Raw genomic sequence first — 56,733 nt, 5'->3', positions numbered from 1 at the left:
CGATCACGACTCACACTCTGGAGCATGATCGAGCCGGCGACCAGCGAAGCCGCCGGCGGCTAGCTCAGTTCCGTGTTCGTGCCCGCAGCTGTCGAAGTCGCGCCTCGATCCCGTCGCCCCGCCATGATGTGTCGGAAAAGCGCTCCTGATCCACACCGTTCCATGACTCAAATTGTCCGTCATCATCTGTCAACCACAATTGGGTGGTCGCCTGGGTCAGGAATCCGATATCACGTGCGGGCAGTTTCGCGTCGTCCAGTAGTTCGAGAGCGGCGGCGGCATCTTCCTCGGCGACGGCCACTACCAAAGACCAATCGCCCCAGATCTGTCCGAGTCCGAATGGTTCAACTTCGGCTTGACGGCAGACCTCCATGAGCACCTCGTCGAGCTGGATTCCCCGAGACACAATCGCGCCGAGAGCGTTGGTATGGCATAGGTTGCGAACGCTGGCGAAAAGGCCGTCCGAGACATCGGTGGCGGCTCGTGCCAGCCCGTGTTCGGCGAGCATGCGCCCGGCTTTCAGCTGGGCAACGGGCTCGCGGGCTTTGGCGTAGACCGTCTCCCGATCTTCACCGATCTCCGCGTAGCCGTGGTAGAGCAAGGCGGCGGCCCAGAGATAGCCGGGGGAACCGATGAGGAGAAGGCGATCGCTGTGGCCCGCCCCGCGTCGGCTCAGACGAGTGGCAACGGAGCCAGCCGGGGTAAGCCGAGGCGGACAATGCCCGACAGCGGTCGCGCACAACCGAAGCTCACTGCCTTCCCCGAGATCGCCGCCGACCACCCGCGTGCCATGTGTGGCGGCGCAAGCGTCGACACCATCCATAATTCGAACCAGGTTGCTGACCGGGGTTTCCCTGGGCAGCGTGTAGTTCACGACCAGGGCGTCCGGCTCCGCCCCCGCCGCGGCGAGGTCGGAGAGGTTCATTGTTGCCAGTAGCCAGCCGGTGTGGACGAGATCGTCCATCCCGAGACTCGCGACCAGAGCGCGCGAGCACGAGTCCGTGGTGATGACGTGCTCGGACCCGAACGGCGCGCAGTCGTCACCGAAGCCGGACACCGAGCGGTAGCGCGGTTCGAGGACATCTTTCACGATTCGGCGTTCACCAAGATCGCTGAGCCGGCGTAGCGCAAGGTCAACGTCTTTGGTCGGCGTGCTCATCGCGATAGTTCCTCCGCGGCGAGACGGCTGTTTACCTCCGTGATCAGGCGACGGACTTCCTGGCCCTCCATCGGATTGGTGGTCTCGTTCGGCAATGGCGTCCCGAGCGGGCGGTAGACGAGCGTTGCGGAGCTTGTGTGTGGCCCTTGGACGAGAAGCGTGGCGACGAGATCTCGTCCCAGCGGTTTGACGGTATGAACCGTCCTGGTCTGAGTGATGTAACGATCGCCCTCCGTCAGGACATAGCTGCCGGCATCGCACAGTTGCGCGCACCCGTCGGTGACGAGTTGCCGGCCGTCATAGATGTAACGCGTATGCGCTACACCGATCGCTGCCTCTCGCTGCTCGCTGATCGCCAGCCCGTCTCCGGTGAGGACGGTCGATGCGAAGGACCAGCGGTGGCTATGTGGGTCGGACTCGCCTAGGCGCTCGTCGCCGGCCGGCCATATATGAAGACGGATTCGAACGTGCGCGGTGTTGTATAGCACCAATTTCGCGAATCCGTTGACATGCCAGTACGACGCTCGCGCTACTTGCGCACGTTGCGTGGAGTCGTTGGCAATCCAGCTCAGCCAGGCACTCAATGCCTGCCGATCGGCGAGCAATTCCTCCAGCCCGTTGGACAGTTCCGCTGTCTTACGCGGGGCGTTGCGCGACCAGTTACTGAGCAGGTGCTGTGGCAGGTGGTTGGGTAGGACCACCGTGGGTGCGGACACCGCTTTCTCCGCTCTCGGGATTCTCGGGGTGGTGGGGAGAGGGGAACCCGGCGAACGCCGCGGATCGGAGAGCGACAATGGCGTCGTGGTTTATCCACACGGCCAGGCGCCCGTCGTGCTTCCATACCCACAGTCGTTCGGTCGGGACGTAAGACGACCAGAGGGTCGCTAGAGCTGCTGCCAGGCGTTGATGATCTACAGGCGCGTCGGTAAGGGCGCGCACGACATGCGCGGATGTGAAGTGGTCCACCGGCACATCCCACGCTCGATGCTCGGGGTCGGCGCGGAGGATCTCTGTCACCCCGTCGTCGTTGCGGTTCGTGGCCAGCCACTCCATTGCCTCGGCGATCGCGTCGGCAACTTCCGGTCTGTCGAGCGAGGCTGACACGCTGCGCAGGGCAACAATCGCGCGAGCCGTATGCGCGGCGGACGGTTCGACCAGGTCGGGCTCCTGGTCCCCGATCGATGCCCATGCCCGCGTCCCCCGAAAGTCGATCCTGGCCGCCAACAGACGATGCACCAACTCTTCGACCAGCGGTGAACCTGGCCGGATCTGGGCGACGTTTTCCAGGACCGTGCTCAGTACAAAGGGACGGTTCTGATCCTCCGGCGTGATCAAGTCGGTCAATCGGGTCCAGGCTTCGTCCAGGTCAGCGCCTCCATCCCCGATCCGGTGCAAGGTGGCAAGGACGACGGCGGTGACTTCGGGCCTCGGCAGATCAATCGTCCGATTCGACCAACCACCATGGCGCTGCCGTCGGCCCAGCGTTCGCGCCATCGCGGACAGATCAACGTCAGCGCGATCGAGAAGCAGCAACGCGCGCACGCCCAGCGCTGTGCTCCACGGGGTCGGCCGCCCGCCCGGACCGAGTTCGTGCGCCCATCCCAGACAGCTCGGATCATCCGGGTCGTGAACGACGCCCTCGACGAGCCGGTCCGCGACGCCGTCGAACACCCCAGCAAGGGTCGGTCCTTGAGCGGGCGGATGCGCAGGTGAGCCCGCCACGGGTCCGGCCCGGGCCGGACCGCGAAGCGCGACCAGCGCGCCACCGGCGCCAAGGTACTCGTCAAGTTGCTGAAGCTTGGCAACCGATGGCAGAAACCGGCCACTCTCCCACTGCGCCACGGTGGGCCGTCGCACGTCGAGCACCTCAGCCACAGCCTTCTGGCTGACCCCCTTCAGCGCGCGCAACCGCCGCAGCTCGGCCGGGATCCGCTCTGCGGCCCTGATCCCTACCTCTTCCCCTACCCTACGTGGGTAGGGGACAATCCCACGCGTAGGTATGTCAGGTTCGGTCATGGTAGGCACCCGTTACGTAGGGGTTGTCATGAGCGCTAACCGGAACGCTACCGCATTCCCGTCGAGAAGCGTTCGCGACCCGCCTACGCATCATCTGAACTGCGAGTACGACTCTCCGAACAGCCACCCGATCGTGGGCCGCGCTGTGCCCGAGGCTGCACCGGCCCACGATCGGCACCGTTGCGGAAGCTCGCCTTCTCCCTACCTCTTCCTACCCTACGAAGTCAGCCTGTCGCTTTTGCTCAACCGGTCGCACCACGACCAGCAGCGTGCACGGACCCACCTCGCGCGACGAACCGCCCGGGCCTGGGCTACCCACCGATCACCGAAACCGCTGGATGCCTCGACACACCCTGTCAGGGTCACAGCGGCCCAACCCGGAGGTGCGTGATGGCGCTCGACAACCTGCCCCGCGGCTGGCCCGGGCCTGATGGCTCCGAGGACGTCGATCACTGGCGAATCCGCGAGATTCGACAGCTGTGGCGCGAGGCCTGCGAGGTTTCCGAGGTATGCCAGTGGATCCCCACCGTGAGTGGCTGGACCCGGGCCATCCCGGCAATCGGCCAAGTGACCTTGGGCCATCCCACCGTCATGATCGTTCAGCTACGAACCGGCCAACGGCCCGAGCATCTCCAAGCGGCGGCACCCCAGATCGCCCGCGATATGCACCTCGGCGAGGTACGGGTGACTCCCATTCGGGAACGCTGGGTTCGCGTCGAACTACTCGCCGTGCCCAAACCGCCTACCCGGCTGCTACCTCCGACCCGGCCCACCACCCTCCGACGCGGACCCAGCGGAGCCTGGACGAAGCGTCTGCACCCATGGCGGCTACGGAAACCCGAGCAGCCGAGTTGACCCCGCCGCCCCCAACTAAGCGGCCTGGTGTCGGGCGGCCGGGTCGGGGCGCCGTTTGCCGAGGGTAAACGTCGGTCCCTCCGACGCGATCCCGAGTGTCGGCTCCGGCGGGTTCACGCCGTGCCTGGTCGGTGCTGGCCGGCGGTCGGGGGCCGAGGTGGTCACGATCAGCGCGATCAGGCCCAGGCCGGCGAGCACCAGCAGGTGGGCGACCACCCGTCCGGCGTGCACGTTCCCGCTGGCCAGGTCCAGCGCGCTGACCACGGCCAGCAGCAGCGCGAAGCATCCCAGCGCCGGCAGCAACCCGGCCAGGTGCCGGATCCACACCGCGCCGACCACGAAGCTCACGCCGAGCGCCAGGTTCCACGCCGAGGACTCGTTGGCCAGGTGCGCCATGTCCGCGCCGAGCAGGGCCGGCCCGGTGCCGTGGTGGGCGTGCTCGGCGGGCAGCAGGAAGGCGAGGGCGGCGAGCACGGTCTGGGTGATGCCCACGCCGGCCAGTGCCCACCGGGCGGCCGCGTGCAGCACCCGGCGCCGCGCGGACGGCGGTTTGGGCAGCTCGGCCAGCAGTTGGGCCATGCGGTCGTCGTCCAGGCCCGGGGCCGGGTCGGCCAGCTCGGTGCGCAGCAGGCGGTTGATCTCGGCGGCGGAGGCGTACCAGCGCGCGCAGTCCGGGCATTCGGCCAGGTGGGCGCGCGCCGCCGACAGGTCGGCCGAGGGATCGACCTCGCCGTCGAGGTCGGCGGAGAGCAACTCGCGGCAGCTAGGACAGCCCATGTCCATCAAGTCGGTTGCGCTGTTCGGTTGGTTCCCGCTCGGCCAGGTAGCCGATCAGATCGCCCCGTGCCCGGGCCACCCGGGACCGGATGGTGCCGATCGGGCAGCCACAGACCTCGGCCGCCTCGTGGTAGCTCAGGCCCAGGGTCTGGGTGAGCAGGAAGGCCAGCCGCCGGTCCGGGTCCAGCTGGGCGAGCACCGCCCGCAGCGCCACGGCCTCGGCCACGTCCCTTCCCGGGGCCTGGGTTGCGCTGGCCTCCTCGACCGTGACGTCCGGGTCGATGCGCGGGCGGGACCGCGCGGCGCGCAGATGGTCGGCGGCGACCCGGCGGCCGATGGAGAGCAGCCAGGCGCGCACCGACGACTCGGCGCGGAACCCGGGCAGCGCGCGGAACGCCCGCGCGTAGGTCTCCTGGGTGAGGTCCTCGGCCACCGTGCGGTCGGACAGCGCCACCAGCATCCGCCACACCTGTTGCTGGGTGTGCCGGACGAACAGCGTGGCGGCCTGCCGGTCGCCGTGGCGGGCGCGCAGCGCCAGCTCGGTGAGCGAGGCGTCGTCGATCACGCGCTAGACCTTACGCGGCGGGTCCGACAGGTTACGAGGGTGCCGTTGCCCACTCCCGCCTGCCGCGCAGCGCGTCGACGAGCAGGAACAGCAGCAGCGACGCGCCGAAAACCGGCAGGAAGAACCCGATGAGCACGGCCGCCGCGCCTACCGTGACCAGCGCGCTCATGCTGGCCGGCGGGTCGGTGTTGGCCGGCCGGCGCCGCCACCACATCCGGAAGCCCCAGACGATCATGCTGAGCTGGCCGACCGCGACCAGGGCGAGCGCGATCTGGTTGGCCAGTCCGAACAGGATCCCCATGTGCGCGTCGATGCCCCAGCGGGCCAGCTTGGCGGCCAGCGGCCAGTCGGCGAACCGCAGCTGGTCCACCACGGTGCCGGTGGCCGGGTCGATGGCCAGCGAGTCCTGCTTGGACGGCCAGGAGCGCTGGTTCTGCTGTACCACCCAGGCCTTGCCCGGCTTGCTCGGTGGGGTGATCTCCACCGGGTCGGTCAGCCCGTGTGCCCGGGCCACCCCGAGCACCCGCTCGGCGGTGGCCGGTACGTCCGGCGGGGTCGGGGCGGCCGGGGTGGCCAGCGTGGTGTGCACCGACGGGGTGGTCCAGCTCAGCTCGGTGCGCAGCGTGTCCACGTTGGTCCCGGCGAACTTCGACCAGGTCAACCCGGTGGCGGAGAGGAAGAGCAGCACCAGCGCCACCCACACGCCGACCGAGCCGTGCCAGGAGCGCAGCCGCACCCGGCCGCTGGCGCCGAAGTCCGGGGCGATCACCCGGCGCAGCTTGCGGTCCCGCCGGCGGCGGAGCAGCCAGATGCCCAGCCCGCTGAGCGTCAGCACCCACAGCCAGCTGGCGGCCAGCTCGGAGTAGACCCGGCCGACCTCGCCGAGCATCAGCGTGCGGTGCAGCTCGTCGAACCAGGCGCGCACCGGCAGCCACTCCCCGTAGGTCACCAGGGTGCCCAGCGGGCGCGCGGTGTACGGGTCGACGAACACCGTGCGCGTCCAGGTGTCGGGCAGGTCGGGCGCGGCGAAGGTGACCCGGGTGCTGCCGTCCGGCGCGGCGGCCGGCCGGATCTCACTGATCCGTCCGCCCGGGATCTGTGGCAGCGCCGACGCGACCTGCTGGGACAGCGGCAGCGGGGCGCCGCCCGGCGGCACGGTGACCCGCAGCTGCTCGCGGTGCACCAGCGGCTCGAGCTGCGGGGTGAGCGTGTACAGCAGGCCGGTGAACGCGGCCACGAACAGGAACGGCGCGACCAGCAGCCCGGCGCGGAAGTGCACCCGGCGCAGCAGCGGCTGCAGCTCGAGCCGCCACCAGCGGCGCAGGCCGGTGGCCCGGGTCGTCTCCGGCTTCTGCTCCAGCGTGGGCGGGGGGAGGGTGGTGTCGGACACGGTGGCTCCTCGCGGGTCGAGCGGGGTCAGAGCGGGTCAGAGCATGGTCAGGAACATGACGGCCATGCCGAGGCTCATCCCCAGGTGGCAGACCGCATCGGCGCGCGGGCCGAGCAGGCGGAGGGTTCGGGGGCGGGTCGCCACCGAGGTGCCGCCCGGAGCCCCGACCAGCACGAGGCTCCGGCGCTCGTCGTCTCCGGGCTCGCCGTCCCGGGAAGCGGTCAGCGCGCGGCGCGTCCAGAACAGGCCGGACGCGGCGAGGGCGACGATGAACAGAACGGTCAGCCAGAACGCCCACCCGGGGGTCGGCGCGCTCGGCGCCGGCACCGCCTCGGCGGTCTCGGCGGCGCCGCCGTGGTGGTGCCCGCCGCCCCCGGCCGAACCGGTGCCGCCACCCATCAGCAGCGGCATGCCGGCCACCATCCAGACCATCGCCACCGACATGAGCAGATGCTGTTCGGAAGCCGGACAGCCGGGGTGCGTTGCGCGCCGGTCACCCAGGCGCCGGGCGAGGAAGTACAGGCCGAGCAGGCCGAACAGCACGATCTGGGCCACGTCGCCGGTCGGCCCGCCGTACGCCCAGACCATGGCGATCATCGCCGCGCTCATGACCAGGTGGCCCAACTCGGCGACCTGGTCGCCGTGGTGGGTGGCCACGCCGGCGCGCAGCGACGCCCAGCGTAGCAGCGCGTAGCCGCCGGTCACCGCGAACAGGGCGGTGAGCGCGAAACTCAACCAAAGTGATGGGATCACAAGCGTCCAGTCAGCTCGGCCGCCCTCGGGGTTCCCGAAAGAGTGAATACGTGAGGCTGCTCACACGGCGCGCGCTCGTCGTCCACCGCCCACCGCCGCACCAGAGCGAGCACCGCGAGGATGACCGGCACCTCGCCGAGCACCCAGGACAGCAGTGCGCCGAGGCGCTGGTCGGCCAGCGGGTCGGGCACGAACGGCACGGCCAGCGACCGGTAGAACACCTCGCCGACCGGATGACCCAGACCGAGCAGCCAGGCGGCGAACCCGGCGTGCAGCGCCATCACCGCGAACACCATCACCAGCCGCCCGATCGGCGGCAGCGAGGCGTCCCGGCCCAGCACCACGCGCATCAGGGCCAGCCCGGTGAGGAAGAAGGCGGCGTTCATCACCAGGTGGGCCCAGTGCTCCTGCTGCCAGGCCTCGAACAGGCCGGTCGGGTAGACGCCGAACAGCGTGCCGGCCACCGCCAGCCAGGCCACCAGCGGATGCCCGGCCAGCCGGACCGTCCGGGCGTCCAGCAGCGCGCGCAGCCGGTCCGCCGTCGTTGGTCTGCTCGCCCGCCGCGCGAGCGTGCCGCCGTGCCCGAGCACCAGCAGCGCCGGGGCCAGCCCGGCCAGCAGCATGTGTTGCCCCATGTGCACGCTGAACACCCCGGGCGCGTAGCGGCCGACCCCGGAGGAGGTGGCGACCAGCAGCACCGCACAGCCGGAGAGCCAGGCCAGCGTGTAGCGCCTCGGCCAGGGCTCGCGGCGCCGGCGCAGCCGGCGCACCCCGGCCACGTAGAGCACCGCCGCCACCACGGCCAGCGAGCCGAACACCAGGTCCGGCCGCCAGCGCAGCGCCAGATCGGCCCAGGTCATGCGGTCGGGCAGGTCATAACCGACCAGGTAGACGTGCTTGCTGGCCTGGTAGCCCTGGTCCGCCGGTGCGGCCACCCTGGTCAGCGCGGTGTGCACGCACAGCAGCGCGAGTGAAAATGCCGGCAGAGCCAGGCTCTGCGTCAACTTGTGCCGCGGTCGGGGGAGGGCGGTCACGGCGGTCAGAGCGAGCAGGACCAGGCCGGCCAGGGTGAGTTGGCCGTACCCGGTGTCGAGCAGTTTCCCGGCCGGTACCGCGTAGGCGGCCGCCACCACCGCCCCCGCCGTCGCCACCGGCAGGCACCAGCGGGCCCGGTGCCCGGCCAGCGCGGCGCCCAGGAGGAAGACCAGCGCGAGCGTCTGCGCAGCCAGGGCGTCGCCGGCGATGTCGTGCGAGCGCTGCGCGTTGGTGGTGGCGGTGAGCGCCGCGCAGAGCGGCCCGCCCAGCGCGACCAGCAGCAACCCGACCGCCGCGCGCCAGGTCAGCACCCAGCCGGCCGCGCCGGCCACCCCGGCGGCGACCAGCGCGCAGAGCAGCCACCCGGTGGCCGGTTCGATGTAGCGCACGCCGACGAACAGCGTGGACAGGGTGACGGAGCCGCTGTTCTCCGCCACGGTCAGCCCGGCCACCGCCAGCGACGCGCCGGCCTGGACCAGCGACCAGCGGCGCACCTCGGTCAGCCCGGCGTACCCGGCGGGGGAGAGCAACCCGTCGCGCCCGGCCGGCGCGCGCACCGCCGCCAGCAGCCACCCCACCGCGAACGCGCAGGCGCCCAGCGCGAGCACCCGCATGGCCGGCAGCCCGGCGTCCACCACCGTCCCGGACGGCGGCAGCCCGTAGCCCTCGGCCGGGCTCGGCGCGAACCCGCCGAGCAGCCCGCCGGTCAGCGCCGCCGCGCCGACCAGACCGATCACCAGCCCCCGGTTCACGACACGCGCGGGCGGAAGCCGCGCAACCGCAGGCTGTGCGACACCACGAACACCGAGGACAGGGCCATCGCGGCCGCCGCGACCAGCGGGCTGACCAGGCCGGCCATCGCCAGCGGCAGCGCGGCCACGTTGTAGCCGAACGCCCAGGCCAGGTTCACCCTGATGGTGCGGTGGGTGCGCCGGGCCAGCTGCACCGCCTCGGCCACCACCAGCAGGTCCTCCCGGGCCAGCACGATGTCCGCCGCCTCGATCGCCACATCGGTGCCCCGGCCGATGGCCAGGCCGAGGTCGGCGCTGGCCAGCGCGGCGGCGTCGTTCACGCCATCACCCACCATGGCCACCGAGTGCCCCTCGGCCCGCAGCCGCCGCAACACCGCCACCTTGTCCTCCGGCAGGCACTCGGCGACCACCTCGTCGATGCCGACCGCCTCGGCCACCGCGTGCGCGGTCCCCGCGTTGTCCCCGGTGACCAGCACCGGGTGCAGGCCGAGCGCCCGCAGCGCGGCCACCGCGTCCGGGGCGCCGGGGCGCAGGGTGTCGGCCACCGCGAGCAGCCCGAGCACCCCGCCGGCTCGGGCTACGAACACCACGGTGGCCCCACCCCGCTCCCGGTCCAGCCGCTCCGCCTCCAGCTCGGCCGGTACCGGGATGCCCCGCTCGCGCATCAGCCGCGCCCGCCCGACCAGTACCGGCCGGCCGGCCACCACCCCCGAGGCGCCGAGGCCCGGCAGCGCGACGAAGTCGGCCACCTCGGTCAGCCCGCGCGGCTCGGCGGGCCCGCCCAGCTCGGAATGCGCCGCCGAGGTGCGCCCGTGCGGCTCGGATCGTGCCGCCGCGACGATCGGGGCGGCGACCGGGTGCTCCGAGGCGGCCTCCACCGCGCCGGCCGCCGCGAGCAGCTCCGCCCGGGTCACGCCTTCGGCCGGCCGGGCGGCGACCAGGCTCATCCGGCCCTCGGTGAGGGTGCCGGTCTTGTCCAGCAGCACGGTGTCCACCGCCCGGGTGGCCTCCAGCGCGGCCGGCCCCTTGATGAACACCCCGAGCTGCGCGCCCCGGCCGGTGCCCACCAGCAGCGCGGTCGGGGTGGCCAGGCCCAGCGCGCACGGGCAGGCCACCACCAGCACCGCCACCCCGACGGTCAGCGCCTGCTCCACCGGCTGCCCGGCAACCAGCCAGCCCAGCGCGGTACCGGCGGCCAGCAGCAGCACCACCGGCACGAACACCGAGGAGATCCGGTCGGCCAGCCGCTGCGCGCCGGCCTTGCCGCGTTGCGCGTCCCGCACCAGGCGGACCATCCGGGCCAGCTGAGCGTCCGCGCCCACTCGGACCGCGCGCAGCCGCAGCCGCCCGCCGATGTTCACCGAGCCGCCGGCCACCTCGTCCCCGGGGCCGACCTCGCGCGGCATCGGCTCGCCGGTGAGGGTGCTCACGTCCACCGCCGAGCGGCCCTCCTCGACGACCGCGTCCGCCGCGATCCGCTCGCCCGGCCGGACCTGGAAGACGTCGTCGACCAGCAGTTCGGCCACCGGCACGCGGTGCGCCTCGCCGTCGCGGCGCACCAGCGCATCCTTGGCGCCCAGCGCCAGCAGCGCCCGCATGGCGGCGCCGGCCGACCGCTTGGCCCGGGCCTCGAAGTACCGCCCGGCCAGCACGAACGTGGTGACGCCGGCCGCCACGTCCAGGTAGAGCGCGTGACTGCCGCCCGCGCCGAGCGAAAGCCCCTGGCCCAGCCCGGGCGCCACCGGCGCCGCCCGGAACAGGCTGTCCGCGATCACCCACAGCGACCAGGTCGAGGAGGCCAGCACGCCGCCGGACACCAGCGTGTCCATGGACGTCCGGCCGTGCCGCGCCCCGGCCAGCGCCGCCCGGTGGAACGGCAGCGCGCTCCACCCCATCACCGGCGCGGCCAGCAGCAGGCACACCCACTGCCAGCCGGGGAAGCGCAGTTCGGGGAACAGGGACAGGGCCAGCGAGAGGTCGCACAGCGGCACCGCCAGCACCGCCGCCACGGCCAGCCGGCGCCGCAGGTCGGTGACCCGGCGGTGCTGCTCGCCCTCGTCGGTGCCGGGGGCGTCGTCGTCCAGGTCGTCCACCCGGCGGGCGCGGTAGCCGGCCCGGTGCACCGCCTCGATCAGCTCGCGCGGGTCGGTGTCCGCCGGACAGCTCACCTCGGCCCGTTCGGTGGCGTAGTTGACCTCGGCGCGCACGCCGTCGAGCTTGTTCAGCCGGCGTTCCACCCGGGCCGCGCAGGCGGCGCAGGTCATGCCGCCGACGGCGATCTCGAACCGGCGCGTCGGGATTGGGGTGATGGTGCTCAGCGGGGTCACCTTCGCCTTTCGGGGAACTTTCCGGGGAGCGGTGCGGGGGCCTGGCCGGCCAGCGCGGCCAGCCGGGCGTTGTAGGCGGCCAGCGCGGCCTCGTCCTGGTCGACGTCCTGGTCGACGTCCTGGTCGACGCCGTGCTCGGCCGCGCCGCCGGGGCCGAGCAGGGCGTCCCGCCGGGCGGACTCGAGCCAGCGGCCGAGGCCCTGGTCGTCCGGCGCGGCCCGGCTCCACCGGACGCCGACGACGATCATGAGCAGCATCATCAGCAGGTCGCCGCCGAACCACATGATCGCGCCGGCGGCCTGCTGGTCGGCCAGCACGTCGGCGCCGCCGTAACCCGGGGCGAGCGGGGTGCGGCTGAGCATCAGCACCAGCCCGGTGAGCGTGTCCGCGCCCATGCCGGCGGCGAGCAGCAGGAACCGCAGCAGGTGGGGCAACCCGGGGCGCAGGTCCACCAGCGGCCGGAAGTACCACCAGCCCACCACCAGGTACAACGCCAGCTCGCCGGCGCGCACCCAGCCGCTGGCCAGTGACGCCTGCTGGAACCCGGTGAGGTGGGTGAGTACCACCGTGGCGGTGTAGCCGGCCAGGGCCACGACCGGCCCGCCCGGCGACCGGTGCGGCAGCGGCGGGCGCGCCCAGACCAGGAGCACCGGCACCAGCATGATCAGGGCCAGGTGGCGCACCATGTGCACCCAGAACAGCCGCTCGGAGTACTCGCCGACCGGGCCGACCAGGGTGCCGAGCAGCAGCGCGAGGGCCAGCGACCCGCACAACCACCTGGCCACGTGCTCACTCCCGCCGACTGGAACCCCTGCCGGTTACGGAGTCGGGCGGCCGAGCGGGCGGGTTCCCGGTGTCACCCGTCGGGGGGAACCGGCAGCGCGGGCGCGACCCGGGCCGAGCCGATGCCTCGGTCGGGTTTGCCCAGCCGGAACCGCACCCGGCCCTTCAGCACGGTGCCGTTCTGCGCCTGCCCGCCGACCGGCGGTTCGCCGGGGAACAGGGTGAACGTCCAGCGTTCGTTCCGCTCGCAGTCCGGCGGGGTGGCGCCGCACTGCAGCACCCGCGCGCCCCACAGCTGGCGGAGCATCCAGCGCCGGGTGTCGGTGCCGAGCACGGTGAACTCCTCCGCCGGCGCCTTCACCACCCGCCGGTGGCTGCCCAGCGCCGGGCCGTAGGCGCCGGTCACCGTGGCCACCATGGTCCACGGCGCCCCACTTGGCACCCCGGCGGTACCGGCGGGCAGCGCTTCGGCCAACACGTCCTCGTTCGGCTCGCCGAGCTGGTCGCGCCGGGCCGCCCCGGGCAGCGGGCCCCGGGTGTCCAACCGGGCCGGGTCCGGGACCAGCAGCACGCCCCAGCGCACCTCCTCGGCGAACCGCGCGCCGGCGAAGTGCGCGCGCAGCGCGGCCACCGCGCGCTCCGCGTCCGCCCAGTGAGCCTCGGAGAACGCGTCGCGCAGGTACTCCCTGGTTGGCGCGGGCAGACCCACCCGGGCCACCAGTTCAACAATCGACGCGCACCCCGCCCATCCGGACCTGGCCAGCGCAGCGATCTGCTCATCCTTGAAGTCACCCATCGCGGCCTGAGGCTAGCGATTTTGATCGACATCATCACCACGTACGTTCTACCCGCCAGTAACGGCACTGGTGATGATGTCGATCAAGGAAAATCCGCGAAACCGCGGCTAGCGGCCGGCCCCGACAGCTCAGACCAGCGCGCGGCCGGTGCGGATCCGCCAGCGCAGGTCCACCAGCAGGGCGTTGAACGGGAAGGCGCGCAGCACCGGCGGCGACAGCCGGACCAGCACGCCCAGCGCCGCCATCATCGACTCGAACACCCGCTGCCGGCGGTCGTCCCAGTCCAGGTGCATCTGCTCGCGGAACCGGGGCGGCAGGTAGCCGGTGGTGACGAACCGGTGGAACCGGCGGAAGGCCAGCTGCACCACCACCGGCATGTTGCGCAGGTCCACCAGTTGGGTGAGATAGCCGCGCACGGTGTCGTCGATGTCGATCCGGTCCAGGCTTTCCTTCCAGTAGCGCTCGAACGCGTCGAGGTCGGCCGGCCAGCGGTCGGCGGGCACCTGCAGGGTGGTGCCGAACACGGCGGACCGGCGGTAGATCTCCGCCCACTGCCCGGGGGTGAGCCGGATCCGCATCAGCCGGCAGTTGTCCTCGAACCCCCGGTACAGGCAGGCGGCCACCCACAGCTGCAGGTCCGGGTCGAACGCGTTGTAGGCGACCGGGCTGTTCTGGTCCGACCGGACCTGCGCGTGCGAGCGGTTCACCGCCCGCCGGTAGGCCTTGCGCTCATCGTCGCTGCCCAGCGTGGCCACCGCCAGGTAGGTGAGGGTGGTGCGGGCGCGCTTGATCGGGTGTTTGAACACGTTGCCCGACTCGACCTTGCTCTCCACCACGCCGTAGCCCACCCCGGGCCGGCCCAGCTGCATGATCACGTTGGCCGCGCCGGCCATGAGCCCGGCGCCGATGGCGATCTCCCGCAGATCCAGCTCCGGCGTGGTGGACGTGGTCATGGCCCCGCTCCAATCTGCTCACACCTGTTAGCTGATATGGAAGCTCTTGGCGGCGCAGATGTCAAGATGGCGGGGTGAGCGGCCAGACCAGGGCGTACGGCGGGGTGGACGGCGACGAGCGGCGAGCCCGCCGGCGGGAGAGGCTGATCGAGGCCGGCCTGGACCTGCTCAGCTCGGAGCAGGGCGAGGCGGCGCTGACCGTGCGCAGCGTGTGTGCCCGGTCCGGCCTGGCCGCCCGGTACTTCTACGAGAGCTTCGGCGACCGGACCGAGCTGGCGCTGGCGGTGTACGACCACGTGGTCGGGGAGATCGCCACCACCACCGCGGCCGCGGTCGCCGCCGGCCCGCGCGACGCCCGGGCCCGCACCCGGGCCGGCCTGGCCAACATCGTCCGGGTCATCGTGGACGACCCCCGGCGCGGCCGGCTGCTGTTCTCCACCGCCTTCCTGAGCGCCCCGCTGGCCCGCCGCCGGCTGGAGTCCGGGCAGCTGTTCTGCGGGCTGCTGGCCGGCCACACCAAGGCGTTCTTCGGCGTGGTCGGGGACGGCCGGCTGGACCTGGCCACCCAGTTCGCGGTGGGCGGGCTGGCCCAGGCGCTCACCGCGTGGCTGCACGGGCACCTGGAGCTGGACCCGGAGCCGCTGGTCGACCACTGCACCGACCTGTTCGTCGCCCTCATGTCCCAGGCACTGGTGTCCCGGGAGCCGCCGGAGCGGTGACCGGGGTCGCCCAGTCGATGCGGTGCTGGTGGATCCACGCGTCCGGCCGGTTGGTCGCCCGGTCCATCCGGTGCAGCACCAGCGGCAGCGCCAGGTCGCGCAGCACCCGGCCGACCGGGCCGACCGCCTTCTGGTCGCCGTTGCGCTTGCCCTGCGCGACCACCCGCTCCACCCGGTCCCGCCGCAGCCGTTCGAACTCGGCGAACGCCGCCGGGACGTCGGGCAGGTCGTGCAGGCACTTGCCCAGCGTGACCGCGTCCTCGCAGGCCATCGAGGCGCCCTGGCCGGACGAGGGCGAGGCGGCGTGCGCCGCGTCGCCGATGATGACCATGCGGTCGGTGTGCCAGGTGGGCACCGACGGCAGGTCGTGGGTCGGCCACGGCGGGATCACCTCGGGGGTGGCCTTGATGATGTCCACCGCCGGCCCGGCGTCCTCGGCGAACAGCGCGATCAGCCGGGCCTTCCACCGCTCCGGGGTGATCGCGGCCAGCTCGGCCCGGCCGGGCTCCTCGGCGGCCGGCGGGTTGGCGAACCACCAGACCTGCCCGTTCGGGTGCTGGAAATGGGCGAAGAAGCAGCGCTTGCCGAACATCATCGTGCAGCTCCCCGGCGGGGCCAGCTCGGGCAGGCCGTGCGCGTAGCCGCCGGTGTTGAGCAGCCCCAGGTAGCGCGGCTCCGGTGCTCGCGGGTCGATGACCGTCCGGGTGCGCGAGTGCAGCCCGTCGGCGCCGATCAGCAGGTCCCCCTCGGCCGCCGAGCCGTCGGCGAACTCGGCCCGCACGCCGTGCGCCGTTCGTTCCGCGCCGGCCAGCCGCTTGCCGTACTCCACCCGCACGCCCCGGCGCAGCGCCTCTTCGCGCAGTGACCGGTAGAGGTCGCCCCGGCGCAGCGTCTGGCAGACCGTGCCGTCGGCCAGCTCGCCGCCCTGGGGGATCTCCCCGAGGCGCCGGCCGGTGCCGTTGACGAAGGCGATCCGGGGCGTGGCGAACCCGTGTTCCCGGACCAGTTTGTGCAGGTCCAGGGCGCGCAGCGCGGCGATGCCGTTGACCGCCAGGGACAGGTACGCGCCGACGCCGTCGGCGGTGCGGTCGTAGGCCTCGAACACCGTGGCGTCCATGCCCGCGTCGCGCAGCGCGATCGCCGTCACCGTCCCGGCGATCCCGCCGCCAATGATCAACGCGTGATTAGTCATTTCATGACTATACATGTGATGGCTATTCGCGGCCAGTGCTCTAGGCTGGGTGCATGTCGCCGTTGGGGATGGTGGTCCTCGCGTTGTTGCTGGAGGCACCGGCCCACGCGTACCGGATCCAGCAGCTGATCAAGGAGCGGCACAAGGACGAAGTGGTCAACGTGGCCCAGCGCAACAGCGTCTACCAGGCCATCGACCGGCTCCGCCGGGCGGAGTTGATCACTGTGCGGGACACCGAGCGGGAGGGCGCCCGCCCCGAGCGGACGGTCTACGAGATCACCGAGGCGGGCGAGGAAGCGGTGCTGGCCTGGCTGCGTGACCGGCTGGCCACGCCGGCGCGGGAGTTTCCGGCGTTCCCCGCCGCGCTGGCCTTCCTGCCGCTGCTGTCCCAGGCCGACGTCATCGACCGGTTGGCCGAGCGGGAGCGGGAGCTGGCCGGGGCGGTGCACGGGAAGGGCGCCCAGCTCGCCGGCCCCGGGCTGCCGCCGAGGCTGTTCCTGGTGGAGGGGGAGTACCAGTTGCGCATGTTGGCCGCCGAGCTGGACTGGGTACGCGAGCTGCTGGCCGACCTGCGGTCCGGCGCGCTGAGCTGGGACGCCGAGGCGCTGCGGGCGTTCATGGCGAAGGAGGCGGGGGTATGAGCCTGGCCGAGGAGCTGACCAGGGACGAGACGACGCTGCGCCGGTTCCTGCACGGGCTGCCCGGGGTGGACGCCGTCGGGCTGGAGCAGCGGGCGGCCACGCTGGCCACCCGCAGCATCAAGAAGGACAGCAAGCTACACGCGATCGACACCGCGATCGGCATGGTCGACCTGACCACGCTTGAGGGCGCGGACACCGAGGGCAAGGTGCGGACCCTGGCCGCCAAGGCCCGCCGGCCCGACCCCGAGCACCCCGAGGTGCCCCCGGTGGCCGCCGTCTGCGTCTACCCCGACCTAGTGGCAACGGCCGTGAAGGAACTGTCCGGTACCGGGGTGGGAGTGGCCAGCGTGGCCACCGCGTTCCCCTCGGGGCGGGCGCCGCTGGAGGTGAAGCTGGCCGACGTGCGCGCCGCCGTGGCCGCCGGGGCGACCGAGATCGACATGGTGATCGACCGGGGCGCGTTCCTCTCCGGCCGCTACGGCCTGGTGTTCGAGGAGATCGTGGCGGTGAAGGAGGCCTGCGGAGCGGCGCACCTGAAGGTGATCCTGGAGACCGGCGAGCTGGCCACCTACGACAACGTGCGGCGGGCGTCCTGGCTGGCCCTGCTGGGGGGCGGGGACTTCATCAAGACGTCCACCGGCAAGGTGAGCCCGGCGGCCACGTTGCCGGTCACCCACGTGATGCTGCGCGCGGTCCGGGACTGGCACGAGCGGACCGGCGAGGCGCGCGGGGTGAAGGCGGCCGGCGGCATCCGCACCACCAAGGACGCGATCCGTTACCTGGTCGCGGTGCGCGAGGTGGCGGGCGAGCGCTGGTTGGCCCCGGAGCTGTTCCGGTTCGGCGCGTCCGGGCTGCTCAACGACCTGCTCATGCAGCGCCGCACCCAAACCGAAGGCCACTACAGCGGCCCCTCGTATGTGACGGTGGATTGATGACCTGGGATTACGCCCCGGCGCCGGAGAGCCGGGAGATCGCCAACCTGAAGCCGAGCTACCGGATGTTCGTGGACGGGGAGTTCACCGACGGCGCCGGCGAGCCGTTGAAGTCGGTCAACCCGGCCACCGAGGAGACCCTCGCCGAGGTGAGTACGGCCTCCGCCGCCGACGTGGACGCGGCGGTGGCCGCGGCCCGCCGGGCCTACGAGGGCGTGTGGGGGCCGATGCCCGGGGCCGAGCGGGCGAAGTACCTGTTCCGGATCGCCCGCATGGTGGCCGAGCGGTCCCGCGAGCTGGCCGTACTGGAGACGCTGGACAACGGCAAGCCGATCCGCGAGTCCCGGGACGTGGACGTCCCGACCGCCTCGGCGCACCTGTTCTACCACGCCGGCTGGGCGGACAAGCTGGGCTACGCGGGCCTCGGCCCGGCGCCCAGGCCACTCGGTGTGGCCGGCCAGGTCATCCCGTGGAACTTCCCGCTGCTGATGGCCGCCTGGAAGATCGCGCCCGCGCTGGCCTGCGGGAACACCGTGGTGCTCAAGCCGGCGGAGACCACCCCGCTCACCGCGCTGGTGCTCGCCGAGATCATCCAGCAGGCCGAGCTCCCGCCCGGCGTGGTGAACATCCTGCCCGGCGCCGGCGACGTCGGGGAGGCGCTGGTGAACCACCCCGGCGTGGACAAGGTGGCGTTCACCGGCTCCACCGAGGTCGGCAAGCGGATCCAGGCCTCGCTGGCCGGCACCGGCCGGCGGCTGACCCTGGAGCTGGGCGGCAAGGCGGCCAACCTGGTCTTCGAGGACGCGCCGCTGGATGAGGCAATTGAGGGCATCGTCAACGGGATCTTCTTCAACCAGGGTCACGTGTGCTGCGCCGGCTCGCGGCTGCTGGTGCAGGAGTCGGTGGCCACGGAGGTGCTCGACCGGCTGCGGGCCCGGGTGGAAACCCTGCGCGTAGGCGACCCACTGGACAAGAACACCGACGTCGGGGCGATCAACTCGGCCGCCCAGCTGAGCCGGATCCGCGAGCTCACCGAGGCCGGCGAGGCGGAGGGCGCGCACCGGTGGAGCAGCTCGTGCCCGCTGCCCGACCGGGGCTTCTTCTTCCCGCCGACGGTGTTCGACGGGGTGACCCAGGCGATGCGCATCGCCCGGGAGGAGATCTTCGGGCCGGTGCTTTCCGTGCTCACCTTCCGCACCCCGGAGGAGGCCGTGGCCAAGGCCAACAACACCCCGTACGGGCTGTCCGCCGGGATCTGGACGACTCAGGGTTCGCGAACCCTGTGGCTGGCCCAGCGCATGCGCGCCGGGGTGGTGTGGGCAAATACGTTCAACCGGTTCGACCCGGCGGCTCCGTTCGGCGGCTACCGCGAGTCGGGCTTCGGCCGGGAAGGCGGCCGGACCGGTTTGGAGGCCTACCTCAGTGCCTGATCAAAAGCGGGTGACCGTGGCCAAGACCTACAAGCTCTACTCCGGCGGGGCGTTTCCCCGCTCCGAGTCCGGGCGGACCTACCGGGTGGCCGACAAGAAGGGGAAGTTCCTGGCCAACGCGGCGAAGGCGTCCCGCAAGGATCTGCGGGACGCGGTGGTCGCGGCGCGCAAGGCGTTCCCCGGCTGGTCCGGCGCCACGGCCTACAACCGCGGCCAGGTGCTGTACCGGGTCGCCGAGATGGCGGAGGGCCGCCGCGACCAGCTGGCCGCCGAGGTGTCCGCCGCCGAGGGACTCTCCGCGCGGGCCGCGTCTTCGCTGGTGGACGCCGCCATCGACCGCTGGGTCTGGTTCGCCGGCTGGACCGACAAGATCGCCACCGTGCTCGGCGCGGCCAACCCGGTGGCCGGTCCCTACTTCAGCTTCACCGTGCCGGAACCGACCGGGGTGGTGGGCGTGCTGGCCCCCGCCGGGGACAGCCTGCTCGGCCTGACCAGCGTGCTCGCGCCGGTGCTGGCCGGCGGCAACACCGCCGTCCTGGTCGCCTCCCGGGACCGCCCGCTGCCCGCGATCGCCCTGGCCGAGGTGTTCGCCACTTCGGACCTGCCCGCCGGCGTGGCCAACATCCTCACCGGCGACCCGGCCGAGCTGGCCCCGTGGCTGGCCTCCCACGGCGACGTGGACGCCCTGGACCTGACCGGCGCCGACCCCGCCCAGCGCACCGACCTGGAGCGCGCCGCCGCCGGCACGGTGAAGCGCGTGCTCCCGGCCGGCCCGGACGACTGGCGCGCCGAGCCGGACATCCGCCGCCTGCGCGCCTTCCAGGAGGCCAAGACCGTCTGGCACCCCACCGGCGTCTAGGAGCAAGCCGCGCCCGAGTCCCGGCAGCCGGCCGCGTTCACCGGCTGGCGGCCAGCACTGCCCCGATGCCTTCCCGCAGGTCCTTGACGAAGTACCCGGGAACCTCCAGCGACGGGAAATGTCCCCCGGTCTCGGGCGTCCTCCAGCGGACGATCTGCCGGAACCGCTCCTGGGCCCAGGGGTGCGGACACTTCTCGATGTCGCGGGGATACACGCTGATCGCCGACGGGACGTCGACCCGGAGTTCGGGGTCGAGCGAGTTGTGGCTCTCGTAGTAGATGCGCGCCGCCGATGCGCCGGTCCGGGTCAGCCAGTACAGGGTGACGTCGTCGAGGACGCGGTCTCGGGAGATCGTCTCGAACGGGCTGTCCTCGGTGTCCGACCACTCGGCGAACTTGTCGAGGATCCAGGCGAGAAGCCCGACCGGTGAGTCGACGAGCGAGTAGCCGATGGTCTGCGGCCGGGCCGCCTGCTGCTTCGCGTACGCCGCGCGCCGGCCGCCCCAGAACTGGCGGGTTTCCTCGGTCCACCGGCGTTCGGCCGCCGTCAGCCCGTCCGTGGACAACCCGGGCGGTGCCTGCGGGGTCAATGTGTGGATGCCCAGAACATGCTCCGGGAACCGGCCGCCGAGGACCGTGGTGATCACACCTCCCCAGTCGCCGCCGTGGGCGGCGAACCTGCCGTAGCCGAGCCGGCCCATCAGCTCCACCCACGCGGCCGCGATCTTTTCGATTCCCCACCCGGTGGTGGCCGGCTTGTCGCTGTAACCGAAGCCCGGCAGCGACGGGACCACGACGTGGAACGCCGGCGCGTCGGCATCTTCCGGATCCGCCAGCTCGTCCACCACGTCGACGAACTCGGCAATGCTGCCCGGCCAGCCGTGGGTCAGGATCAGCGGAGTGGCATCCGCGCACGCGGACCGGCGGTGCAGGAAGTGGATTCCCAGATCGTCGATGGTCGTGCGGAACTGGCCGATGCGGTTGAGGCGCTCCTCGAACGACCGCCAGTCGTACCCGGTGCGCCAGTAGTCCACGACGTCGACGAGGTCGGCGAGCGGAACGCCCTGTTCCCACCGGCGAGGGCCGGGCGCGGCGCGGTGGACCGTCTCGGCCTCCGGTAGCCGCGCCGCGGCCAGCCGCGCGCGCAGATCAGCGAGGTCGGCGTCGGTCGCGTGGGCTTCAAATGCTTGCACGTCGCTGGTCGGACGGGACATGGGACCTCCTGGCCATAGTTGAACCGGCTAAGACGGTTCTAACATGACGCCGGCTCGCCGGGCAACCGGCTAAGGTGGTTCCATGCGTACTGGGTTCCCCGACTTCCGCCTCGGTAGCGTGCTGGCGACCAGCTTCACCGGGACGCTGTCGGAGCGGCGTGGCAACCCGGTGGAGCGCATTCCCACGCCGCAACGGCTCATCGACTGGCTGGCGGAGTACGGCCTGGCCGTGGACTCCTGCACCACTGCCCAGCTCGAACTCGCCCGGGAGCTGAGGGAGTCGATTCACGCCGCCGCGACGGCGGCCGCGATCCAGGACGCCCTGCCCGCCGCTGCTGTCCAGGTCATCAATGACCGCAGCGCCCAGGGTCGGGCGGCGGCGATCCTGACGCCCGAAGGGGAGCGGCAATGGCGGCTCGGCTCGGCTTCCCGCGTGGAAGACGCCCTCAGCGTGATCGCCGCCGACGCGATCAGCATCATCGCGGGCGAACGGGACGGAAAGCTGGCCCTCTGTGCATCACCGACCTGCCGGGCCGCCTTCTTCGACACCAGCCAGAGCCGCACCCGCCGATGGTGTGACATGAACACCTGCGGGAATCGTCAGAAGAAGGCCCGTTTCAACGCCAACCGGCGCAAAAACCCCGGATCAGCGGGGTGATCTCGTTACCGCGTCAGCGGGACTCGCCGGTGCCTTCCTCTTCCGGCTGGGCCCGGTCGCGGGAGCGGCGTTCGTTGTCGCAGTCGTCGCCCTCGCAGTCCCGGGGCGCCTCCTCGCGCTCCGGCGGGGCGGCGTCGGGCGAGGTGCCCTCCTCGAACGGCACCGGCGCGGAGGAGGGCAGGGTGGACAGGGTCGGCGGGGCGGCCTGCGGGCTCTGCGCCGCGTAGCCGTCGTACGGGCCGGTCACCGCCGGCGGCGTGCCGATCGCCTTGAACTGGCCGAACGACTCCGCCGAGGTGGACTTCACCGCGTCCGTCATGAACGACTTCCAGATGCTTCCGGGCATCGTCGCCCCGGTGATCGGATTGCCCTTGGCGGTCTTGATCGGGGTGTTCTGGTCGGTGCCGATCCACACCACGGTGGCTACGCCGGGGGTGAACCCGCCGATCCAGGCGTCGTTGTTCTGGCCCTCGACGCGGGACTGCACGGTGCCCGTCTTGGCCGCGACCGCACGGCCGCCGCCCAGACCGAGCTTGTCGTAGGTGGGCACGCCCAGCATGGCTTCCACCACGTTGCGCGCCACCTTGCCGTCGAACCGCTGCTGGTCCTGGTGCACGGCCTCGTAGATGACCCGGTCGTCCGACGTGGTCACCTTGCTCACCAGGTGCGGCGGCCGGTACACGCCCTGGGCGGCCAGCGTGGCGTACGCCGAGGCCAGCTCGACCGTGGTGACCTCCTTGTTGCCCAGCGCGATGCCGGCGTCGGCGTTGTTCAGCGGGCTGGTGATGCCGGCGGCGCGGGCGGCGTCGGCGACCCGCTGCGGCCCCACCCTGCCGGCCAACTCGTGGAAGATCACGTTGTTGGAGATGGTCATCGCCTGCTTGAGGTCACACAGCGTGCAGGAGGCGCCGTCCGAGTTGCGCAGCCAGGGTAGTGCCTCGCCCTTGAACTGGGTGCCGAGGCCGATCGGTTCCGGCTGTTGCAGCGCGGCCAGCAGCACGAACGGCTTGAATGTGGAGCCGGGCTGCTTGGAGACCCGTGCGTAGTCCAGCCCCACGCCGTTGTCGCCGCCGTAGTAGGCCAGGACCCCGCCGGTCTTCGGGTCGATGGACACCAACGCGGTGCGCAGGTTTTCCGGCTGCCCGGACAGCCCCTCCTTGACCGCGTCCACGGCGTGCTGCTGGGCCTCCGGGTCGATCGTGGTGGTGATGTGCAGGCCGTCCTGGCTGAACTGCTGCTCGCTGATGCCCCGCCGCTCCAGCTCGTCCTTGATGGCGCTCAGGATCACCCCCCGGGAGTCGCCCGGGATGCCGCCGGAGACCTTGCGCTGAGCCTGGGTCATGGGGAAACGGGCCTGGGCCCGCTGCTCGGCGGTCAGCCACCCCTGGGCGACCATGCCGTTGAGCACGAAGTTCCACCGCTCCTGGGCGCGCTGCGGGTTGATCGCCGGATCCCAGCGGGACGGTGACTGGATGACGCTGGCCAGCACGGCCGCCTGGGCCACGTTGAGCTCCCAGACGTTCTTGCCGAAGTAGGCCTGGCTGGCCGACTGGATGCCGTAGGCGCCCCGGCCGTAGTAGATCGCGTTCAGGTAGCTGGCGAGGATCTCCTCCTTGCTGCTCTGCTGGGAGATCTTCACCGCGATGATCATTTCTTTGTACTTGCGCCAGAGCGAGTGCTCGTCGCCGACCAGCGTCTTCTTCACGAACTGCTGGGTGATCGTGGAACCGCCGCCCGCGCCACCGGTGAGCTGCTTCCAGGCCGCCCTGGCCAGGCCGATCGGGTCGAACCCCGGGTTGGAGAAGAAGCTGCGGTCCTCGGCGGAGAGCACCGCGTAGCGCACGTGCGGCGGTATCTGGTCGATGGTGACCTTGATCCGGTTCCCCTCGGCGGGGACGATCCGGGCCATGTCGGTGCCGTCCGAGTAGCTGATCGTGGCGATCTGCTTGTTGACCGCGTCGTCCGGGGTCGGGATGGAGAAGAACAGGTAGCCGAAGAAGAACATCAGGATCGGCAGCACCACGAAGATCCCGAGCGCCCCGCCGCCGAACAGCCGGATCCGGTGCCAGCGCAGCTGGGTCGGTGAGTAGCCGGCCAGCTTGGCGCGGCGGCGGTGGCGATAACCCTCGAAACGCTCCTGGAAGACCTCCGGCAGGCTGGCCAGGCTGGCCGGGTCGAACCGGGGCCGGTCACGGCGGTCCCGGCGGCGCTTGGCGGCGCTGTCGGTCTCCTCGTCGCGGCCGGCCATCCGGGCGCGGCCCTCGGCGATGAGCCGCGCGGCGGTGGCGTTGGCCGGCGTGTCCAGCGGGTTCTCCGGGACCGGCCGCTCACCGGCGGCCTGTGCCGGGACCCGGACCGTGCCGCTCGCCTCCGGGGTGCGGGCGGGCTGCCCCGGGCCGCGCGGCGGCTCCGGACGGACGCCGGTGGTTCTCTCGGGCGCCCTGGTGGGCGGGCGGACGCCGGAGGTGCCTTCGGGCGCGTGGGCCGGTTGACGGACGCCGGTGGTCCCCTCGGGTGCGCGCCCCGGCGGTCGGACGCCGGAGGTGCCTTCGGGCGCGTGGGCGGGCTGATGTGTGGCGTTGGTCACCTCGGGGCCGCGGCCGGGCTGACGGGTGCCGCTGGTCGCTTCGGGTGACCGGACGGGCTGGCCGGCCGCGGTGGCCTCGGGCATCCGGCCCGGTTGCCTGGTCCCGTTGGGCGGAGGGCCGGCCGGACGCGCGCCGCCGGGCGGTGGAGCGCCGACCTGCCCGGGCTGTCCGGCGCCGCCGGGCGGCGGGGCTCCGATCGGGCGCCGGGCGCCGGTGGCCTCGGGCGGGCGGATCGAGCGGGCGGCGCCGGTCTTCTGGATGGGCAGCGGCCCGCTCGGGGGCGGCGCATCGGGGCGGCCGTTCGGCGGGGCGGGCCGGCGGCCGAAGCCGGGCGGCGGCGGAGTGCCGCCGACCGGGCGGGCGGGCGGGTTGTGCCCGGTCCGGTGGGTCGGCGGGTCCACCGCGGGCAGCCGGGGATGGGTGTTCACGGTGTCCATCGGCTGGGACGAGGACAGCGGGGAGATCCGGCGGCCGGACTTCGGCGTGCGCTCCCCATCGGACGGCGTGTCCGGATTGTCCGGGGCATGCCGCCGGTCGGGCCGTTCCGGGCCGGGTGGCCCGGTGCGCGGTCCAGTCAACCGAGGGCCTCCCACCCGTTGTTCGTCGACAGGGTCAGCGACCAGCCGCTGGGTTCCGGCCGTGGCATGAATTCCGCCAAATCAACGGCGCGCATCGTGCTGTTGATGCGGTCGACCCAAAATCTCACTCGTTCGGCGGCGCAAACCCGTCACTTCCGTACGTTTCCAAGCCTGACCGTGAGATGCCGGGGAGCCTCCATCGCGTTAGCCTTGCCACGATCATCGTGACAGGTCAGATCGGGGTTAACCGTGTCGGTATCCACTTCTCGGTCGGGTAAACCCCGCTCGGTCCCCTTGATGGTAGGGGCCGTCGGAGCGCTGGCTGTCGTGGGTGCCTACCGGCCGTGGCTCACCCGCTGGCCCTGGTCCCTGGTCAACGCCCTGAGCAGTGCGTTCGCCTCCGAGTTCCCGGGGGTGCTGCTGGGTGTGCACGCGGCCGCGACGGTCGGCGCGCTGCGTTCCCGGGGTCTTTCGCGGGTGGCCGGGGTGGCGCTGAACGGGGCCGCGCTGGCCGGGTTGGCCGGCCTGGCCGGTGACGCCGGCCGTTCGGCGCGGGCGCTGCACGACGCGCTCGGCGAGCTCGGCGTGCCCACCGACGGGGTGCCGGCCCGCCGCCCGCGCGGCGTGCTGCCCGGCCCGCTGGCCCGGAGCCGCTACCTGCGGCACGCCGACGTGGCGTTCCACGCCGAGCTGGGCGGCTTCGGCACGCTGGACGTCTGGCACCGGCCCGGGCTCCCGGTGGACGGGAAGGCCCCGGTGCTGGTGCAGGTGCACGGCGGTGCCTGGGAGCGGATGGACAAGCGGGGCCAGGCGGAGCCGCTGATGGGTTACCTGGCCGAGCGGGGCTGGGTCTGCGTCACGGTGAACTACCGGCTCGCGCCGGAGGCCCGGTGGCCGGCGATGATCGTGGACGTCAAGCGCGCCATCGCCTGGACCAGGGAGAACATCGCCCAGTACGGCGGTGACCCGGACTTCATCGCGATCACCGGCGGATCGGCGGGCGGCCACCTGGCCGCGCTGGCCGCGCTGAGCGCCAACGACCCGGACTACCAGCCGGGCTTCACCGACCGGGACACCCGGGTGGCCGCGTCGGTGCCGCTCTACGGCGTGCACGACTTCACCGTCGACGCCAGGGAGGGCCTGACCGACCTGCTGGAGAACACGGTGATCGGCACCCGGTTCGCCGACGACGAGCGCACCTGGCTGCGGGCCTCCCCGATCACCCGGGTGGACGCGGACACCCCGCCGTTCCTGGTGGTGCACGGCACCACGGACGCGGTGGTGCCGGTCCGCCAGTCGCGCAAGCTGGTGGCCGCGCTGCGCGCCGACTCGCCGTCACCGGTCGGCTACGCGGAGCTGCCGCACGCGCAGCACGGGTTCGACTTCGTGGCCACCGCGCGCACCGCGTACCTGGCGGACGCCGTGCACCGGTTCCTCAGCCACGTGCACCGGGGCTACCTGGCCGGTACCAGCGCCCGGGCGGCCGGGAAGAGCGGCCGAAACCGGGCGGAGGCCGGCGCCGCCGGGTAGATAGCATCGGGAAAGATGTTCGGCCGAGCATCATTTTCCGTTCTTGTCTCACCTAGGAGCCCGTCGTGTCCGGTCCCGTAGCTCGTCCCGTGTCTGCCCCCGTCCGGGTGCCGGCCGGCACGACCGCCGCGGCCGCGGTACGGGAGGCGGGCCTGCCCACTGCCGGGCCGTCCGCCGTGGTGGTCGTCCGCGACCCGGACGGTGCGCTGCGGGACCTGGCCTGGGCGCCGGAGGCCGACGTCGAGGTGGAACCGGTCGGCGCCGACACCGAGGACGGCCGCGCGGTCATCCGGCACTCGGCCGCGCACGTGCTGGCGCAGGCCGTGCAGCAGCTGAACCCCCAGGCCAAGCTGGGTATCGGCCCGCCGATCACCGACGGCTTCTACTACGACTTCGACGTCGCGGAGCCGTTCACCCCGGACGACCTGAGCAAGCTCGAGTCGGCCATGAAGAAGATCATCAAGGCCGGCCAGCGGTTCTCCCGGCGGCGGTTCGACTCGCTGGACGAGGCGCGCAAGGAGCTGGCCGACGAGCCGTACAAGCTCGAGCTGATCGAGCTCAAGGGCGCCGGTACCGAGGCGGACGACGAGGTCATGGAGGTGGACGCCTCCGGCGAGCTGACCAGCTACGACAACGTGCACGCGCACACCGGCGAGGTGGTCTGGTCCGACCTCTGCCGGGGTCCGCACCTGCCGACCACCAAGTTCATCCCCGCGTTCAAGCTGATGCGCAGCGCCGCCGCGTACTGGCGGGGTAGCGAGAAGAACCCGCAGCTGCAGCGCATCTACGGCACCGCGTGGGAGAGTCAGGAGGCGCTGCAGGCGCACCTGGACCGGCTGGCCGAGGCGGAGCGCCGCGACCACCGGCGGCTGGGGTCCGAGCTGGACCTGTTCTCCTTCCCGGACGAGATCGGCTCCGGGCTGCCGGTGTTCCACCCGAAGGGCGGAATCATCCGCCGCGAGCTGGAGGACTACTCCCGCAAGCGGCACGAGGAAGCCGGCTACGAGTTCGTGAACACCCCGCACATCACCAAGGCGCAGCTGTTCGAGGTCTCCGGGCACCTGGGGTGGTACCAGGAGGGCATGTACCCGGGCATGCACCTGGACGAGGAGCGCGCGGCGGACGGCACCCTGCGCAAGGCCGGGCAGGACTACTACCTGAAGCCGATGAACTGCCCGATGCACAACCTGATCTTCCGGTCCCGGGGGCGGTCCTACCGGGAGCTGCCGCTGCGGCTGTTCGAGTTCGGCACGGTCTACCGGTACGAGAAGTCCGGCGTGGTCCACGGGCTGACCCGGGCGCGCGGCTTCACCCAGGACGACGCGCACATCTACTGCACCGAAGAGCAGATGCAGGACGAGATCCGCTCGCTGCTCCAGTTCGTGCTGGACCTGCTGCGCGACTACGGCCTGGACGAGTTCTACCTGGAGCTGTCCACCCGCAACCCGGACAAGTCGATCGGCGCCGACGCCGAGTGGGAGCGGGCCACCGAGGAACTGCGCAAGGCCGCCGAGGCCACCGGCCTGGAGCTGGTGCTGGACCCGGGCGGCGCGGCCTTCTACGCGCCGAAGATCAGCGTGCAGGCCAAGGACGCCATCGGCCGCACCTGGCAGCTGTCCACCATCCAGGTGGACCTGATGCTGCCGGACCGGTTCGAGCTGGAGTACACCGCGCCGGACGGCTCCCGCAAGCGGCCGGTGATGATCCACCGCGCGCTGTTCGGCTCCATGGAGCGGTTCTTCGGGATCCTCACCGAGCACTACGCCGGGGCGTTCCCGGTGTGGCTGGCGCCGGTGCAGGTGGTGGGCATCCCGGTGAGCGCCGACCAGGTCGACTACGTCGAGCGGATCGCCAAGCAGCTGCGCTCGCACGGCGTGCGCGTCGAGGTGGACGCCGGGGACGACCGGATGCAGAAGAAGATCCGCACGCACACCCTGCAGAAGGTGCCGTTCATGCTGCTGGTCGGCGGCCGGGACGCTGAGGCGGACGCGGTGAGCTTCCGGTTCCGGGACGGCTCGCAGCTCAACGGGGTGCCGTGGCCGGCCGCCGTGGAGGCCGTCGTGTCCTGGATCGGCCGCCGGGAGAACGCGTCGCCTTCCGAGGCAACCTTCACCGTAGGCGGATCGTGACCGAGTCGGCGGAACCCGCCCGCGACGCCCCCGGCACCGGTCCGGCCGAGCTGATCGGCCAGGACGGCGCCGCGGTGGCCGATGGGTTCCGCCGGCTGTGGACCCCGCACCGGCTGGCCTACATCAAGGAGGCGGCGGCGAGCAGCGCCGAGGAGGGCTGCCCGTTCTGCCGCATCCCGGAGCTCGCCGACTCCGACGGTCTCGTGGTCGCCCGGGGCGACGCGGTGTACGCGGTGCTGAACCTGCACCCGTACAACCCGGGCCACCTCATGGTGGTGCCCTACCGGCACGTGGCCGAGCTGGAGGAGCTGACCCGCGAGGAGTCCGACGAGCTGATGGACTTCACCCAGCGGGCGGTGCGGGCGATGAAACAGGTGGCCGCGCCGCACGCGTTCAACGTGGGGCTGAACCTGGGCACGGTGGCCGGCGGGTCGCTGGCCGACCACTTGCACCAGCACGTGGTGCCCCGGTGGGGCGGGGACGCCAACTTCATCGCGGTGATCGGCCAGACCAAGGTCATCCCCCAACTCCTCGCCGAAACCCGCGACCTCCTAGCCACCGCCTGGCCAGCCTGACCCCCGATCCCCCTCCAGCCTGATTCAGTGACTTCAGCACACTGATTCAGTCACCTGAGCACACTGATTCAGTCACCTGAGCACGGTGATTCAGTCACTTCGGCACGGTGGTTCAGTCACTTCAGCAGGCCTGGATTTGGCGGCGTGGCGATGGTCATCTTCCGGCTCGGAGATCCATGATCGAAAGGCGACTGAGCCGTCACTCGACGTGCGCGACTTCCCGGAACCCCAGCAGTGGCCGAAGTGACTGAACCACCATGCTGAAGTAACTGAACCACCGTGCTGAAGTCACTGAATCAGTGTGCCCAGGTGACTGAATCAGTGTGCTGAAGTGACTGAATCAGGGGGGAGCTGGTATGTGGGTTGGCCGTCGGGGTGGTCCGCGATGATCCAGCGGCGGGCTCGGCATAGGCTGGGTTCACCAACCAGTCCACCAGTCACAGAGGTCGCACGCCGGTAGGGGTAAATGCTGGACAACATCGTCGCCCGCGCCTCGGTCGGCCGGGTGACCGATCCGCTGGGCCGCGCACTGGTCCGGTGGGGGATCCCGCCGGACCTGGTCACCGTGGTCGGCACCGTCGGCACAGTGGCCGCCGCGGCGTGGTTCATGCCCAAGGGGCAGCTGTTCGCGGGCGCCTGCGTGATGACCGCTTTCGTGCTGTTCGACCTGGTGGACGGGGCGATGGCCCGGGCGGCGGGGAACCCCACCCCGTTCGGCGCCGTGCTGGACTCCACCTGCGACCGGATCGCCGACGGCGCACTGTTCGCCGGGCTGGTGTGGTGGTGCCTGCAGATCGGCGACCAGCCGCACACGGCGGTGGCGGCGATGATCTCGCTGGTCGCCGGGCAGGTCGTGTCCTACCTGAAGGCGCGCGCGGAGGCCAGCGGGCTGTCCGCCCAGGGCGGGCTGGTCGAGCGGGCCGAGCGGCTGATCCTGGCCCTGCTGGGGACCGCGCTGGAAGGGCTGGGGGTGCCCGGGGCGCTGGGTGTCGCGCTGTGGCTGCTCGCGGTGGGTTCCGTGATCACCCTCGGGCAGCGGCTGGTCGCGGTGCACCGCTCGGCGGCCGGCGCTGAGCGGTCGGCAGAGGCCGAGGCGGCACAGTCGGCACCGCCGGACGAGGGGCTGGCCGCCGGTGAATGAGACCGGACCGGCGATCGGGCGCGGATTGGCCGCCATGAACGAACAGCTGGCCGACGCCGGCTACGCGCTGGGCTGGCGCGCGGTGCGGGCCATGCCGGCCGGCCTGGCGCACCGGTTGTTCCGGGCCGGCGCGGACCTGGCCGTGAGCCGAGGTGGCGACGGTCCCCGCCAGCTGCGCGCGAACCTGGCCCGGGTGCTGCGGCACGCGGGTGCCGAGCCGACCGAGGCCGAGCTGGACCGGCTCACCGCCGAGGGCCTGCGCTCCTACGCCCGATACTGGTGCGAGGCGTTCCGGCTGCCCGCGCTGGACCCGGTGGCGCTGCACGACCGGGTGGACCCGGCCGCGGCCGGCGTGGAGCACCTGCACCGCGCGCTGGACCGGGGGCAGGGCGTGGTGGCCGCGCTGACCCACAGCGGCAACTGGGACGTGGCCGGGGTGTGGCTGGTGCAGGCGCTGCGCCGGCTGGGCCGGCCGGCGAAGCTGGTCACCGTGGCCGAGCGGCTGCGGCCGGCCTCGCTGTTCGACCGGTTCGTGGCCTACCGGGAGTCGCTGGGCTTCGAGGTGCTGCCGGCCGACGGCGGTGCACGGATGGTGGCCACCCTGGCCGCCCGGCTGCGGGAGAACCAGGTGGTCTGCCTGGTCGCGGACCGGGAGATGGGCAACGGCGGCGTGGAGGTCGACTTCTGCGGCGAGCCGGCCCGGTTCCCCGGCGGTCCGGCGCAGCTGGCCAAGCGGACCGGTGCGGCGCTGCTGCCGTTCGCCGGCTGGTTCACCGAGGACGGCTGGGGCCTGCGCTTCCACCCGCCGATCGAGGTGCCGGACGGCCCGACCGGTCCGGTCGTGCGGGTCGCCACCCAGGCGCTGGCCGAGGTGTTCGCCGCCGACCTGGCCGCGCACCCGGCGGACTGGCACATGCTGCAACCCATCTGGTCCGCCGACCGGGACCGTCGGGCCGCCCCGGCGGTGGCCGGGTGAACGCCTTGCGGGTGGGGATCGTGTGCCCGTACTCGTTCGACGTGCCGGGTGGTGTGCAGAACCACGTGCTGGACCTGGCCCGGGCGTTGCGCGCGCTCGGCCACGAGGTGGGAGTGCTGGCGCCGGCGGAGGCGGGTGGCGAGCTGCCGGAGTTCGTCACCCCGGCCGGCCGGGCGATGGGCGTCCGCTACAACGGCTCGGTGGCCCGGCTGACCTTCGGCCCGGTGGCCTACGCCAGGGTGCGCCGCTGGCTGGCCGACCACGACTTCGACGTGCTGCACCTGCACGAACCGATCGCGCCCAGCCTGTCCATGATCGCGTTGGGGGTGGCGGACGGGCCGATCGTGGCCACCTTCCACACCGCGACCGTGCGGTCGCGGGCGCTGGCCACTTTCCAGGGGGTGCTCCGGCCTCTGCTGGAGAAGATCACCGCCCGGATCGCGGTGTCCCCGCTGGCCCGCCGGGTGCAGGTGGAGCACCTCGGCGGGGACGCGGTGGAGATCCCCAACGGGGTGGACGTGGCGTTCTTCGAGCGCGCCCGGCCGCTGCCGGGGTACCCGGTGCCGGGCGCCCGCACGGTGGGTTTTCTCGGCCGCTACGACGAGCCGCGCAAGGGCATGGATGTGCTGCTGGAGGCTCTGCGCACCTATCCGGAGCCCCGGCTGCTGGTGGTCGGCCGGGGTGACGAGGCCGGGCTGCTGCGCCGCGCCGGCCCCGAGCTGGCCGCCCGGATCGACCTGCTCGGCCCGGTGGACGACGGGACCAAAGCGGCGGCGCTGCGGTCCATGGACGTGTACTGCGCGCCGAACACCGGCGGGGAGAGCTTCGGCATGGTGGTCACCGAGGCTATGGCCGCCGGCGCTCCGGTGCTGGCCAGCGACCTGGACGCGTTCCGCCGGGTGACCGACGACGGCCGGGCCGGGTTGCTGGTACCCACCGGTGACCCGGCCGCGCTGGGTGAACAACTGCGGGCGTTGCTGGGCGACGACCGGCGCCGGGCCGAGCTGGCCGCCGCCGGCCGGGCGCGGGCCGCCGGCTACGACTGGCCGGTGGTGGCCGAATCGGTGCTGCGGGTCTATCACGCGGCGATCGCCGCCGACCCGCGCCGGCTGGTGGCCCGGCACCCCGAGGGATCGTTCCGGGTCGGCGAGGCGCTGTGATGGACCCGCTGGGCGTGCTGCTCTGCGGCGCGTTCACCGTGCTGGTGTTGTTGCTGGTGGGCAGCTGCCTGCTGCGGGCGAACCGGTTGGACCGGCTGCACGTGCGCACCGACGCGGCCCGGGCGGCCCTGTTCGCCGCGCTGGAGCGGCGGGCGGTGGTGGCCAGGGCGGCGGCGGTGCTGTTGGACGACCAGACGCTGCTGGCCACGGCGGCGCGCACCGAGACGGTCCCGGCGACCGAGCGCGAGGCGGCCGAGAACGACCTCGGCAAGCTGCTCGGCGACCTGCCCGCGCGGTCGCTGCCCGAGCCGCTGCGGGCCGAGCTGACCGACGCCGAGCAGCGGGTGATGCTGGCCCGGCGGGTGCACAACGACGCGGTCCGGGACACCCTGGCGCTGCGGTCGCGGCGGCTGGTGCGCTGGTTGCGGCTGGCCGGCACGGCGCCGGTGCCCGGCTACTTCGAGATCGCCGAGGTGGACGCCCCGGCGGACGGCCCGGCCGAGCCGCCGCCCCGGTCGCGGCGGGCCGGCCGGGTGGTGCTGCTGGACTCGGCGCGGCGGGTGCTGCTCTTCGAGGGGGTGGACCCGGCGCGGCCGGGGGAGCCGTTCTGGTTCACCCCGGGCGGCGGCGCGCTGCCGGGCGAGGACGGCCGGGCGGCGGCCGGCCGGGAGCTGGCCGAGGAGACCGGGCTGCGGGTGCCGCTGGACCGTCTGGTCGGGCCGGTGTGGCGGCGGCACGCCGTGTTCAGCTTCGACGGCGGGAACCTGGCCGCCGACGAGGAGTTCTTCCTGCTCGCCGCCGACCTGGACCGGGTGGACACCTCGGGGTTCACCGACCTGGAGCGGGGCACCGTGCTCGGTCACCGCTGGTGGACCGCCGAGGAACTGCGGGGCACCGGTGCGGTGGTCTATCCGAGGGAGCTCGGGGACCTGTTGGGCTCGCTGGACCCGGCCGCCTGGGACGGAGTGACGCGAATCGTTTGCTAGGGGCGGGGTATCGGGACTTACACTTTAGGTGCAGCCGAACCCGGTGTGTCTAGCCCGATTAGAGAGGACCATAACGTGTCCGCCGAAAACAGCCCTGAGACCCCCCAGTTCGGCACCGCCCGCGTGAAGCGCGGCATGGCGGAGATGCTCAAGGGCGGCGTGATCATGGACGTGGTCACCCCGGAGCAGGCCAAGATCGCCGAGGACGCCGGTGCGGTGGCCGTGATGGCGCTGGAGCGGGTGCCGGCGGACATCCGGGCGCAGGGCGGGGTTGCCCGGATGAGCGACCCGGACATGATTCAGGGCATCGTCGAGGCGGTCTCCATCCCGGTGATGGCCAAGGCGCGGATCGGCCACTTCGTCGAGGCGCAGGTCCTGCAGTCGCTGGGCGTGGACTACGTCGACGAGTCCGAGGTGCTCACCCCGGCCGACGAGGCCAACCACATCGACAAGTGGGCGTTCACCGTGCCGTTCGTGTGCGGCGCGACCAACCTGGGCGAGGCGCTGCGGCGGATCTCCGAGGGTGCGGCGATGATCCGGTCCAAGGGTGAGGCGGGCACCGGCAACGTGGTCGAGGCGACCCGGCACATGCGGTCCATCCGCGCCGAGATCCGCCGGCTGGGCGGCCTGGACAACACCGAGCTGTACGCGGCGGCCAAGGAGCTGCGCGCGCCGGTGGAGCTGGTCGCCGAGGTCGCGGCGGCCGGCAAGCTGCCGGTCGTGCTGTTCACCGCCGGCGGCATCGCCACCCCGGCCGACGCGGCGATGATGATGCAGCTGGGCGCCGAGGGCGTCTTCGTGGGTTCCGGGATCTTCAAGTCCGGCGATCCGGCCCGGCGGGCCGAGGCGATCGTCAAGGCCACCACCTTCCACGACGACCCGGACGTAATCGCCAAGGTGTCCCGGGGCCTCGGCGAAGCGATGGTCGGCATCAACCTCACCGAGCTCCCCGACGAACAGCGGTACGCCCAGCGCGGCTGGTAGTCGGTTCGTCGCTGTTCGTCTCCCCCACACGATGGGGCGGACCGCTCGTCCGTGCCCGCGTGTCGTCGGCTGTCCCGCGTTCCGCCCGCCGTACTCTGCGTGATCGTTAGTAAGGGTCACCGTCGCGCATCGAGGTGATTTCGGCTGATGAGATTACCGAGAGTAGGTCTCTCGATGATCTTTGTGGCTGAAGTGGCCGATGGTGTTCGTGACGCCTGGATGGTCGTTGCTCCATGGAGCGACCGCCGTCCGTGACGGTCGGGAACGCTAGGGGTCCGGTCGTGTGCGGCCTGTGCCGCGCCTGCCCGGGTCCGGTCGGGGGAGACATCGAATGCGAGGACAAAACGCGCGATCGCCAGGTTGGCGGATGTACCCGGCGCTGGGGGCGCTGGGGCTGCTGGTGACGAGTGTGGTCGGCACCCAGCTCGCCGGCCCGAGCACCGTGGATATCACGCTGGCCAGCCAGGGTGCGGAGAAGCCACTGGCCAGCCCGCCGTCACTGCTGCCGCCGACGCCTCTCGGGTCGGCGCAGGCAGCTTCGACGTCGTCCGCGCCCACCGCGGACGGCTTACCCGGATCGGTGCCGCAGTCCACGCCGTCGGCGCTGCCGCCGTTGCCGGCCGCTCCGTCCCTGCCTTCGGTGCCGTCGACCCGGTCGGCGCTGCCCGAGTCGTTGCCGTCGGCCTCGCCGACCGTGCCCGGGCAGACCAGCCAGGTGGTCGTGCAGCCGGGCCAGCCCGGCCAGCCGGGGCGCAATGGCGGCGAGCCGGGCCAGCCCGGTCAACCGGGCCGGGTCAACGAGTCGGACCAGACCAACCCCTACGGCCAGACCAATCCCTACGGCCAGCCGACTCAGCCCGGTCAGCTGGCACCCCAGACCCAGCCGGGCCAGCAGACGCTGCCGGGTCAGACGGTGCCGCGGACTCAGGCGGGTCAGCAGTCGCTGCCGGGTCAGACGATGCCGCAGGCCCAGCCGGGCCAGCAGACGGTTCCGGGCCGGACGGTGCCGCAGGCTCAGACGCGTCAGCAGGTGGTGCCGGGTCAACAGACGGCGCCGCAGGCTCCGGCGGGTCAGCAGGCCGTGCCGGGTCAGCAGGCCGTGCCGGGTCAGGTGCCGCAGGCTCAGACGCGTCAGCAAACGTTGCCGGGCCAGCAGGTCGTGCCAGGTCAGCAGGCGGTCCCGCAGACCCAGCCAGGTCAGCGGACCGTGCCGGGCCAGGTGCCGCAGGCCCAGCCCCGTCAGCAGACAGTCCCCGGCCAGACGGTTCCGCAAACCCAAGCAGGCCAGCAGACGCCGCCGGGCCAGACGGTCCCGCAGACTCAGGCGGGCCAGCCGACGCTGCCGGGTCAGCAGACGGCGCCGGGCCAGCAGACGGTGCCTGGTCAGGTGCCGCAGGCTCAGCCAGGTCAGCAGGCTCAGCCGGGTCAGCAGGCTCAGCCGGGTCAGCAGGTGGTGCCGCAGACTCAGGCGGGCCAGGTGTCGCAAGCTCAGCCGCGTCAGCAGGTCGTGCCGGGGCAGGCGGTGCCGCAAAGCCCGTACGGCCAGCAGGTGCAGCCGGGCCAGGTGCAGCCGGGTCAACCCGGTCAGTCGCCGCCGAGCCAGCCTCGGCAGCAGAGCTCGCCCGGCCAGTCGGTGCCGCAGGGGCAGCCGGTTGCGCCCCAGGTCGTGCCGAGGGCGCACACCGGTCAGCTGACGCAGCCCCGGCCGAACGCCATGCCCGCCACCCCGACCAATTCTCCGTCGCCCGGGGCGCCCTCGGCCGACAGCACCGGGCCGTCCGGATCGGTGCCGAACGCCGGGCCGGCGATGCCGTCGGCCGCGCCGAGCAGCGGGGATGTCGGATCGGCCGCGCAGGTTCCGGCGCGCGGCATTCCCGGGGTGCCGACGGTCGGGCGTCCCGGGGAGCGTGAGCCGGCGCCCGCGCCGAGGGCCGAACCGGCACCACCGGCCGCGAACCAGCCGGCGCCACCGGCCGCCGCGAACCAGCCGGCCGTCCCGAACGCACCGGCCGCGCAAAACGCGCCGGCGGTACCGAACGCCCCGGTCGCCGCGCCCGCACGGGTGCCGGCCGCCGGGTGCCCGGGGGCGACCCGGCAGGTGCACAGCTCACCGGAGCTGACCCAGGCCCTGGCCGCCGCCAAGCCGGGTGACGTGATCCAGCTCGCCGACGGCCAGTACCGGGGCAACTTCACCGCCAAGGCGCAGGGCAACCCGGGCCAGCCGATCACCCTGTGCGGCAGCCGCAACGCGGTGCTCGGCCTGGCCGGCGGCTACCCGCTGCACCTGGACGGCGCGTCGAACTGGCAGCTGCGGGGCTTCACCATCCGGGGTGGCCAGAAGGGCCTGATGGTGGACCGGGGCCGGGCCAACGTGATCGAGGGCCTGCTCATCGAGCAGACCGGCCAGGAGGGCCTGCACCTGCGCTCGGCCAGCACCGACAACGTGGTGCGCGGCAACGAGGTCCGCCGCACCGGGCTGGAGACGGCCGATCTCGGCGAGGGCATCTACGTGGGCAGCGCGCAGAAGAACTGGGCCGAGTTCGGCGGTGGTGGCCCGGACCGCAGCGACCGCAACCTGATCGAGCGCAACACGGTCAGCTCCACCACGGCCGAGTCGGTGGACATCAAGGAGGGCACCACGGGTGGGACGCTGCGCGGCAACTCGTTCGACGGCGGTTCGCTGATGGGCGGGTTCGCCGACTCCTGGGTGGACGTCAAGGGCAACAACTGGACGATCGCCGACAACTCCGGGACCAACTCGCGGTGGGACGGGTACCAGGTGCACGAGGTGGTGCCCGGCTGGGGCGCCGGCAACCGCTTCCAGAACAACGCGGCCAGCCTGGCCGGCGCCGGCCTGGGGATCAACATCGCCAACAACCCGACCCGGAACCTGGTGACCTGTGAGAACAAGCTCATCGGCGGCCGCGCGCTGAGCAACATCGCCTGCGGCACTCCGGCTCAGCCCCCGCCGGCCTGAGCGGCTGCCGAACGAGGAAATCGCCGTACACGCAGGCGAGCGACCTTCGGCCGGGCGGGGTATCGGTTTCAAGATTGCTTGGACGGCGCGGCTGGGTGGCCTCCCGCGGCTCGGTGCGGCGCCTCGCGTTGCGCCGCCCCAGGTTTCATGCCCTGGTTACGGACCGTGGTCGGGCTGCGGGCGGCCGGCTTCATCGAGTGCACGCTGAGTCCGGTCCGCAGCATGATCAAACCGGACTCAGCGTGCACTCGGCGAGTAAGGGCGGCGCGGACTCGTTCGGAAACCGTCTCTGTCGTCACGGTGCGTAGCGAAAGGTCGCCGGCGCCCGGATCCAGTGCAGGGCCGCACCCGAGCGGCGGCAGACCGCCCAGCCGCGTTGATCGAAGCCTCGCCACCTGCCCCGACAGGCACGATAAGTGAATGTGAATTAGCCGCCGTTGCGTAAATGCGCGCAGAGCTGGGGCCCGCCGGCCTGACGTCAGCCGTACTCCATGACCAGTACGCCCGAGCTGCCCGGAAGCAGCGCGGTGTAGCTGTGCTCGAGGTCGCCGGGGAAGCACGCGTAGTCCCCGGCGGCCAGCTCCACCTGCTCGCGCACCGGCCCGGCGAGCATGCGACCGTTGGTCACAATCAAGTGTTCGACGGTGCCCGGGATGTGCGGTTCGGCGATGCGTGCGGGGCCGGGCTCCACCGTGATGAGGTGCAGGTCGCGCCGCGCACCGGGTGGGCACACGGACAGCATGGTGCTGGTGAAGCTGGCATGGTCGGAGCCGAACGTCGGGCCGGAACCGGAGCGGATGACCCGCACCGGCCGGGGCTGCGGGTCGACCACCCGGCTGAACGGCACGCCCAGCGCGACCGCCAGTGACCACAGCGTCTCCACGCTGGGATTGCCGTTGCCGGCCTCCAGCTGAGACAGCGTGGACTTGGCGATGCCGGCCTGCTTGGCCAATTCGGACAGCGAGAGTCCGGCCCGTTCGCGCTCCCGGCGGAGCGCCCGGGAGATCTGCTGCACGGGATCTGTTCGATTCACTGGACCTTCTGTTCGGCTTGACGAACGGGCGCGTGGGTGTTCAGTATAGAAGTCATGCGTTCGGTGTGGCGAACAGAGGTGGCTGAGGATGTCCGCGAGGCGGCGGCCATCGGGGTGGCGATGGCGGTGGTGGGCGCCTCGTTCGGGGCGGTGGCGGAGGCCAAGGGCGTCTCGCTTCTGCTGATCATGGCGATGTCGTTGCTGGTGTTCGCCGGGAGCGCGCAGTTTCTCGCGGTCGGCGTGATGGCGGCGGGCGGCGCGCCGATCGCGGCGGTGCTCGGCGGGCTGCTGGTGAACGCCCGCCACCTGCCCTACGGGCTGGCCGTCGGCGACGCGGTCGGGAGGTCCTGGCCCCGGCGGCTGCTCGGCACCCACCTGATGGTGGACCAGGCCGTGGCCACGGCGACCTCGCGCACCGACCCGAAGCGGGCCCGGCGGGCGTACTGGCTGGTCGGCGGCACCCTGTTCGTCCTGTGGAACGTGGGCACGCTGCTCGGCGCGGTGGCCGGCGGCGCGGTCCCGGATCCGGACCGGCTGGGCGTGGACGCGGCCTTCCCGGCCGCCCTGCTGGCCATGATCCTGCCCGCGCTGCGCGCCGCCGGCGACGCCCGCCGGGTGGCGCTGCTCGGTTCGGTGCTCGCGCTGCTGGCCACGCCGTGGTTGCCGCCCGGGCTGCCGGTGCTGATCGCGCTGTTCGGGCTGGCCGTGGCCGGGCGCCCGGCGAGGGCCGGGGCGTGACCGGCTGGGTGGTCGGCGCGCTGGCCGGCGGGACCTACCTGATCAGGCTCTCCGGGTTGGTGCTGCGCGAGCGGTTGCGGGTGCTCGACCGGTTCTCCCGGCTGTTCGACCTCTCCGCGTTGGTGCTGATCGCCGCGCTGACCGCGAGCATCACGGTGTTCGAGGGTGAGGTGTTCGCCGGCTGGGCCCGCCCGGCCGGCGTGCTGCTGGCCGCCATCGCCGCCTGGTGCAAGGCCCCGCTGGTGGTGGTGATCGTCATCGCCGCCGGCGTCACCGCCGGCCTGCGCGCCCTGGGCGTGCCCTAAAGCGTGTCCTGAGGCGTGTCCTGAGGGGTGTCCGAATGCAGGTCGGCGCGGGGGGTTCCGGGATGGTTGCGGTTGTATGCCCGGACCAGTTCCGTATAGGCGACGTAGGAGTCGTCCGAAGGTCGGTGCGCCGCCAGCCAGGACAATCGGTGGGACACCTCGAGATAGATGTGGTCGATGATTTCCGCCGTCCCGCGACCGGCCTGGAAATGGGCGCGCCGGCAATGTCCCAGCATCCTGGACTCGTGTATGTCACCGCCGTCCGTGCGGGGTCGTGCGGCGTAGCGCGGGCCGTTCCCCTGGAAATAGGACTCCACCCTGACCAGGCTCGGTAGGAAGCGCTCGTGAATGATTTCCCGGGTGCTCCTCGCCGGGTCCGCCCCGTCTCGGTAGGGCGCGAAGCCGTCGTTCAGCCGGCGCATCTCGTCGGGGGTGTAGCTGGACATCTCGGGTGTTCCGCCCACCGAGACCATGCGGGCGGTGAGCTGATCGGCCGCCGGCAGCCGCGTGGCGTCTCCGGTGTACACGGAAAGCAATATGTCCCAGGTGTTCAGCCACCAGAACTCGAACTGGGACCTGACCTGTTCGACGTTGGGGATCGGTATGTGTCCGCGCGGGAGGCGGCGCGTCCGGATGCGTTCGGTGAGTTCGGCGCGGATGGCCGGATCGATCGATACGCCACGTTCCCGGAGTTGCCGGGCATAACACTCGATGAAATGCACCTGGAGGGCCTGGTCGCCCTGCGCCTGTCGAAAGGACTCGTACAGCAGCGCCTGAATTTGACGGCGGAAATCCGACTTTTCCGGGCGTGCGACAGCATCGATGGTGAGCACGGGGTCTCCGGTCCAACTGCACCGTCGGGGGAGCGAGGGTCGCCGAGCAGGCGCCCGAGCCACCTGCGCCCCCTCGGTTCAGGTGGTTCGTGCGGATGCAACTTCTTTGCCCAGGCTACGACGTCACAGGCCGGTGGTCCACACCTTGTTGAGCATCAGCTCAACTATTTGCGAAATGTCCACCCTCGGTCCGGCTGCCGCTTCCTGACCGGGCATGATCACCGGCCGTGACGCGACGTGGCATTTGGTTCACCCCGCCAGCAACATCGCCGTCGGTACCGCGATCAGGGCCAGTGCGGCCAGCCGGGGCAGGGCCCGGGCCGCCATCGAGGGCGGCGTCGGATGCGCGGCCAGCCGGCGCAGGCGGGCGGCGGTCGCGGCGGAGAACGAGGTGAGCGTGGCACTCCGGTCGGCGCTGCCGCCGAGCCGGCACAGCGCGCCGGCCAGCGGTGCCCGGCCCAGGGTGGCCCGGGCGACGTCGTCCGCGCGCATCTCCACCAGCGCGGCCACCGCCGCCTGTGCGCGGGCCATGCCCGGCACCCAGGGTGCCGTGGCGCCCCACGCGACGAACGGCAGCACCACCAGGTCGTGCCGTTCCCGCAGGTGCGCGCGCTCGTGGGTGAGCACGGCGTCCAGTTCGGCCGGGGTCAGGGCGGCCAGTGCGCCCTCGCTGACCACCAGCCGGGACCGGGGGCCGGGCAGGCAGTAGGCCACCGGCAGGGGATGGGCGAGCACGCGGGCGCCGGCCATGGACGGCCACGGCGTGGTCAGCACGTCCAGCAGGTCGCGGTGGCGGCGGCGGGCGCGGGTGGTGCGCCAGAAGGCCAGGGTGAGCACGCCGAGCAGGCGCGCGGCCAGCGCGGCGGTCAGGATTAGGGCGAACCAGTGCGCCAGGCCCAGGTCGGCCGGCCAGCGGGGGTCGTCCAGCATGCGGAACGCGGCGGCGGGCAGTGACCCGCCGAGCGGGGCGAGCCCGAACGTCAGGCCCGCGCCGAGCAGCGCCAGGCCGCCGGCCAGGCCGACCGCCTGCCAGAGCAGCAGCGCCCCGATCGGGTCCCGCGCCGGCCAGCGGGCGGCGGCCAGTGCCCGGCTCACCGGCTCGGCGAGCAGCACGCCGAGTACGAGCAGGGTGGCGGCGAGAGCGGTCACCGCAGCAGGTCGCGCAGCGCGGCCTGCTCGTCCGGCGGCATGGCGCCGAGGAACCTGGCCAGCACCGCGCCCCGGTCGGGCGCGCCGTCCAGTGCGTCGCGCATCAGCGCCGCGATGTGGTCCTCCCGGGTGCCGGCGGCGTGGTAGCGGTGCGCCCGGCCGTCCCGTTCGCGGGCCACCAGGCCCTTGCGTTCCAGCCGGCCGAGCACGGTGAGCACGGTGGTCGTGGCCAGGTCGCGCTCGGCCAGCGCGTCCTGCACGTCGCGCGCGGTGCGCGCCGCCGGCGCGGCCCAGAGCACCTCCATGACCGCGCGTTCCAGCTCGCCCAGCGCCACTGTTCCCTCTCCTTACCGCCCGGGGTGATCGGCGTCATTCTACAAGAAGTAGAAGTTCTACAAAGCGTAGAAGTAAGGTCGGAAGCGTGATCGACGACCTGACCGCCGCCCGGGAACAGATGGCCCTGTCCCTCAGCTTCCACATCGTGTTCGCGGTGCTCGGCGTGGGCATGCCCTGGCTGATGCTGGCCGCCGAGTGGCGCGGGCTGCGCACCGGCGACGCGCGCTGGACCGCGCTGGCCCGGCGCTGGTCGAAGGCCGTGGCGGTGCTGTTCGCGGTCGGCGCGGTATCCGGCACGGTGCTCTCGATCGAGTTCGGGCTGCTCTGGCCGACGTTCATGGAGCGGTTCGGCGCGGCGATCGGGCTGTCCTTCACGCTGGAGTCCTTCGCGTTCTTCATCGAGGCGATCTTCCTGGCGCTCTACCTCTACGGCTGGGAGCGCCTGTCCCCGACCGTGCACCTGCTCTGCGCGGTGCCGGTGGCGCTGGGCGGGATGGCGTCCGCCCTGTTCGTGACCACCGCGAACGCCTGGATGAACGGTCCGGTCGGCCTGATCACCGGGCCGGACGGCCGGCTGGTCGCCACCGAGCCGCTCGGGCCGTTCCTGGCCTCGACCGCGGCTCCGCAGCTGGCGCACATGGGGCTGGCCGCGCTGCTCTGCACCGGCCTCGCGGTGGCCGCCGTGTACGCCGTGGCGATGCTGCGCGACCCGGCCAAACGGGACGGCTACCACCGCCGGGGACTGGCCGCCGGCGCGACCCTGGGCCTGGTCACCGCGCCGTTGCAGGTGCTGGTGGGGGACTGGGCGACCCGGGCGGTCGCCGAGTACCAGCCGGCCAAGTTCGCCGCGATGGAGGGCGTCACCCGGACCCAGGACGGCGCGCCCTTCCACGCCGGGCCGTTCGAGATCCCCCGGCTGCTGTCGGTGCTGCTGTACTTCGACCCGAACGCCCGCGTGGTCGGCATGGACGCCATCCCGCCACCGGACCGCCCGCCGGCCGCGATCACCCACCTGTCCTTCCAGGTCATGGTCGGCATCGGCACCGCGCTGCTGGCGCTCGCCGCGTGGGCGGCGTGGCTGTACTGGCGGCACTACCGCCGGGGCGCGGCGCACCCGGGGACGCGGCGGGGCTTCCTGCTGGCCATGGCGCTGGCCGGGCCGGCCCCGTTCGTCGCCCTGCTGGCCGGCTGGATCGTGACCGAGGTGGGCCGCCAGCCGTGGATCGTCTACCGGGTGATGCGCACCCCCGAGGCGCTGACCACGCAGACCGGCCTGGCCACCTATCTCTACGCGACCATCGCGGTCTACCTGGCGCTGTCCGTCGGGCTGGTGGCCATCCTGCGCCGGATCGCCCGGGGGCCGACCCCGGCCGACCCCGCGCCGGCGCGCGCCGAGGAGGTGCCGGCATGACCGCCATCGACGGGCTCGGCGCGCTGGTCCTGCTCGGGCTCACCGCGTACGCGGTGCTCGGCGGTGCGGACTTCGGCGCCGGCCTGTGGGACCTGAGCCGGAACCGGGCGCAGCGCGACCTGGTGGCCCGGGCGATGGCCCCGGTCTGGGAGGCCAACCACGTGTGGCTGATCTTCGTGGTGATCACCCTGTTCACCGCGTTCCCCGGTGCCTTCGGGGTGCTGTCCCGGGTGCTGGTGGGGCCGGTGTCGCTGGCGTTGCTGGGCATCGTGCTGCGCGGGGCGGCTTTCGTGTTCCGCCAGTACGGGGCGCCGTACGGCGGCGCGCCGGTGCGCGGCACCGCGCTGTGGGGCCGGGTGTTCGCGGCGTCCTCGCTGGTCACCCCGTTCGCGTTGGGCGCGGCCGCCGGTGCGCTGACCGGTGGCGAGCTGCGGGTCGACGGCTCGGCCGGCCTGCTCGTGCCCTACCTACGGCCGCTGCCGCTGGTCGCCGGGCTGCTCGCGGTGGCCTGCTGCGGCTACCTGGCGGCCGTCTACCTCAGCCGGGACGCGGAGCGGATCGGATCGGCCGGGTTGGTGGCCCGGTTCCGGCGGCGGGCGCTGGTCACCGGTGTGGTGGCCGGCGGGCTGGCGCTCGCCGCGCTTCCGCTGCTCCCGGCGGGCATGGCCGGTGAGCTGCGTGGGGTCGGGCTGCCGGCGGTCGCGGTGTCCGCCACCGGAGGCATCGTCGGCCTGCTGCTGCTCTGGCGGCGGCATCACTCGCTGGCGCGCGTGGCGGCGGCCGCCGCGCCGGCCGGCCTGCTCGGCGGCTGGGCGCTGGCCATGCACCCCTGGGTGCTGCCCGGCCAGGTCGCGCTGGCCGAGTCGGCGGCGCCACCGGTGATCGCCGGCCCGGTGCTGGCCATCCTGCTCACCGGGTTGGTGATTGTCGCGCCGTGCTACGTATTCATGTTGCGCGTGCTGCGCACCCGCAACCCGTGAGTGATTTGTGTGGCTATAGCCACACAAATCACTCACGGGCCCAGAGCCTCAGCTCCGGACGTGCTGCGGCGCCGGGTCGTAGCGGGCGAACCGGCGGGTGAAGGTGGCCGTGCCGGAGGTCATCGCGCGCAGGTCCACCGCGTAGCGCAGCAGTTCCGCCGCCGGCACCTCGGCGCGTACCAGGGTTCGCCCGGTGGCGCCCGGGATGCTCTCGTCCACGTCAGTGCCCAGCACCCGGCCGCGCCGGGACGAGAGGTCGCCGAGCACCGTGCCCAGGTGCTCGTCCGGGATGCGCACGCTCACCTCGTCCACCGGTTCCAGCAGCAGCGTGCCGCAGGACGCCGCCGCCTCGCGCAGGGCCAGCGCGCCGGCCGTCTGGAACGCCGCGTCGGAGGAGTCCACGCTGTGCGCCTTGCCGTCCACCAGGGTGAACCGGACGTCCACCACAGGGCAGCCCTCGGTGAGGCCGCGCTCCATCTGGGCGCGCACGCCCTTCTCCACGCTGGGGATGTAGTTGGTCGGCACCGAGCCGCCGACGACCTTGGACACGAACTCGAAGCCGGAGCCGCGGGGCAGCGGCTCCACCTCCACGTGCACCACGGCGAACTGGCCGTGCCCGCCGGACTGCTTCACGTGCCGCCCGGTGGCCTTGCCCGCCTTGGCCAGCGTCTCCCGCATGGCCACCCGCACCGGCTCGGTGTCCACCTCGGCGCCGCCGGCTCGCAGCCGGGAGAGGATCACGTCGGCGTGGGCCTCGCCCATGCACCAGAGCACCATCTGGTGGGTCTCCTGGTTGCGTTCCAGGCGCAGCGTCGGGTCCGAGGCGACCAACCGCGCCAACGTCTTGACCAGCGCGTCCTCGTCACCCCGGCTGTGCGCGACCACGGCGACGGGCAACAGCGGTTCGGGTAGCCGCCACGGGGCGAGCAGCAGCGGATGGTCGGTGGCCGAGACGGTGTCCCCGGTCTCGGCGGTGCCCAGCTTGGTCAGCGCGCAGATGTCCCCGGCGACACAGCTGGACACCTCGCGCAGGTTGGCGCCGAGCGGGGAGTAGATGTGCGCCAGGCGTTCGTCGCCGTCGTGCACGTGTTCCTCGTCGGCCTCGGCCCGGCTCCCGTTCTCGCCCCAGCCGTGGCCGGAGATGTGCACACTGCGTTCCGGGCGCAGCGTTCCGGAGAACACCCGGACCAGGGATACCCGGCCGACGTAGGCGTCGGCGGAGGTGCGCACCACCTCGGCGGCCAGCGGGCCGTCCGGGTCGGCGGTGAGTGGCTCATGGGCCGCGCCGTCCACCCCGCTGACCGTGGGCAGCAGGTGCTCGACCGGGGACGGGAAGCCGCCGACGACCAGTTCGAGCAGCTCGGGCAGGCCGGTTCCGGAGGAGGCACACACCGGTACCACGGGATGGAAGCTGCCCCGGGCGACGGCCTTCTCCAGGTCGGTGACCAGTGTTCCGGTGTCGATCTCCTCACCCTCGAGGTAGCGCTCCATGAGCGACTCGTCCTCGCTCTCCGCGATGATCCCCTCGATGAGGTCGTTGCGCGCCTGGTCGGCGCCCTCCGGCGGGTCGGCTGTCTGGCCCCCAACGGTGCGGGACAGCAGGCCGTACAGCCCGGTCAGCGCGCCGCCGTCGCGCACGGGTAAGTAGAGCGGCAGCACCCCGGCGCCGAAGGCGTCCTGACAGCCGCCGATCTCGCCCTCCAGGTCCGCGCGCTGGTGGTCGCAGCGGGCCACCACCACGGCGCGCGGCATGCCGACGGCCGCGCACTCCGCCCACAGGCCGACGGTGGCCGCGTCCACCCCTTCCGAGGCGCAGACCACGAACAGCGCCGCGTCGGCCGCGCGCAGTCCGGCCCGCACCTCGCCGACGAAGTCGCCGTAGCCGGGGGTATCGATGAGGTTGATCTTCACGTTCCCGTGTTTCAGCGGGGCGACGGAGAGGGCGACCGAGCGCTGCTGGCGGACGGCGGCCGGGTCGTGGTCGCAGACCGTGCTCCCGTCGCCGATCGTGCCGGCCCGGGGGATCACGCCGGCGGAGGTGAGGAGGGCTTCGACCAGGGTGGTCTTCCCGGACCCGGACGGGCCGACCAGGACCACGTTCCGGATCGCGGTCGGACTGTCCGCCACGATCGCCCCGGATCCCTGGCCGGCGTCAGCTCTGACTGCCATGAGAAACCACCTCCGTCTACCTTTCGGCTACCCCTCCTCGTTGTGTGTCCGATCCCACACCTGATGGGTGATGTGTACAAGGGCACGACAGTGGCTGATTGTGATAAAAGCGCTCACCCGTCGTCGCGGGCGCGCCGCAGGAAGGCCCGCTCGGCGGCGTTGCCGGTGCGGGCGATGGCTTCGTCGTAGGCTTCGGCCGCCTCTTCATGGCGGCCCAGCCGGCGCAGCAGGTCGGCCCGGATGGCGTGACGCAGGTGGTAGCCCTCCAGGTCCAGCGCGTCCACCAGCGGCAGCGCGGCGGCCGGGCCGTGCACCTCGGCCACCGCCACCGCCCGGTTCAGCGCCGCCACCGGGCTGGGTGCGACGGTCAGGAGCTGGTCGTAGAGCGCCAGGATCTGCGCCCAGTCGGTCGGCCCGGCCTCCGGCGCGTCCGTGTGCACCGCGTTGATCGCCGCCTGGATCTGGTACGGCCCCGGCCGGCCCCGGCGCAGGCAGCGCCGCACCAGCTCCCGCCCCTCGTCCACCAGCCTCGGGTCCCACCGGCCGCGGTCCTGGTCGGCCAGCCGGACCAGCTCGCCGCCCGGACCGGTGCGGGCGGGCCGGCGGGCCTCGATGAGCAGCATCAACGCCAGCAGTCCGACGGCCTCCGGCTCGTCCGGCATCAGTGCGGCCAGCAGGCGGCCCAGCCGGATCGCCTCCGCACACAGCTCCGCCCGCACAAGTTCCTCACCCGAGCTGGCTGTGTACCCCTCGTTGAAGATCAGGTAGATCACGGCCAGCACGGTGCGCAGGCGGTCCGGCAGGTCGGAGTCGGTGGGCACCCGGTAGGGGATCCGCGCGCGCTTGATCTTGCCCTTGGCCCGGACCAGCCGCTGTGCCATGGCCGGCTCGGCGACCAGGAAGGCGCGCGCGATCTCCGCCGTGCTCAGCCCGCCGAGCAGGCGCAGGGTCAGCGCCACCTGACTGGCCGGAGCCAGCGCGGGGTGGCAGCAGGTGAAGATGAGCCGCAGCCGGTCGTCGGGCACCGCGTGCTCCTCTTCTCCCTCACCTGGCGCGGCGTGCAGCCGCGCGGCCTGCGCCTGCCGGTCCTCGCGGGACGACTCCCGGCGCAGCCGGTCGATGGCCCGGTTGCGGGCGGTGGTGATGATCCAGCCGGCCGGGCGCGGCGGTGGCCCTTCCACCGGCCACCGCCGCACCGCTTCGGCGAACGCCTCCTGGACGGATTCCTCGGCGAGGTCGATGTCCCCGAACGAGCCCACCAGCACGGACACCGCACGCCCGTGCTCCTCACGGAACATCCGCGCGATCCGTTCCCGGGCGGACGCAGACACTTCCCGGGCCGGCTCGGGCACTTCCCGGGCCGACTCAGGCACCTCCGGGGTCGACTCAGGCAATTCCCGGGCCGGCTCGGGCACCTCCGGGACGGATTCAGGCACCCGGGCCGGGGCCGCAGGCGCGTTCCGACTCGTCGATCATCGGCCGCACCTCGACAGAGAGGGAGCGCAGCGCCCCGGCGATCCGGCGCCCCCAGCGCAGCGCCTCATCCAGGTCGGCGGCCTCGATCACGCTGAACCCGCCGAGATGCTCCTTGCCCTCGGTGAACGGGCCGTCGGTGAGCAGCACCTCGCCGTCCTTGGCGTGCAGCGTGGTCGCCGTGCTCGGCTCGCACAGGCCGGCCGCGAACAACCACTTGCCCGAGTTCCGCAGCTCGGTGTTCACCGCCTCCACGTCCGCCATGATCGGCTCCAGGACCTCGGGCGGCGGGGGCGGGCCGTCCGGCTGGTAGATGCTCACCAGGTACCGCGTCATCGTCTCCTCCTTCGGTGGTTCCTACACCGCCTATACGAACGGGGAGCGCCGCCATCGACACCGGCGGCGGGGATTTCCCCGGACCGAAAGTCAGCGCAGGATGATGTCCGCGTTGTGGCCGTCGGAATGAGCCAGCCGTGTGTCCCGGGTCACCAGCGGACAGTCGAGGGCCTCGGCGAGCGCCACGTACGCGGCGTCGTAGGCCGATATGGCGTGCCGCAGCGAGAAGGCCCGCCGCCGGAACCCGTCGTCGAAGGCCCACCGCCGCAGCGGAAGGTCTTCGTAGTCGGTGAGCAGGTCTTGTGCCCGGCCGACGCTGAGCTGGCCGGCCAGGGTGAACCTCCGCAGCGTGGAGACCACCTCGACGTCCAGCAGGGTTGGGGCGTGCAGTTCGGCCGCCATCAGAAGTTCCCGGAGTTCGTCGGTACCGTCGAGGCCGCTGAGCGCGTCAATCAGCGCGGAGCAGTCCACCACCATCAACGTGCGGACCCGTCCCGTTCTTCGCGGCCGACGCGTACCGCGTCGACGGCGGAGGCCTGAGCCCGCTCGGCTCGCTCGTTGGCACGTTTCAGCACCTCGGCGACAGTGGCCCTGGCGACCTCCCGGCTGAGCAGCTCCAGCAGGTAGCTGTTGAGTGACTGGCCCGCATCGGCCGCTCGCGCCTTCAGCCTGCGTCGGGTCTGTTCAGGCACGTTGCGGATCTGGATGAGCGACTCCATGCAAGCATAATAGCTGTAGAGTCATGCAAAATGCATGCATTGCACCCGGTCCACGTAACCTGGGAAGCATGACGACGGTGGGTGTGCTGGCCCTGCAGGGCGACGTGCGTGAGCACCTCGCGGTGCTCACCGGCTGTGGGGTGCGGGCCGTGGCGGTGCGCCGCAAGAGCGAGCTGGACGCGGTGGACGCGCTGGTGCTGCCGGGTGGCGAGTCGACCACGATGAGCCGGCTGCTGGAGACGTTCGAGCTGCTCGAGCCGTTGCGCGCGCGGCTGGCCGGCGGCATGCCCGCCTACGGTTCGTGCGCCGGGATGATCCTGCTGGCCAAGGACGTGCTGGACGGTCGCCCGGACCAGCAGCAGCTGGGCGCGCTGGACATCGTGGTGCGGCGCAACGCGTTCGGCCGGCAGGTGGACTCGTTCGAGACCGACCTGCCGTTCACCGGCCTGGACGACCCGGTGCACGCCGTGTTCATCCGCGCGCCTTGGGTGGAGAGCGCCGGCGGCGGCGTGCGGGTGTTGGCCACCGTGCCGCGCCAACCGGGCGCCGGAGCGGCCGAGGGTAGGATCGTTGCGGTTCGGCAGGGGATGGTGCTGGCTACCGCGTTCCATCCCGAGCTGACCGGCGACGGGCGGGTGCACCGCCTGTTCTGCGACCTGGTCCGGGGAGCGGAGCCGCCATACCGCGTGGCTGGCTAGCGCCCGGACGCACCACGGCGAGAGGACACGATGAGCGGCCACAGTAAATGGGCGACGACCAAGCACAAGAAGGCCGCCCTCGACGCCAAGCGCGGCAAGATGTTCGCCAAGCTGATCAAGAACATCGAGGTTGCCGCGCGTAACGGCGGCGGCGACCCGGCCGGCAACCCGACGCTCTACGACGCCATCCAGAAGGCCAAGAAGAGCTCGGTGCCGAACGACAACATCGACCGGGCGATGAAGCGCGGCTCCGGCGCGGACGGCGGCGGCGCGGACTACCAGAACATCACCTACGAGGGCTACGGCCCGAACGGGGTCGCGGTGCTGGTCGAGTGCCTCACCGACAACCGCAACCGGGCCGCCTCCGAGGTGCGCACCGCGATGACCCGCAACGGCGGCACCATGGCCGACCCGGGCTCGGTGGCGTACCTGTTCACCCGCAAGGGCGTGGTGATCGTGCCGAAGACGGCCGGCTCGAGCAACGAGGACTCGATCCTGATGGCCGTGCTGGACGCCGGCGCCGAAGAGGTCAACGACCTGGGCGAGAGCTTCGAGGTGGTGTCCGAGGCGACCGACATGGTCGCCGTGCGCACCGCGCTGGTCGATGCCGGCATCGACTACGACTCGGCCGACGCCACCTTCCTGCCCTCGGTCTCGGTGCCGCTGGACGCCGAGTCGGCGAGGAAGGTGTTCAAGCTGATCGAGGCGCTGGAAGACAGTGACGAGGTGCAGAACGTGTACGCCAACTTCGACGTCAGCGACGAGGTCCTGGCCCAGGTCGGCGACTAGTCACGCCCCGTTCACGCTCAGGAATTCCGGCAACACGAGCGCCTATGGAGTATCGCGCGCCGTGACTTGCTCTTAATCTTGCGCCGAGTTGGACGAAGCGGTCCGAGGAGGGGACATGTCGCGTTCCGGAATTCTGTTCAAGGTGGTTGCGGTGGCCGCCGCGGTGGTGTGCACGGTGGGGACGGCCGCGTGTACCGCGCAGCGCACGCCCGAGGCCGGTGGAGCGGGAGGGGGCGGCGCGGTGAAGGTCGGCCTGATCACCAAGACCGACACCAACCCGTACTTCGTCACCCTGCGCGATGCGGCCAAGGCGGCCGCGGCCAAGCAGGGCGTCGAGCTGATCGCGTTGGCCGGCAAGTTCGACGGGGACAACGAGGGCCAGGTCGCGGCCATCGAGAACCTCACCCAGCAGGGCGTGAAGGGCATCCTGATCACGCCGAGCAACTCCACCGGCATCCTGGGCGCGCTCAAGCAGGCCAAGGACCGGGGCATCACGGTGATCGCGCTGGACACCGAGACCGACCCGAAGGACGCGGTGGACGCCACCTGGGCCACCGACAACACCCAGGCCGGCGAAAAGCAGGGCGCCTACGTGAAGGCCGCGCTGAACGGCTCCGCGCCGAAGGTGATCATGTTGGACGGCACCCCGGGCAGCGCGGTGGACGAGCAGCGCCACTCCGGCTTCCTCAGGGGCATCGGGCTGACCGACTCCTCGCCGGAGATCCTCGGCAAGGCGCCGACCCAGGGTGACCAGAACAAGGCGCAGCAGGCCATGGAGAACCTGCTGCAGCGGTCCACCGACGTGAACGCGGTCTACACGCTGAACGAGCCGAACGGCCGGGGCGCACACGCCGCGCTGGCCGCGAAGGGCCTGACCGGAAAGGTGGTCGTCGGCTCCATCGACGGCGGCTGCCAGGGCGTTCAGGACGTGCGGGACGGCAAGTACGCGGCCACCGTGATGCAGTTCCCGAAAAAGATGGCCGAGCTCGGGGTGAACGCCGTGGTGGAGTTCGCCAAGACCGGCACCCGGCCGTCCGGCTTCCACGACACCGCCTCGGAGCTGATCACCGACAAGCCGCTCGGCGGGCTGCCGGCCAAGGACACCGCCTGGGGCCTGCAGAACTGCTGGGGTAGCTGAGGTGGTCGCACCGACCACAACGATGGCCAAGCGGGCCAGCGAATCCAGGCCCGGCCTGGCCGAGCTGGCCCTGCGCTACCCGGCGCTGGGCCCGGGCTGCGCCCTGCTGCTGGCCGGCGTGGTGTTCGCCGTCGCCAACGACCGGTTCCTGGCCGTGGACAACCTGAGCCTGGTGCTGGCCCAGTCACTGGTGGTGGGCACGCTGGCCCTGGGCCAGACCCTGGTCATCCTGACCGCCGGGATCGACCTGGGCAACGCGGCGATCATGGTGTTCGGCACGTTGCTGATGGCCAAGTTCGCGGCGGACGGGGCCGGGTTGCTGGCCCTGGTGTGCGGGGTGCTGCTGTGCGCGTTCTTCGGCGCGGTCTCCGGCGGGCTGGTCACCGGGCTCGGGCTGCCGCCGTTCATCGTCACGCTGGGCATGCTCACCGTGGTCACCGCATCAGGGCGGATCTACGCGGCCGGGCAGAGCTACCCGGTCACCGACGGGCTGCTGTCCGCGCTGGGTACCCGGTTCTACCTGTTCGGGCAGGTCGAGTTCACCGTCGGCATGGTGTTGGCGCTGCTCATGTTCGTGGCCGTCTGGTACCTGCTGACCCGCACCGCCTGGGGCCGGCACGTGTACGCGCTGGGCAACGACCCGGAGGCGGCCCGGCTCACCGGCATCCACGTGAACCGCACGCTGTTCAGCGTGTACCTGCTGGCCGGGGTGATCTACGGGATCGCCGCGTGGCAGGCCGTCGGCCGCATCCCCAACGCCGACCCGAACGCCTACCAGCTGGGCAACCTGGACAGCATCACCGCCGTGGTGATCGGCGGGACGTCGCTGTTCGGCGGCCGGGGCGGGGTGTTCGGCACGCTGATCGGGGCGCTGCTGGTCGGCGTGTTGCGCAACGGGCTGACCCTGGTGGGCATCGACAGCCTGTACCAGGACGTGGCCACCGGCATCCTGGTGATCGTGGCGGTGGCGTTGGACCGGCTGGCCCGGCGGAGGTCGCGATGACCGGGGAAGTGGTGCTCAAGGCGGAAGGCCTGGTCAAGCGGTACGGCAGCGTCACCGCGATCAACGGCGCCGACTTCGACCTGCGGGCCGGCGAGGTGCTCGCGGTGATCGGCGACAACGGTGCCGGCAAGTCCAGCCTGATCAAGGCGCTGTGCGGGGCGCTCATCCCGGACGAGGGCAGCATCTGGCTGGACGGCCAGCCGGTGCGCTTCCACTCGCCGCTGGACGCGCGCAACGCGGGCATCGAGACCGTCTACCAGACCCTGGCGGTGGCGCCGGCGATGGACATCGCGGGCAACCTGTTCCTGGGCCGGGAGCGGCGCAGGCCGGGCCTGCTCGGCACGGTGTTCCGCACCCTGGACCACAAGGGCATGCGGGCCGAGGCGCAGCGCCAGCTGGACGCGCTGGGCGTGGCCACCGTGCAGAACATCGGCCAGCTGGTGGAGACGCTGTCCGGCGGGCAGCGGCAGGCGGTCGCGGTGGCCAGGGCGGCCATGTTCGCCCGCAAACTGGTGATCATGGACGAGCCGACCGCCGCGCTGGGCGTGCGCGAGTCGGGGATGGTGCTGGACCTGATCCGGCGCATCCGGGACAACGGGCTGCCGGTGGTGCTGATCAGCCACAACATGCCCCAGGTGTTCGAGATCGCGGACCGCATCCACGTGCACCGGCTGGGCCGGCGGGTGGCCGTGGTGCAGCCCGCCGACCACGCGATGAACGAGGTGGTGTCGCTGATGACCGGTGCACTGCGGCTGGCCGAGGACGGCAGCCTGGTGGACCAGACGGCCGAGCTGAACAACAACCGGTCCGCCGGGTGAGCCGGCCGACCGGGCTGCTGTGCGTGGGCCTGACCACGCTGGACGTGGTGCACCACGTCAGCGGGCCGCCCCGGTGGGGCCGCAAGGAACGGACCCTGGGCGGCGAGCTGGTGGCCGGCGGCCCGGCGGCCAACGCGGCGGTCACGTCCGCGCGGCTGCTCCCCGGGGTGCGGCTGCTGACCGCCATCGGCACCGGTCCGGCCGCCGGCCCGGTGCGCGCCGACCTGGCCGCTCATTCGGTCCGGGTGGTCGACCTGGCGCCGCCGGACTGGCCGCTGCCGGTGGCCAGCGCCCTGGTCGACCCGGCCACCGGCGAACGCACGGTGGTCTCGCCCGGCGCGCTCGGCGCGGGCGGCGTCTCGGCCGGCGGGCGCGCGCTGGACGGCCTGCTGGATGGGGTCGGCCTGGTGCTGCTGGACGGCCACCACCCGGCGCTGGCCGCCGAGGTCGCGGCGCTGGCCGCGCGGGCCAGGGTGCCGGTGCTGCTGGACGCGGGCAGCTGGAAGGACGAGGTGGCCGAGCTGCTGCCCCGGGTGGCGCTGGCCGCCTGCTCGGCCGACTTCCAACCGCCGGGGCTGCGCCGCGCCGGGGACGACCCCGAGGGCGTGGCGACCGAGCTGCACCGACGAGGAGTGGCATCCGTGCTGGTCACGGACGGACCCCGGCCGATCACCTGGCGCACCATGGACGGCCAGCGGGGCACCGTGCCGGTGCCTTCGGTGCGCGCGGTGGACACCCTGGGCGCCGGCGACGTCTTCCACGGTGCGCTGGCTGCGGCCCTGGTCGCGCGCGGCGGTTCGCTCGCCGGTTGTGCCGGGCTGGCCGCCGAGGTGGCCGCGGCGCGCTGTGCCCACCTGGGCTCCCGGGACTGGCTGGACACGCCCGAACTCACCGCGCTGGCCGCGAGGTTCGCCGCCCGGTCGAAGGGTCGCCCGGCCGGGGGTTCCCGCGGTGGGTCGCCGGGGCGGCGCGGCGGCTCGGTCGGCCGGCTGGCCTCCGGGGCGTGGCGGCGGTGACCGGAGCGTGGCGGTGGTGACTGGAGCGTGGCGGCGGTGACCCGGGCGATCGACGCCGACCTGGTCGACCGGGCCTGCGCGCTGGCCGAGGGCAGGCGGGCGCTGCTCGGCATCGTCGGCCAGCCGGGTGCCGGGAAGTCCACGCTGGCCTCGGCCCTGCTGGCGGCGGCCACCGAGCGGGGTATAGCCACCGCGCTGGTCGGCATGGACGGCTTCCACATCGCCCACCGGGCGCTCACCGAGCTGGGCCTGGTCGAGGTGAAGGGCGCCCCGGAGACCTTCGACGCGGCCGGCTACGTGGCCCTGCTGCGCCGGTTGCGCGCGGCCGAGCCGCTGGTGTGGGCGCCGGAGTTCCGCCGGGAGATCGAGGACGCGATCCAGTCCGCCGTGCCGGTGGCGCGGGACGTGCGGCTGGTCATCACCGAAGGCAACTACCTGCTGCTGGACGGCGCGTGGCGGCCGGTGCGGGAGCTGCTGGACGAGACCTGGTACGTCGACGTCCCGGAGGAGCTGCGGCGGGAGCGGCTGGCCGCCCGGCACGAGTTCTACGGCCGCACGCCCGAACAGGCCTGGGAGCGGACCCTCGGGTCCGACGAGCGCAACGCCCGCACCGTCGCCGCCACCCGCCCCCTGGCCGACGTGCTGGTGCCGGTGGGCTGACTCGGCGCACCCTCAGCGCACCAGCGAAGGCGCGCCGAACCGGACCGGTACACCCGGTGAGTAGAGGATGCTGACCGGCGGGCCGGCCGGCTCCGGCAGGCCGGCGGCGGTGACCAGGCCGTCGTCCAGTTCCAGCAGTTCGGCGTGGTGCAGCGGCCACACCGGGTGCTCGTTCGGCAGGTACCAGGTGCGACCGTAGCCGGTCACGTGCAGGCCCCACCGGGCGGTCAGGAAGTGCTCGAGCTCGCCCGGCGCCTCCAGCGGCCGGCCCACCCGCACGGCCACGCGGCTGGCCGCGCGCCGGCGCCAGCGGCGGCGGCAGGTGTAGTGGACCACGTCCCCGTCCCGGCGCAGCCGCATCCTCGACCACAGGTACGGCAGCCGGACGCTCGCCCGGCCGATCAGCACCGGCAGCAGCCGGCTGGCGTCCAGCGACCGGAACACCACACCGCGCCGACCGTCGCCGTCCACCGAGTAGAGCCGCACGTTGGTCTCGAGGAAGGTGCCCAGGTACGGCACCCCCGGCCCGGCCAGCAACCCCGCGCCGCGCATCCGGAACGGCACCAGACCCACGTAGCTGGCCCCGTCCAGCGTGTCCGGGCGGGTGCCGGCGGGCAGCAACCCGGCCACCGCCGCCGGGTCCACCGGCCAGTGCAGGAAGGTCAGCTCCCGCCATTCCTGTACGAACGTCGACCGCATCACCGGCCGGGGCGTCAACGGGGTGACCGGCTCGACCGTCATACCCGAAGCAGTACCACGTGCGTTTGCCCGAGCTCGTCGCCGAGGGGAGTGGCGCGGGCCGGCCGTGCGTGTCGCTCGGACGGGTCGCGGAGGCGCCGGGTAGCCTTCGACCTCGAACACTCGTTCGCGGAAGGGGGCGTCAACGTGCGGGTGCTCGGCGTCGACCCGGGGTTGACCCGGTGCGGCATCGGCGTGGTCGACGGCGGCGGCGGCCGCGAGGTGCGCTGCGTCTGGTACGGCGTGGTGCGCACCCCGGCCGACCAGGACCTGTCCCGCCGGCTGCTCACCGTGGCGGACGCCGTGCAGGAGGCCATCGCCACCCACCGGCCGGACGTGGTCGCGGTGGAGCGGGTGTTCAGCCAGACCAACGTGCAGACCGTGATGGGCACCGCGCAGGCCAGCGGCGTGGTGGCACTGGCCGCCGCGCGCGCCGGGTTGGACGTGGTGTTCCATACCCCGAGCGAGGTGAAGGCCGCCGTCACCGGGTCCGGGCGGGCCGGCAAGGAACAGGTGGCCACGATGGTGGCCAAGCTGCTCAAGCTGTCCGAGAAGCCCCGCCCGGCGGACGCGGCCGACGCGCTCGGGCTGGCCATCTGCCACTGCTGGCGGGGGCCGATGATGGCGCGCATGGCGGAGGCCAACGCGCGGGCCAAGGAACTGGCCAAGGCGCACCGCGCCCGGCTGGCCGAGGCCGCGAAGGCGAGGAGATGATCACGGTGATATCGAGCGTGCGCGGGCCCGTACTGGTCATCGGTCTGGACCACGCGGTGGTCGAGGTGGGCGGCATCGGGCTGGCCGTGCACGCCACCCCCGGCACGCTGGCCACGCTGCGCCGGGGCGAGGAGGCCCGGCTGGCCACCGCGCTGGTGGTGCGCGAGGACTCGCTCACCCTGTACGGCTTCGCCGACGCGGAGGCCAGCGAGCTGTTCGGCCTGCTGCAGACGGTGAACGGGGTCGG

Annotated in this window: 56 protein-coding genes (2 of these 56 only partly in view); 28 read left to right on the top strand and 28 right to left on the bottom strand. The window is 72.5% G+C overall.

Going from position 1 to position 56,733, the window contains the following annotated elements:
• From ABEB12_RS28810 to ABEB12_RS28750, 13 genes are all read right to left on the bottom strand, one after another.
• Positions 1-7: the 5' end (the start) of a M15 family metallopeptidase gene (locus ABEB12_RS28810; RefSeq protein ID WP_185060500.1), read on the bottom strand. 896 nt of this gene lie to the left of the window's left edge; 7 of the gene's 903 nt are visible here — the first part of the coding sequence; its start codon is at positions 5-7; its stop codon lies off the left edge, out of view.
• Positions 8-64: 57 nt separating this feature from the next.
• Positions 65-1,159 carry an AIR synthase related protein gene (locus tag ABEB12_RS28805; protein ID WP_185060501.1) on the bottom strand — a complete coding sequence of 365 codons (1,095 nt, stop codon included), beginning with the start codon at positions 1,157-1,159 and terminating at the stop codon, positions 65-67.
• Entirely contained in the window at positions 1,156-1,875 is a 720-nt protein-coding gene (locus ABEB12_RS28800) for a hypothetical protein (protein WP_185060502.1), read from the bottom strand. Before ABEB12_RS28800 ends, ABEB12_RS28805 begins: the two co-directional genes overlap by 4 nt.
• On the bottom strand, positions 1,820-3,175 hold the full coding sequence (locus ABEB12_RS28795) for a helix-turn-helix domain-containing protein (protein WP_345703227.1): 1,356 nt from the start codon (positions 3,173-3,175) through the stop codon (positions 1,820-1,822). The genes ABEB12_RS28800 and ABEB12_RS28795 overlap by 56 nt, the downstream gene beginning before the upstream one ends.
• 870 nt (positions 3,176-4,045) lie before the next feature.
• Complete coding sequence (locus ABEB12_RS28790) at positions 4,046-4,783, bottom strand: zf-HC2 domain-containing protein (RefSeq protein WP_185060504.1); 738 nt, start codon at positions 4,781-4,783, stop codon at positions 4,046-4,048.
• A 10-nt stretch (positions 4,784-4,793) separates the two neighbouring features.
• Entirely contained in the window at positions 4,794-5,369 is a 576-nt protein-coding gene (locus ABEB12_RS28785; protein ID WP_345703237.1) for a sigma-70 family RNA polymerase sigma factor, read from the bottom strand.
• Between the two features lie 34 nt (positions 5,370-5,403).
• On the bottom strand, positions 5,404-6,762 hold the full coding sequence (locus ABEB12_RS28780) for a PepSY domain-containing protein (RefSeq protein WP_221497663.1): 1,359 nt from the start codon (positions 6,760-6,762) through the stop codon (positions 5,404-5,406).
• Positions 6,763-6,798: 36 nt separating this feature from the next.
• A complete protein-coding gene (locus tag ABEB12_RS28775; RefSeq protein ID WP_185060506.1) occupies positions 6,799-7,497 on the bottom strand; it encodes a DUF5134 domain-containing protein in 699 nt (232 codons plus the stop codon).
• 14 nt (positions 7,498-7,511) lie between these two features.
• Positions 7,512-9,302, bottom strand: a complete 1,791-nt coding sequence (locus ABEB12_RS28770; protein ID WP_185060507.1) for a cytochrome c oxidase assembly protein — start codon at positions 9,300-9,302, stop codon at positions 7,512-7,514.
• Complete coding sequence (locus ABEB12_RS28765) at positions 9,299-11,629, bottom strand: heavy metal translocating P-type ATPase (protein ID WP_345703226.1); 2,331 nt, start codon at positions 11,627-11,629, stop codon at positions 9,299-9,301. The genes ABEB12_RS28770 and ABEB12_RS28765 overlap by 4 nt, the downstream gene beginning before the upstream one ends.
• Positions 11,626-12,414 carry a cytochrome c oxidase assembly protein gene (locus ABEB12_RS28760; protein ID WP_185060508.1) on the bottom strand — a complete coding sequence of 263 codons (789 nt, stop codon included), beginning with the start codon at positions 12,412-12,414 and terminating at the stop codon, positions 11,626-11,628. The genes ABEB12_RS28765 and ABEB12_RS28760 overlap by 4 nt, the downstream gene beginning before the upstream one ends.
• A 71-nt stretch (positions 12,415-12,485) precedes the next feature.
• Positions 12,486-13,208: a hypothetical protein gene (locus ABEB12_RS28755; RefSeq protein ID WP_185060509.1), complete on the bottom strand. Its 723-nt coding sequence runs from the start codon at positions 13,206-13,208 to the stop codon at positions 12,486-12,488.
• Positions 13,209-13,337: 129 nt separating this feature from the next.
• Positions 13,338-14,162 carry an oxygenase MpaB family protein gene (locus tag ABEB12_RS28750; protein ID WP_185060510.1) on the bottom strand — a complete coding sequence of 275 codons (825 nt, stop codon included), beginning with the start codon at positions 14,160-14,162 and terminating at the stop codon, positions 13,338-13,340.
• 74 nt (positions 14,163-14,236) lie between these two features.
• On the opposite strand from ABEB12_RS28750, the gene ABEB12_RS28745 reads away from it, so the two are divergent.
• Positions 14,237-14,881: a TetR/AcrR family transcriptional regulator gene (locus tag ABEB12_RS28745; RefSeq protein ID WP_185060511.1), complete on the top strand. Its 645-nt coding sequence runs from the start codon at positions 14,237-14,239 to the stop codon at positions 14,879-14,881.
• On the opposite strand, the gene ABEB12_RS28740 is transcribed toward ABEB12_RS28745, so the two are convergent.
• Positions 14,838-16,073, bottom strand: coding sequence for an FAD-dependent monooxygenase (locus tag ABEB12_RS28740; RefSeq protein ID WP_185060512.1), 1,236 nt, complete (start codon positions 16,071-16,073; stop codon positions 14,838-14,840). The genes ABEB12_RS28745 and ABEB12_RS28740 overlap by 44 nt on opposite strands.
• A 53-nt stretch (positions 16,074-16,126) precedes the next feature.
• Between ABEB12_RS28740 and ABEB12_RS28735 the strand changes: the two genes are divergently transcribed.
• Genes ABEB12_RS28735 through ABEB12_RS28720 form a run of 4 tightly spaced genes read left to right on the top strand, consistent with a single transcriptional unit; the run spans position 16,127 to position 19,935 of the window.
• Entirely contained in the window at positions 16,127-16,714 is a 588-nt protein-coding gene (locus ABEB12_RS28735; protein WP_345703225.1) for a PadR family transcriptional regulator, read from the top strand.
• A complete protein-coding gene (gene deoC, locus ABEB12_RS28730) occupies positions 16,711-17,646 on the top strand; it encodes a deoxyribose-phosphate aldolase (RefSeq protein WP_185060513.1) in 936 nt (311 codons plus the stop codon). Before ABEB12_RS28735 ends, deoC begins: the two co-directional genes overlap by 4 nt.
• Complete coding sequence (locus ABEB12_RS28725; RefSeq protein ID WP_185060514.1) at positions 17,643-19,076, top strand: aldehyde dehydrogenase family protein; 1,434 nt, start codon at positions 17,643-17,645, stop codon at positions 19,074-19,076. Before deoC ends, ABEB12_RS28725 begins: the two co-directional genes overlap by 4 nt.
• Positions 19,069-19,935 (top strand): aldehyde dehydrogenase family protein, encoded by an 867-nt coding sequence (locus ABEB12_RS28720; RefSeq protein WP_345703224.1) that lies wholly within the window; start codon positions 19,069-19,071, stop codon positions 19,933-19,935. Before ABEB12_RS28725 ends, ABEB12_RS28720 begins: the two co-directional genes overlap by 8 nt.
• Before the next feature lie 37 nt (positions 19,936-19,972).
• Here ABEB12_RS28720 and ABEB12_RS28715 read toward each other — a convergent pair whose 3' ends face one another.
• Positions 19,973-21,148: an alpha/beta fold hydrolase gene (locus ABEB12_RS28715; RefSeq protein WP_185060515.1), complete on the bottom strand. Its 1,176-nt coding sequence runs from the start codon at positions 21,146-21,148 to the stop codon at positions 19,973-19,975.
• 82 nt (positions 21,149-21,230) lie between these two features.
• On the opposite strand from ABEB12_RS28715, the gene ABEB12_RS28710 reads away from it, so the two are divergent.
• A complete protein-coding gene (locus ABEB12_RS28710) occupies positions 21,231-21,806 on the top strand; it encodes an ABATE domain-containing protein (RefSeq protein WP_185060516.1) in 576 nt (191 codons plus the stop codon).
• Positions 21,807-21,819: 13 nt separating this feature from the next.
• On the opposite strand, the gene ABEB12_RS28705 is transcribed toward ABEB12_RS28710, so the two are convergent.
• Entirely contained in the window at positions 21,820-24,972 is a 3,153-nt protein-coding gene (locus ABEB12_RS28705) for a transglycosylase domain-containing protein (protein WP_345703223.1), read from the bottom strand.
• A gap of 327 nt (positions 24,973-25,299) precedes the next feature.
• On the opposite strand from ABEB12_RS28705, the gene ABEB12_RS28700 reads away from it, so the two are divergent.
• The 8 genes from ABEB12_RS28700 (at position 25,300) to pdxS (ending at position 34,453) form a co-directional block, all read left to right on the top strand.
• On the top strand, positions 25,300-26,502 hold the full coding sequence (locus ABEB12_RS28700) for an alpha/beta hydrolase fold domain-containing protein (RefSeq protein WP_221497664.1): 1,203 nt from the start codon (positions 25,300-25,302) through the stop codon (positions 26,500-26,502).
• Positions 26,503-26,567: 65 nt separating this feature from the next.
• Positions 26,568-28,631, top strand: coding sequence for a threonine--tRNA ligase (thrS, locus tag ABEB12_RS28695; RefSeq protein ID WP_185060518.1), 2,064 nt, complete (start codon positions 26,568-26,570; stop codon positions 28,629-28,631).
• On the top strand, positions 28,628-29,206 hold the full coding sequence (locus ABEB12_RS28690; RefSeq protein ID WP_425572284.1) for an HIT family protein: 579 nt from the start codon (positions 28,628-28,630) through the stop codon (positions 29,204-29,206). The genes thrS and ABEB12_RS28690 overlap by 4 nt, the downstream gene beginning before the upstream one ends.
• A 466-nt stretch (positions 29,207-29,672) precedes the next feature.
• A complete protein-coding gene (gene pgsA / locus ABEB12_RS28685; RefSeq protein WP_425572283.1) occupies positions 29,673-30,347 on the top strand; it encodes a phosphatidylinositol phosphate synthase in 675 nt (224 codons plus the stop codon).
• Positions 30,340-31,323: a phosphatidylinositol mannoside acyltransferase gene (locus ABEB12_RS28680; protein WP_345703221.1), complete on the top strand. Its 984-nt coding sequence runs from the start codon at positions 30,340-30,342 to the stop codon at positions 31,321-31,323. The genes pgsA and ABEB12_RS28680 overlap by 8 nt, the downstream gene beginning before the upstream one ends.
• A 5-nt stretch (positions 31,324-31,328) precedes the next feature.
• On the top strand, positions 31,329-32,483 hold the full coding sequence (locus tag ABEB12_RS28675; protein WP_185061328.1) for a glycosyltransferase: 1,155 nt from the start codon (positions 31,329-31,331) through the stop codon (positions 32,481-32,483).
• Complete coding sequence (locus ABEB12_RS28670) at positions 32,483-33,469, top strand: NUDIX domain-containing protein (RefSeq protein WP_185060519.1); 987 nt, start codon at positions 32,483-32,485, stop codon at positions 33,467-33,469. Before ABEB12_RS28675 ends, ABEB12_RS28670 begins: the two co-directional genes overlap by 1 nt.
• Before the next feature lie 75 nt (positions 33,470-33,544).
• Positions 33,545-34,453: a pyridoxal 5'-phosphate synthase lyase subunit PdxS gene (pdxS, locus tag ABEB12_RS28665; RefSeq protein WP_185060520.1), complete on the top strand. Its 909-nt coding sequence runs from the start codon at positions 33,545-33,547 to the stop codon at positions 34,451-34,453.
• 568 nt (positions 34,454-35,021) lie between these two features.
• Here pdxS and ABEB12_RS28660 read toward each other — a convergent pair.
• Both ABEB12_RS28660 and ABEB12_RS28655 read right to left on the bottom strand, forming a co-directional pair.
• Positions 35,022-36,134, bottom strand: a complete 1,113-nt coding sequence (locus ABEB12_RS28660) for a hypothetical protein (protein WP_185060521.1) — start codon at positions 36,132-36,134, stop codon at positions 35,022-35,024.
• Between the two features lie 5 nt (positions 36,135-36,139).
• Positions 36,140-36,595, bottom strand: coding sequence for a hypothetical protein (locus tag ABEB12_RS28655; RefSeq protein ID WP_185060522.1), 456 nt, complete (start codon positions 36,593-36,595; stop codon positions 36,140-36,142).
• Here ABEB12_RS28655 and ABEB12_RS28650 point away from each other — a divergent pair.
• On the top strand, positions 36,552-37,430 hold the full coding sequence (locus tag ABEB12_RS28650; protein WP_185060523.1) for a right-handed parallel beta-helix repeat-containing protein: 879 nt from the start codon (positions 36,552-36,554) through the stop codon (positions 37,428-37,430). The two genes, ABEB12_RS28655 and ABEB12_RS28650, sit on opposite strands and share 44 nt — an antisense overlap.
• Before the next feature lie 478 nt (positions 37,431-37,908).
• Here ABEB12_RS28650 and ABEB12_RS28645 read toward each other — a convergent pair whose 3' ends face one another.
• A complete protein-coding gene (locus ABEB12_RS28645) occupies positions 37,909-38,445 on the bottom strand; it encodes an XRE family transcriptional regulator (protein WP_345703220.1) in 537 nt (178 codons plus the stop codon).
• A 96-nt stretch (positions 38,446-38,541) separates the two neighbouring features.
• Between ABEB12_RS28645 and ABEB12_RS28640 the strand changes: the two genes are divergently transcribed.
• Positions 38,542-39,201 carry an AzlC family ABC transporter permease gene (locus ABEB12_RS28640; protein WP_345703219.1) on the top strand — a complete coding sequence of 220 codons (660 nt, stop codon included), beginning with the start codon at positions 38,542-38,544 and terminating at the stop codon, positions 39,199-39,201.
• Positions 39,198-39,506 carry an AzlD domain-containing protein gene (locus ABEB12_RS28635; RefSeq protein ID WP_185060526.1) on the top strand — a complete coding sequence of 103 codons (309 nt, stop codon included), beginning with the start codon at positions 39,198-39,200 and terminating at the stop codon, positions 39,504-39,506. The genes ABEB12_RS28640 and ABEB12_RS28635 overlap by 4 nt, the downstream gene beginning before the upstream one ends.
• Here ABEB12_RS28635 and ABEB12_RS28630 read toward each other — a convergent pair.
• From ABEB12_RS28630 to ABEB12_RS28620, 3 genes are all read right to left on the bottom strand, one after another.
• Complete coding sequence (locus ABEB12_RS28630) at positions 39,503-40,339, bottom strand: hypothetical protein (protein WP_185060527.1); 837 nt, start codon at positions 40,337-40,339, stop codon at positions 39,503-39,505. The genes ABEB12_RS28635 and ABEB12_RS28630 overlap by 4 nt on opposite strands.
• 249 nt (positions 40,340-40,588) lie before the next feature.
• Positions 40,589-41,488: a M48 family metalloprotease gene (locus ABEB12_RS28625; protein WP_185060528.1), complete on the bottom strand. Its 900-nt coding sequence runs from the start codon at positions 41,486-41,488 to the stop codon at positions 40,589-40,591.
• A complete protein-coding gene (locus ABEB12_RS28620) occupies positions 41,485-41,823 on the bottom strand; it encodes a BlaI/MecI/CopY family transcriptional regulator (RefSeq protein ID WP_185060529.1) in 339 nt (112 codons plus the stop codon). The genes ABEB12_RS28625 and ABEB12_RS28620 overlap by 4 nt, the downstream gene beginning before the upstream one ends.
• Positions 41,824-41,909: 86 nt before the next feature.
• Here ABEB12_RS28620 and ABEB12_RS28615 point away from each other — a divergent pair, with 86 nt between their 5' ends.
• Together ABEB12_RS28615 and ABEB12_RS28610 are read left to right on the top strand one after the other, a co-directional pair.
• Positions 41,910-43,235 carry a cytochrome ubiquinol oxidase subunit I gene (locus ABEB12_RS28615; RefSeq protein ID WP_221497665.1) on the top strand — a complete coding sequence of 442 codons (1,326 nt, stop codon included), beginning with the start codon at positions 41,910-41,912 and terminating at the stop codon, positions 43,233-43,235.
• A complete protein-coding gene (locus ABEB12_RS28610; protein ID WP_185060530.1) occupies positions 43,232-44,215 on the top strand; it encodes a cytochrome d ubiquinol oxidase subunit II in 984 nt (327 codons plus the stop codon). Before ABEB12_RS28615 ends, ABEB12_RS28610 begins: the two co-directional genes overlap by 4 nt.
• A 48-nt stretch (positions 44,216-44,263) precedes the next feature.
• Here ABEB12_RS28610 and ABEB12_RS28605 read toward each other — a convergent pair whose 3' ends face one another.
• From ABEB12_RS28605 to ABEB12_RS28585, 5 genes are all read right to left on the bottom strand, one after another.
• Positions 44,264-46,384 carry an elongation factor G-like protein EF-G2 gene (locus tag ABEB12_RS28605; protein WP_185060531.1) on the bottom strand — a complete coding sequence of 707 codons (2,121 nt, stop codon included), beginning with the start codon at positions 46,382-46,384 and terminating at the stop codon, positions 44,264-44,266.
• A 113-nt stretch (positions 46,385-46,497) separates the two neighbouring features.
• Entirely contained in the window at positions 46,498-47,682 is a 1,185-nt protein-coding gene (locus tag ABEB12_RS28600; RefSeq protein WP_185060532.1) for a sigma-70 family RNA polymerase sigma factor, read from the bottom strand.
• A gap of 130 nt (positions 47,683-47,812) precedes the next feature.
• Positions 47,813-48,193, bottom strand: a complete 381-nt coding sequence (locus ABEB12_RS28595) for a YciI family protein (protein WP_185060533.1) — start codon at positions 48,191-48,193, stop codon at positions 47,813-47,815.
• Between the two features lie 90 nt (positions 48,194-48,283).
• Entirely contained in the window at positions 48,284-48,670 is a 387-nt protein-coding gene (locus ABEB12_RS28590) for a type II toxin-antitoxin system VapC family toxin (RefSeq protein ID WP_345703218.1), read from the bottom strand.
• The gene (locus tag ABEB12_RS28585; RefSeq protein WP_185060535.1) at positions 48,670-48,912 is read right to left on the bottom strand and encodes a FitA-like ribbon-helix-helix domain-containing protein; all 243 of its coding nucleotides are present in this window, start codon (positions 48,910-48,912) and stop codon (positions 48,670-48,672) included. The genes ABEB12_RS28590 and ABEB12_RS28585 overlap by 1 nt, the downstream gene beginning before the upstream one ends.
• 68 nt (positions 48,913-48,980) lie before the next feature.
• On the opposite strand from ABEB12_RS28585, the gene pdxT reads away from it, so the two are divergent.
• The 7 genes from pdxT (at position 48,981) to ABEB12_RS28550 (ending at position 55,034) form a co-directional block, all read left to right on the top strand.
• Positions 48,981-49,610 carry a pyridoxal 5'-phosphate synthase glutaminase subunit PdxT gene (gene pdxT / locus ABEB12_RS28580; RefSeq protein WP_185060536.1) on the top strand — a complete coding sequence of 210 codons (630 nt, stop codon included), beginning with the start codon at positions 48,981-48,983 and terminating at the stop codon, positions 49,608-49,610.
• A 30-nt stretch (positions 49,611-49,640) separates the two neighbouring features.
• Positions 49,641-50,399, top strand: coding sequence for a YebC/PmpR family DNA-binding transcriptional regulator (locus ABEB12_RS28575; RefSeq protein ID WP_185060537.1), 759 nt, complete (start codon positions 49,641-49,643; stop codon positions 50,397-50,399).
• 115 nt (positions 50,400-50,514) lie between these two features.
• Positions 50,515-51,537, top strand: coding sequence for a substrate-binding domain-containing protein (locus ABEB12_RS28570; RefSeq protein WP_185060538.1), 1,023 nt, complete (start codon positions 50,515-50,517; stop codon positions 51,535-51,537).
• Positions 51,538-51,559: 22 nt separating this feature from the next.
• A complete protein-coding gene (locus tag ABEB12_RS28565) occupies positions 51,560-52,540 on the top strand; it encodes an ABC transporter permease subunit (protein ID WP_185061330.1) in 981 nt (326 codons plus the stop codon).
• Entirely contained in the window at positions 52,537-53,358 is an 822-nt protein-coding gene (locus ABEB12_RS28560; RefSeq protein ID WP_185060539.1) for an ATP-binding cassette domain-containing protein, read from the top strand. Before ABEB12_RS28565 ends, ABEB12_RS28560 begins: the two co-directional genes overlap by 4 nt.
• Positions 53,355-54,374: a PfkB family carbohydrate kinase gene (locus tag ABEB12_RS28555; RefSeq protein ID WP_345703217.1), complete on the top strand. Its 1,020-nt coding sequence runs from the start codon at positions 53,355-53,357 to the stop codon at positions 54,372-54,374. Before ABEB12_RS28560 ends, ABEB12_RS28555 begins: the two co-directional genes overlap by 4 nt.
• A gap of 36 nt (positions 54,375-54,410) precedes the next feature.
• Complete coding sequence (locus tag ABEB12_RS28550; protein ID WP_185061332.1) at positions 54,411-55,034, top strand: nucleoside/nucleotide kinase family protein; 624 nt, start codon at positions 54,411-54,413, stop codon at positions 55,032-55,034.
• Positions 55,035-55,046: 12 nt separating this feature from the next.
• Here ABEB12_RS28550 and ABEB12_RS28545 read toward each other — a convergent pair whose 3' ends face one another.
• A complete protein-coding gene (locus ABEB12_RS28545) occupies positions 55,047-55,775 on the bottom strand; it encodes a DUF2071 domain-containing protein (RefSeq protein WP_185060540.1) in 729 nt (242 codons plus the stop codon).
• Between the two features lie 144 nt (positions 55,776-55,919).
• Here ABEB12_RS28545 and ruvC point away from each other — a divergent pair, with 144 nt between their 5' ends.
• Complete coding sequence (ruvC, locus tag ABEB12_RS28540) at positions 55,920-56,486, top strand: crossover junction endodeoxyribonuclease RuvC (protein WP_185060541.1); 567 nt, start codon at positions 55,920-55,922, stop codon at positions 56,484-56,486.
• 5 nt (positions 56,487-56,491) lie between these two features.
• On the top strand, positions 56,492-56,733 hold the 5' end (the start) of the coding sequence (gene ruvA / locus ABEB12_RS28535; RefSeq protein WP_185061333.1) for a Holliday junction branch migration protein RuvA. Its footprint extends 373 nt past the window's final position; 242 of the gene's 615 nt are visible here — the first part of the coding sequence; it begins with the start codon at positions 56,492-56,494; the stop codon falls past the right edge of the window.

The organism is Actinospineispora eucalypti (assembly GCF_039543365.1).
Classification (GTDB): domain Bacteria; phylum Actinomycetota; class Actinomycetes; order Mycobacteriales; family Pseudonocardiaceae; genus Pseudonocardia; species Pseudonocardia eucalypti.
The sequence above is the reverse complement of the archived record's forward strand: the minus strand, read 5'-3'. Positions and strand labels throughout refer to the sequence as shown.

Excerpts from the sequence above, each read along its gene's own strand:
- ABEB12_RS28805 (WP_185060501.1), bottom strand. The coding sequence starts at position 1,159 with ATGAGCACGCCGACCAAAGACGTTGACCTTGCGCTACGCCGGCTCAGC.
- ABEB12_RS28795 (WP_345703227.1), bottom strand. The coding sequence starts at position 3,175 with ATGACCGAACCTGACATACCTACGCGTGGGATTGTCCCCTACCCACGT.
- ABEB12_RS28755 (WP_185060509.1), bottom strand. The coding sequence starts at position 13,208 with ATGGGTGACTTCAAGGATGAGCAGATCGCTGCGCTGGCCAGGTCCGGA.
- ABEB12_RS28750 (WP_185060510.1), bottom strand. The coding sequence starts at position 14,162 with ATGACCACGTCCACCACGCCGGAGCTGGATCTGCGGGAGATCGCCATC.
- ABEB12_RS28740 (WP_185060512.1), bottom strand. The coding sequence starts at position 16,073 with ATGACTAATCACGCGTTGATCATTGGCGGCGGGATCGCCGGGACGGTG.
- ABEB12_RS28735 (WP_345703225.1), top strand. The coding sequence starts at position 16,127 with ATGTCGCCGTTGGGGATGGTGGTCCTCGCGTTGTTGCTGGAGGCACCG.
- deoC (WP_185060513.1), top strand. The coding sequence starts at position 16,711 with ATGAGCCTGGCCGAGGAGCTGACCAGGGACGAGACGACGCTGCGCCGG.
- ABEB12_RS28715 (WP_185060515.1), bottom strand. The coding sequence starts at position 21,148 with ATGTCCCGTCCGACCAGCGACGTGCAAGCATTTGAAGCCCACGCGACC.
- ABEB12_RS28710 (WP_185060516.1), top strand. The coding sequence starts at position 21,231 with ATGCGTACTGGGTTCCCCGACTTCCGCCTCGGTAGCGTGCTGGCGACC.
- pgsA (WP_425572283.1), top strand. The coding sequence starts at position 29,673 with ATGCTGGACAACATCGTCGCCCGCGCCTCGGTCGGCCGGGTGACCGAT.
- ABEB12_RS28670 (WP_185060519.1), top strand. The coding sequence starts at position 32,483 with ATGGACCCGCTGGGCGTGCTGCTCTGCGGCGCGTTCACCGTGCTGGTG.
- ABEB12_RS28610 (WP_185060530.1), top strand. The coding sequence starts at position 43,232 with ATGACCGCCATCGACGGGCTCGGCGCGCTGGTCCTGCTCGGGCTCACC.
- ABEB12_RS28605 (WP_185060531.1), bottom strand. The coding sequence starts at position 46,384 with ATGGCAGTCAGAGCTGACGCCGGCCAGGGATCCGGGGCGATCGTGGCG.
- ABEB12_RS28600 (WP_185060532.1), bottom strand. The coding sequence starts at position 47,682 with ATGTTCCGTGAGGAGCACGGGCGTGCGGTGTCCGTGCTGGTGGGCTCG.
- ABEB12_RS28595 (WP_185060533.1), bottom strand. The coding sequence starts at position 48,193 with ATGACGCGGTACCTGGTGAGCATCTACCAGCCGGACGGCCCGCCCCCG.
- ABEB12_RS28590 (WP_345703218.1), bottom strand. The coding sequence starts at position 48,670 with ATGGTGGTGGACTGCTCCGCGCTGATTGACGCGCTCAGCGGCCTCGAC.
- ABEB12_RS28585 (WP_185060535.1), bottom strand. The coding sequence starts at position 48,912 with ATGGAGTCGCTCATCCAGATCCGCAACGTGCCTGAACAGACCCGACGC.
- pdxT (WP_185060536.1), top strand. The coding sequence starts at position 48,981 with ATGACGACGGTGGGTGTGCTGGCCCTGCAGGGCGACGTGCGTGAGCAC.
- ABEB12_RS28575 (WP_185060537.1), top strand. The coding sequence starts at position 49,641 with ATGAGCGGCCACAGTAAATGGGCGACGACCAAGCACAAGAAGGCCGCC.
- ABEB12_RS28570 (WP_185060538.1), top strand. The coding sequence starts at position 50,515 with ATGTCGCGTTCCGGAATTCTGTTCAAGGTGGTTGCGGTGGCCGCCGCG.
- ABEB12_RS28565 (WP_185061330.1), top strand. The coding sequence starts at position 51,560 with ATGGCCAAGCGGGCCAGCGAATCCAGGCCCGGCCTGGCCGAGCTGGCC.
- ABEB12_RS28560 (WP_185060539.1), top strand. The coding sequence starts at position 52,537 with ATGACCGGGGAAGTGGTGCTCAAGGCGGAAGGCCTGGTCAAGCGGTAC.
- ABEB12_RS28545 (WP_185060540.1), bottom strand. The coding sequence starts at position 55,775 with ATGACGGTCGAGCCGGTCACCCCGTTGACGCCCCGGCCGGTGATGCGG.